Origin of the sequence: Streptomyces sp. NPDC059695 (assembly GCF_042733785.1) — a bacterium.
Classification (GTDB): domain Bacteria; phylum Actinomycetota; class Actinomycetes; order Streptomycetales; family Streptomycetaceae; genus Streptomyces.
Map to the genome: position 1 here is coordinate 196,893 of NZ_JBHWFF010000010.1, position 44,756 is coordinate 241,648.

Annotated in this window: 48 protein-coding genes and 1 riboswitch; of the genes, 28 read left to right on the top strand and 20 right to left on the bottom strand. The window is 73.2% G+C overall.

The window, feature by feature from the left end; genetic code table 11:
• Positions 1 to 121 precede the first annotated feature (121 nt).
• On the bottom strand, positions 122 to 829 hold the full coding sequence (locus ACFV2S_RS15310) for an NAD(P)-dependent oxidoreductase (RefSeq protein WP_385558215.1): 708 nt from the start codon (positions 827 to 829) through the stop codon (positions 122 to 124).
• Positions 830 to 939: 110 nt separating this feature from the next.
• Here ACFV2S_RS15310 and ACFV2S_RS15315 point away from each other — a divergent pair, with 110 nt between their 5' ends.
• Positions 940 to 1,677, top strand: a complete 738-nt coding sequence (locus ACFV2S_RS15315) for a TetR/AcrR family transcriptional regulator (protein WP_385558218.1) — start codon at positions 940 to 942, stop codon at positions 1,675 to 1,677.
• Here the strand turns inward: ACFV2S_RS15315 and ACFV2S_RS15320 are convergent.
• Positions 1,674 to 2,465, bottom strand: coding sequence for a metal-dependent hydrolase (locus tag ACFV2S_RS15320; RefSeq protein ID WP_385558221.1), 792 nt, complete (start codon positions 2,463 to 2,465; stop codon positions 1,674 to 1,676). The two genes, ACFV2S_RS15315 and ACFV2S_RS15320, sit on opposite strands and share 4 nt — an antisense overlap.
• An 86-nt stretch (positions 2,466 to 2,551) precedes the next feature.
• On the opposite strand from ACFV2S_RS15320, the gene ACFV2S_RS15325 reads away from it, so the two are divergent.
• On the top strand, positions 2,552 to 5,110 hold the full coding sequence (locus tag ACFV2S_RS15325; protein WP_385558224.1) for a DEAD/DEAH box helicase: 2,559 nt from the start codon (positions 2,552 to 2,554) through the stop codon (positions 5,108 to 5,110).
• A 12-nt stretch (positions 5,111 to 5,122) separates the two neighbouring features.
• A complete protein-coding gene (locus tag ACFV2S_RS15330) occupies positions 5,123 to 5,986 on the top strand; it encodes an acyl-CoA thioesterase (RefSeq protein ID WP_383789481.1) in 864 nt (287 codons plus the stop codon).
• Positions 5,987 to 6,006: 20 nt separating this feature from the next.
• Here ACFV2S_RS15330 and ACFV2S_RS15335 read toward each other — a convergent pair whose 3' ends face one another.
• Both ACFV2S_RS15335 and ACFV2S_RS15340 read right to left on the bottom strand, forming a co-directional pair.
• Positions 6,007 to 7,077, bottom strand: a complete 1,071-nt coding sequence (locus ACFV2S_RS15335; RefSeq protein WP_385558227.1) for an RNA ligase (ATP) — start codon at positions 7,075 to 7,077, stop codon at positions 6,007 to 6,009.
• A gap of 150 nt (positions 7,078 to 7,227) precedes the next feature.
• Positions 7,228 to 7,455, bottom strand: a complete 228-nt coding sequence (locus ACFV2S_RS15340; RefSeq protein WP_385558230.1) for a DUF6011 domain-containing protein — start codon at positions 7,453 to 7,455, stop codon at positions 7,228 to 7,230.
• Positions 7,456 to 7,491: 36 nt separating this feature from the next.
• Between ACFV2S_RS15340 and ACFV2S_RS15345 the strand changes: the two genes are divergently transcribed.
• Complete coding sequence (locus ACFV2S_RS15345; protein WP_383789472.1) at positions 7,492 to 7,974, top strand: glutathione peroxidase; 483 nt, start codon at positions 7,492 to 7,494, stop codon at positions 7,972 to 7,974.
• On the top strand, positions 7,967 to 8,734 hold the full coding sequence (locus tag ACFV2S_RS15350) for a putative protein N(5)-glutamine methyltransferase (RefSeq protein ID WP_385558233.1): 768 nt from the start codon (positions 7,967 to 7,969) through the stop codon (positions 8,732 to 8,734). The genes ACFV2S_RS15345 and ACFV2S_RS15350 overlap by 8 nt, the downstream gene beginning before the upstream one ends.
• Positions 8,735 to 8,767: 33 nt before the next feature.
• Here the strand turns inward: ACFV2S_RS15350 and ACFV2S_RS15355 are convergent, their stop codons facing one another.
• Entirely contained in the window at positions 8,768 to 10,135 is a 1,368-nt protein-coding gene (locus ACFV2S_RS15355; protein ID WP_385558236.1) for a cytochrome P450, read from the bottom strand.
• A 143-nt stretch (positions 10,136 to 10,278) separates the two neighbouring features.
• Between ACFV2S_RS15355 and ACFV2S_RS15360 the strand changes: the two genes are divergently transcribed.
• Complete coding sequence (locus ACFV2S_RS15360) at positions 10,279 to 10,746, top strand: VOC family protein (protein ID WP_385558238.1); 468 nt, start codon at positions 10,279 to 10,281, stop codon at positions 10,744 to 10,746.
• Positions 10,747 to 10,772: 26 nt separating this feature from the next.
• On the opposite strand, the gene ACFV2S_RS15365 is transcribed toward ACFV2S_RS15360, so the two are convergent.
• Positions 10,773 to 11,987, bottom strand: coding sequence for an acyl-CoA dehydrogenase family protein (locus ACFV2S_RS15365; RefSeq protein ID WP_385558241.1), 1,215 nt, complete (start codon positions 11,985 to 11,987; stop codon positions 10,773 to 10,775).
• A gap of 162 nt (positions 11,988 to 12,149) precedes the next feature.
• On the opposite strand from ACFV2S_RS15365, the gene ACFV2S_RS15370 reads away from it, so the two are divergent.
• Positions 12,150 to 12,797, top strand: a complete 648-nt coding sequence (locus ACFV2S_RS15370) for a TetR family transcriptional regulator (protein WP_385558244.1) — start codon at positions 12,150 to 12,152, stop codon at positions 12,795 to 12,797.
• A gap of 31 nt (positions 12,798 to 12,828) precedes the next feature.
• Here the strand turns inward: ACFV2S_RS15370 and def are convergent, their stop codons facing one another.
• Positions 12,829 to 13,386 carry a peptide deformylase gene (gene def / locus ACFV2S_RS15375; RefSeq protein ID WP_385558247.1) on the bottom strand — a complete coding sequence of 186 codons (558 nt, stop codon included), beginning with the start codon at positions 13,384 to 13,386 and terminating at the stop codon, positions 12,829 to 12,831.
• Between the two features lie 126 nt (positions 13,387 to 13,512).
• Here def and ACFV2S_RS15380 point away from each other — a divergent pair, with 126 nt between their 5' ends.
• The 5 genes from ACFV2S_RS15380 (at position 13,513) to ACFV2S_RS15400 (ending at position 18,214) form a co-directional block, all read left to right on the top strand.
• Entirely contained in the window at positions 13,513 to 14,760 is a 1,248-nt protein-coding gene (locus ACFV2S_RS15380; protein WP_383789455.1) for a MurT ligase domain-containing protein, read from the top strand.
• 19 nt (positions 14,761 to 14,779) lie between these two features.
• Positions 14,780 to 15,508 carry a glutamine amidotransferase gene (locus ACFV2S_RS15385; protein WP_365229757.1) on the top strand — a complete coding sequence of 243 codons (729 nt, stop codon included), beginning with the start codon at positions 14,780 to 14,782 and terminating at the stop codon, positions 15,506 to 15,508.
• A gap of 182 nt (positions 15,509 to 15,690) precedes the next feature.
• Positions 15,691 to 16,716 carry a 6-phosphofructokinase gene (locus ACFV2S_RS15390; protein ID WP_385558251.1) on the top strand — a complete coding sequence of 342 codons (1,026 nt, stop codon included), beginning with the start codon at positions 15,691 to 15,693 and terminating at the stop codon, positions 16,714 to 16,716.
• 102 nt (positions 16,717 to 16,818) lie between these two features.
• The gene (locus tag ACFV2S_RS15395) at positions 16,819 to 17,769 is read left to right on the top strand and encodes a cytochrome c oxidase assembly protein (protein ID WP_383789449.1); all 951 of its coding nucleotides are present in this window, start codon (positions 16,819 to 16,821) and stop codon (positions 17,767 to 17,769) included.
• Between the two features lie 238 nt (positions 17,770 to 18,007).
• The gene (locus ACFV2S_RS15400) at positions 18,008 to 18,214 is read left to right on the top strand and encodes a hypothetical protein (protein ID WP_383789498.1); all 207 of its coding nucleotides are present in this window, start codon (positions 18,008 to 18,010) and stop codon (positions 18,212 to 18,214) included.
• A gap of 51 nt (positions 18,215 to 18,265) precedes the next feature.
• Here ACFV2S_RS15400 and ACFV2S_RS15405 read toward each other — a convergent pair whose 3' ends face one another.
• Entirely contained in the window at positions 18,266 to 19,300 is a 1,035-nt protein-coding gene (locus ACFV2S_RS15405; RefSeq protein ID WP_385558254.1) for a DUF3048 domain-containing protein, read from the bottom strand.
• Between the two features lie 93 nt (positions 19,301 to 19,393).
• Here ACFV2S_RS15405 and ACFV2S_RS15410 point away from each other — a divergent pair, with 93 nt between their 5' ends.
• Positions 19,394 to 20,077 carry a lysophospholipid acyltransferase family protein gene (locus ACFV2S_RS15410; RefSeq protein WP_385558351.1) on the top strand — a complete coding sequence of 228 codons (684 nt, stop codon included), beginning with the start codon at positions 19,394 to 19,396 and terminating at the stop codon, positions 20,075 to 20,077.
• Between the two features lie 85 nt (positions 20,078 to 20,162).
• Positions 20,163 to 21,197 (top strand): NAD-dependent epimerase/dehydratase family protein, encoded by a 1,035-nt coding sequence (locus ACFV2S_RS15415; protein ID WP_385558257.1) that lies wholly within the window; start codon positions 20,163 to 20,165, stop codon positions 21,195 to 21,197.
• Positions 21,198 to 21,256: 59 nt separating this feature from the next.
• On the opposite strand, the gene ACFV2S_RS15420 is transcribed toward ACFV2S_RS15415, so the two are convergent.
• The 8 genes from ACFV2S_RS15420 to ACFV2S_RS15455 form a co-directional block, all read right to left on the bottom strand.
• A complete protein-coding gene (locus tag ACFV2S_RS15420; RefSeq protein ID WP_385558260.1) occupies positions 21,257 to 22,834 on the bottom strand; it encodes an alpha/beta hydrolase in 1,578 nt (525 codons plus the stop codon).
• A gap of 142 nt (positions 22,835 to 22,976) precedes the next feature.
• Positions 22,977 to 23,720, bottom strand: coding sequence for an urease accessory protein UreD (locus tag ACFV2S_RS15425; protein ID WP_385558354.1), 744 nt, complete (start codon positions 23,718 to 23,720; stop codon positions 22,977 to 22,979).
• Positions 23,717 to 24,394 (bottom strand): urease accessory protein UreG, encoded by a 678-nt coding sequence (gene ureG / locus ACFV2S_RS15430; RefSeq protein WP_383789437.1) that lies wholly within the window; start codon positions 24,392 to 24,394, stop codon positions 23,717 to 23,719. The genes ACFV2S_RS15425 and ureG overlap by 4 nt, the downstream gene beginning before the upstream one ends.
• Before the next feature lie 58 nt (positions 24,395 to 24,452).
• Entirely contained in the window at positions 24,453 to 25,115 is a 663-nt protein-coding gene (locus ACFV2S_RS15435) for an urease accessory protein UreF (RefSeq protein WP_383789434.1), read from the bottom strand.
• Entirely contained in the window at positions 25,115 to 26,836 is a 1,722-nt protein-coding gene (locus ACFV2S_RS15440) for an urease subunit alpha (protein ID WP_383789431.1), read from the bottom strand. Before ACFV2S_RS15440 ends, ACFV2S_RS15435 begins: the two co-directional genes overlap by 1 nt.
• On the bottom strand, positions 26,829 to 27,188 hold the full coding sequence (locus ACFV2S_RS15445) for an urease subunit beta (protein ID WP_383789429.1): 360 nt from the start codon (positions 27,186 to 27,188) through the stop codon (positions 26,829 to 26,831). Before ACFV2S_RS15445 ends, ACFV2S_RS15440 begins: the two co-directional genes overlap by 8 nt.
• Before the next feature lie 13 nt (positions 27,189 to 27,201).
• Positions 27,202 to 27,504 (bottom strand): urease subunit gamma, encoded by a 303-nt coding sequence (locus ACFV2S_RS15450; RefSeq protein WP_385558265.1) that lies wholly within the window; start codon positions 27,502 to 27,504, stop codon positions 27,202 to 27,204.
• A gap of 166 nt (positions 27,505 to 27,670) precedes the next feature.
• On the bottom strand, positions 27,671 to 28,300 hold the full coding sequence (locus tag ACFV2S_RS15455; RefSeq protein ID WP_385558268.1) for a TetR/AcrR family transcriptional regulator: 630 nt from the start codon (positions 28,298 to 28,300) through the stop codon (positions 27,671 to 27,673).
• Between the two features lie 104 nt (positions 28,301 to 28,404).
• On the opposite strand from ACFV2S_RS15455, the gene ACFV2S_RS15460 reads away from it, so the two are divergent.
• Positions 28,405 to 29,409, top strand: a complete 1,005-nt coding sequence (locus tag ACFV2S_RS15460; protein ID WP_385558271.1) for an ABC transporter permease — start codon at positions 28,405 to 28,407, stop codon at positions 29,407 to 29,409.
• 84 nt (positions 29,410 to 29,493) lie between these two features.
• Here the strand turns inward: ACFV2S_RS15460 and ACFV2S_RS15465 are convergent, their stop codons facing one another.
• Positions 29,494 to 29,772 carry a type II toxin-antitoxin system Phd/YefM family antitoxin gene (locus ACFV2S_RS15465; protein ID WP_383789418.1) on the bottom strand — a complete coding sequence of 93 codons (279 nt, stop codon included), beginning with the start codon at positions 29,770 to 29,772 and terminating at the stop codon, positions 29,494 to 29,496.
• 63 nt (positions 29,773 to 29,835) lie between these two features.
• Between ACFV2S_RS15465 and ACFV2S_RS15470 the strand changes: the two genes are divergently transcribed.
• The 3 genes from ACFV2S_RS15470 to ACFV2S_RS15480 all read left to right on the top strand — a co-directional run bounded on the left by ACFV2S_RS15470 (position 29,836) and on the right by ACFV2S_RS15480 (position 31,768).
• On the top strand, positions 29,836 to 30,453 hold the full coding sequence (locus tag ACFV2S_RS15470; protein WP_385558275.1) for an ATP-dependent Clp protease proteolytic subunit: 618 nt from the start codon (positions 29,836 to 29,838) through the stop codon (positions 30,451 to 30,453).
• Between the two features lie 7 nt (positions 30,454 to 30,460).
• A complete protein-coding gene (locus ACFV2S_RS15475; RefSeq protein WP_383789413.1) occupies positions 30,461 to 30,766 on the top strand; it encodes a hypothetical protein in 306 nt (101 codons plus the stop codon).
• A 400-nt stretch (positions 30,767 to 31,166) separates the two neighbouring features.
• Positions 31,167 to 31,288: riboswitch (cyclic di-AMP (ydaO/yuaA leader) on the top strand.
• 3 nt (positions 31,289 to 31,291) lie between these two features.
• Positions 31,292 to 31,768, top strand: a complete 477-nt coding sequence (locus ACFV2S_RS15480; protein WP_385558278.1) for a C40 family peptidase — start codon at positions 31,292 to 31,294, stop codon at positions 31,766 to 31,768.
• A gap of 63 nt (positions 31,769 to 31,831) precedes the next feature.
• On the opposite strand, the gene ACFV2S_RS15485 is transcribed toward ACFV2S_RS15480, so the two are convergent.
• Complete coding sequence (locus tag ACFV2S_RS15485) at positions 31,832 to 32,269, bottom strand: ATP-binding protein (RefSeq protein WP_385558281.1); 438 nt, start codon at positions 32,267 to 32,269, stop codon at positions 31,832 to 31,834.
• A gap of 170 nt (positions 32,270 to 32,439) precedes the next feature.
• Positions 32,440 to 33,618: an 8-amino-7-oxononanoate synthase gene (locus tag ACFV2S_RS15490; RefSeq protein WP_385558284.1), complete on the bottom strand. Its 1,179-nt coding sequence runs from the start codon at positions 33,616 to 33,618 to the stop codon at positions 32,440 to 32,442.
• A 143-nt stretch (positions 33,619 to 33,761) separates the two neighbouring features.
• Between ACFV2S_RS15490 and bioB the strand changes: the two genes are divergently transcribed.
• The 8 genes from bioB to ACFV2S_RS15530 all read left to right on the top strand — a co-directional run bounded on the left by bioB (position 33,762) and on the right by ACFV2S_RS15530 (position 41,110).
• Positions 33,762 to 34,994 (top strand): biotin synthase BioB, encoded by a 1,233-nt coding sequence (bioB, locus tag ACFV2S_RS15495; protein ID WP_383789402.1) that lies wholly within the window; start codon positions 33,762 to 33,764, stop codon positions 34,992 to 34,994.
• Positions 34,987 to 36,285 (top strand): adenosylmethionine--8-amino-7-oxononanoate transaminase, encoded by a 1,299-nt coding sequence (locus ACFV2S_RS15500; RefSeq protein ID WP_385558288.1) that lies wholly within the window; start codon positions 34,987 to 34,989, stop codon positions 36,283 to 36,285. Before bioB ends, ACFV2S_RS15500 begins: the two co-directional genes overlap by 8 nt.
• 80 nt (positions 36,286 to 36,365) lie before the next feature.
• Complete coding sequence (gene bioD / locus ACFV2S_RS15505; RefSeq protein ID WP_385558291.1) at positions 36,366 to 37,097, top strand: dethiobiotin synthase; 732 nt, start codon at positions 36,366 to 36,368, stop codon at positions 37,095 to 37,097.
• A gap of 4 nt (positions 37,098 to 37,101) precedes the next feature.
• Positions 37,102 to 37,446, top strand: coding sequence for a VOC family protein (locus ACFV2S_RS15510; protein WP_385558294.1), 345 nt, complete (start codon positions 37,102 to 37,104; stop codon positions 37,444 to 37,446).
• Between the two features lie 11 nt (positions 37,447 to 37,457).
• Positions 37,458 to 38,111 (top strand): class I SAM-dependent methyltransferase, encoded by a 654-nt coding sequence (locus ACFV2S_RS15515; protein ID WP_385558297.1) that lies wholly within the window; start codon positions 37,458 to 37,460, stop codon positions 38,109 to 38,111.
• 40 nt (positions 38,112 to 38,151) lie between these two features.
• Positions 38,152 to 38,580 carry a GNAT family N-acetyltransferase gene (locus ACFV2S_RS15520; protein WP_385558300.1) on the top strand — a complete coding sequence of 143 codons (429 nt, stop codon included), beginning with the start codon at positions 38,152 to 38,154 and terminating at the stop codon, positions 38,578 to 38,580.
• 173 nt (positions 38,581 to 38,753) lie between these two features.
• Positions 38,754 to 40,094 (top strand): hemolysin family protein, encoded by a 1,341-nt coding sequence (locus ACFV2S_RS15525; RefSeq protein WP_385558303.1) that lies wholly within the window; start codon positions 38,754 to 38,756, stop codon positions 40,092 to 40,094.
• On the top strand, positions 40,091 to 41,110 hold the full coding sequence (locus ACFV2S_RS15530; RefSeq protein WP_383799304.1) for a hemolysin family protein: 1,020 nt from the start codon (positions 40,091 to 40,093) through the stop codon (positions 41,108 to 41,110). Before ACFV2S_RS15525 ends, ACFV2S_RS15530 begins: the two co-directional genes overlap by 4 nt.
• Positions 41,111 to 41,177: 67 nt before the next feature.
• Here ACFV2S_RS15530 and ACFV2S_RS15535 read toward each other — a convergent pair whose 3' ends face one another.
• Positions 41,178 to 42,284 (bottom strand): maleylpyruvate isomerase N-terminal domain-containing protein, encoded by a 1,107-nt coding sequence (locus ACFV2S_RS15535; RefSeq protein WP_385558306.1) that lies wholly within the window; start codon positions 42,282 to 42,284, stop codon positions 41,178 to 41,180.
• Between the two features lie 63 nt (positions 42,285 to 42,347).
• On the opposite strand from ACFV2S_RS15535, the gene ACFV2S_RS15540 reads away from it, so the two are divergent.
• Both ACFV2S_RS15540 and purB read left to right on the top strand, forming a co-directional pair.
• Positions 42,348 to 43,130, top strand: a complete 783-nt coding sequence (locus tag ACFV2S_RS15540) for an SGNH/GDSL hydrolase family protein (RefSeq protein WP_385558309.1) — start codon at positions 42,348 to 42,350, stop codon at positions 43,128 to 43,130.
• A gap of 96 nt (positions 43,131 to 43,226) precedes the next feature.
• Positions 43,227 to 44,669 carry an adenylosuccinate lyase gene (gene purB, locus ACFV2S_RS15545; protein WP_385558312.1) on the top strand — a complete coding sequence of 481 codons (1,443 nt, stop codon included), beginning with the start codon at positions 43,227 to 43,229 and terminating at the stop codon, positions 44,667 to 44,669.
• Positions 44,670 to 44,756 lie beyond the last annotated feature (87 nt).

Below are 44,756 nucleotides of genomic sequence, written 5' to 3' on the forward strand. Positions count from 1 at the left end.
GGGGGGGGGGGGGGGGGGGGGGCGCGGGGGGGGCGGGGTGGGGGTCCGGGCGGGGGGGCGGGGGGGGGGGGGGGGGGGGGGCGGGGGGGGGCGGCGGTCCGCCGGCCCGGCCCGGCGGTGTTCAGTAGCCGATCGTGAAGCGGCGCTGGACGAAACGGGGCAGTTCCGCCTCGTCGACGAGGGCCACGGCCGCGTCCTCCGCCGAGACGCGGCTGCGCCCCTCGGCGTCCCGGACCGGCTGGTCGTCGCCGATGCGGAAGCGGCCGGTGCGTGTGCCGGGGGCGATGTCCTCGGCGGGGCTGAAGTAGGTCCACCGGCGGTTCGAGAGGCGCAGCACGTTCAGGGCGTCCCGGTGGCCCCGAACGGCTGCCGCGTACGCGCGGGGCAGACCCACCTCGTCGAGGGTCGCGTGGAGCCGGTCCTCCGCGTCGGCGAGGACCACTCCGGGTTCGACCTCCAGGCTGCCCGCCCCGCCGATCACGATCAGCCGGGTCCTGGGGTGGCTCTCCAGTGCCTTGAGCAGGGAGCGTGCCGCGGCGGCGTAGACGCCGGCGTCGGCGATGGAGCGCCGCACGGTGTCCGCGAGGTCGCGGGACGCGTTCCCGGGCTGGAAGGCGCTGACGAGGACGTCGAGTCCGGGTAGGACCGCGGCGACGGCTTCGGGGGCGAGCACGTCGAGGCTCGCCCAGGTGATGTTCGCGCGGGTCTCGCCGGCCGCCGTTTCCGTGGCGTCGCGGCTGAAGGCCCTGATGTGGTGCCCTCGTTCCAGTGCCTCCGCGACGACGCGGCTGCCGAGGGTGCCGGTGGCTCCGATGACTCCGATGTGCATGTCTCTCCCCTGTGATCACATCTGACGTGACGGCGTGCGAAAACTATACGCCGTGAAGTTCACGGCGTGCAGTTTCCATACGGGCACCAAGGGAGCGGTAGGGTGGCCGGATGAGCGGGACTTCGGAGACAAGGACGGGGGCGGCTCCGGCCACCCGGGGACGCCGTGAGCGGCTACGGGCCGAGACGACGGCCGAGATCAGGGGCACGGCCCTGCGCCTGATGGCCTCGGGCGGCCCCGACGCGATCACCCTGCGGGCCATCGCCCGCGAGATGGGCATGACGGCCAACGCGATCTACGGCTACTTCGCCACCCGCGACGACCTGGTCACCGCGCTCATCGACGACGTGTACTCGGCGCTCGCCGACGCCGTCGAGTCGGCCTGGAGCGCCGCCGACGCCCAGGAGCCCGCCGCCCGGATCCTGGCCTGGGCCCGCGCCTTCCGCACCTGGGCCCTGACGAACCCGGAGGGGTTCCGCCTCGTCTACGGCGACCCCGTGCCGGGATACCGGGCCCCCGAGGCGGGTCCCGCCCCGGACGCGGCCCGCCGCGTGTGCACCGGACTCGCCGGGCTCGCGGCGGCGGCCTGGCCCCACGCCGAACCCCTCTACCGGGACAGCGCGTTCACCTGGTCCGACTTCGACACCGGACTCCTCGACAAGGTGCGGCCGGCCTTCCCCGGGCTGCCGCCCGCCGGCGTCGCGCTCGCCCTGCGCCTCTGGGGGCACCTGCACGGGCTCGTGTCCCTGGAGGTGTACGGGCACCTGGGCCGCCAGACGGCGAGCCCGGACAAGCTCTTCGAGGAGGAGCTGATGCGGCTGGTGACCGCCCTCGGGGTCCCGCGCTAGAAGAAGCCGAGTGCCGAGGCGCCGCCGACTCCGCCCAGGAGCATGAAGGCGGGCATCAGGACCTTGAGCTCGATCCAGCTGCCGGCCCGGAAGCGCATGCCCTTGGGCGGGCCTATGGGGTACCAGCGCTTGCGGCCGACGGGGATGGGCCACAGGATCGGGCAGCCGGAGACGGTCAGGGCGTCGCCGATGTCGTGCACGAGGGCGCCGAGGACGATCGGCAGGCCCAGCCACAGGTACTCCTGGCCGGGGCCGGTGAAGAACCAGTCGGCGCCGTTGCCCGGCTGGTCGAGGACGCCCGCGAGGATCCACGCGCTGGTGGCGCCGAGCAGCCACACCAGGACGTCGCTGGACATCCGGGCGGCCCGCCAGAGCAGGCCCTCCACGGCCAGGACCAGGTGCACGAAGAGGATCGCGAGGACCGCCCAGCGGCCGCCGGTGACCGCCGCGACGGAGGCCCCGGCACCGATCAGGACCGCCCAGAGCCAGGTGTGGGTGAGGGTCCGGTGGCCGCCGGACCTGCGGGGGTCGGCGGTGGAGCGGGTGGCCTTGTAGACGGCGTACGACAGCTTGTCGACGATCTCGCAGAGCCCCTTGGAGACGGGGCCGAAGGCGCGGGAGATGGTCGCCGACTTGTGGTCGAGGTCGGGCGCGAGGGCGGCGCCCGCGCAGATGAGCGCGCCGACCACGAGAACCGGCCAGGGCATCGGGCGGTCGAAGGCGGCGGCCGCCGCTCCGACGCCCAGCCAGGCCGCCGCTCCGGACAGCGAGTGCGCCGGTCCCATCATGGTTGGCCCGCCCCGTTTCTCCCCTGCCGGTGCCCAGTTGACGACCGGTCGACGGACGAGCCTACCGTCCGTGATCATGACTGCTGATGGCCGGTTCCCTCATCAGAGCGGAATGCGGGCAAGATGGGGGCGTGACCCTTATCGATCAGCTGCCGCCGACCGCCGACCCCGACGCCCTCTTCGAGGCCTTCTCCTCCTGGGCCGAGGACCGGGGCATCACGCTCTACCCGGCCCAGGAAGAGGCGCTGATCGAGGTCGTCTCCGGGGCGAACGTGATCTTGTCCACGCCCACCGGATCGGGGAAGTCGCTGGTCGCGGCGGGTGCGCACTTCACGGCCCTCGCCAACGACCAGGTGACCTTCTACACCGCGCCGATCAAGGCGCTGGTGTCGGAGAAGTTCTTCGACCTGTGCAAGCTCTTCGGCACCGAGAACGTCGGCATGCTGACCGGCGACGCCTCCGTGAACGCGGACGCCCCGGTGATCTGCTGCACGGCGGAGGTGCTCGCCTCGATCGCCCTGCGGGACGGCAGGTACGCCGACATCGGCCAGGTCGTCATGGACGAGTTCCACTTCTACGCCGAGCAGGACCGCGGCTGGGCGTGGCAGATCCCGCTGCTCGAACTCCCCCAGGCGCAGTTCGTCCTCATGTCGGCGACGCTCGGCGACGTGTCGATGTTCGAGAAGGACCTGACCCGGCGCACGGGCAAGCCCACCTCGGTGGTCCGCTCGGCGACCCGGCCGGTGCCGCTGTCGTACGAGTACCGGCTCACGCCCATCACGGACACCCTGACCGAGCTCCTGGAGACCAAGCAGGCGCCCGTCTACATCGTGCACTTCACGCAGGCGCAGGCCGTCGAGCGCGCGCAGTCGCTGATGAGCATCAACATGTGCACGCGCGAGGAGAAGGACCAGATCGCCGAGCTCATCGGCAACTTCCGCTTCACCACCAAGTTCGGCCAGAACCTCTCGCGGTACGTCCGGCACGGCATCGGCGTGCACCACGCGGGCATGCTGCCGAAGTACCGGCGCCTCGTGGAGAAGCTCGCGCAGGCGGGTCTCCTGAAGGTGATCTGCGGGACGGACACCCTCGGCGTCGGCGTGAACGTGCCGATCCGCACGGTGCTCTTCACGGCCCTCACCAAGTACGACGGCAACCGGGTGCGCACGCTGCGCGCCCGTGAGTTCCACCAGATCGCGGGCCGGGCCGGCCGGGCCGGCTTCGACACCGCCGGTTTCGTCGTGGCGCAGGCCCCCGAGCACGTCATCGAGAACGAGAAGGCGCTCGCGAAGGCCGGCGACGACCCGAAGAAGCGCCGCAAGGTGGTCCGCAAGAAGGCCCCCGAGGGCTTCGTCGCCTGGAGCGACACCACGTTCGAGAAGCTGATCGACGCCGAGCCGGAGCCGCTGACCTCCCGCTTCAAGGTCACGAACATCATGCTGCTCTCGGTGATCGCCCGCCCGGGCAACGCCTTCGAGGCGATGCGCAAGCTCCTGGAGGACAACCACGAGCCGCGCAAGGCGCAGCTGCGGCACATCCGCCGGGCCATCGCGATCTACCGCTCGCTGCTCGACGGCGGTGTGGTGGAGCAGCTCGACGAGCCCGACGCCGAGGGCCGCACGATCCGGCTGACGGTCGACCTCCAGCAGGACTTCGCGCTCAACCAGCCGCTGTCGACGTTCGCGCTCGCCGCCTTCGACCTGCTGGACCCGGAGTCCCCCTCGTACGCCCTGGACATGGTCTCCGTGGTCGAGTCGACGCTCGACGACCCGCGCCAGATCCTCGCCGCCATGCAGAACAAGGCGCGCGGGGAGGCCGTCGGGCAGATGAAGCGCGACGGCGTCGAGTACGAGGAGCGGATGGAGCGGCTCCAGGAGATCTCGTACCCGAAGCCGCTGGAGGAGCTGCTCTGGCACGCGTACAACGTCTACCGGAAGTCGCACCCGTGGGTCGGCGACCACCCGGTCTCGCCGAAGTCGGTCATCCGTGACATGTACGAACGCGCCATGACGTTCACGGAGTTCACCTCCTGGTACGAGCTGGCCCGGACCGAGGGCATCGTCCTGCGCTACCTCGCGAGCGCGTACAAGGCGCTCGACCACACGATCCCGGACGACCTGAAGACGGAGGACCTGGAGGACCTGATCGCCTGGCTGGGCGAGATGGTGCGGCAGGTGGACTCCTCGCTGCTCGACGAGTGGGAGCAGCTGGCGAACCCGGAGGTCCAGACGGCCGAGGAGGCCCAGGAGAAGGCCGACCAGGTCAAGCCGGTCACGGCGAACGCCCGCGCCTTCCGGGTCCTGGTGCGCAACGCGATGTTCCGCCGGGTGGAGCTGGCCGCCCTCGACAACGTCGACGCGCTCGGCGAGCTGGACGCCGAGTCCGGCTGGGACGCGGACGCGTGGGGCGAGGCGATGGACGCGTACTGGGACGAGTACGACGACCTGGGTACGGGTCCGGACGCGCGCGGCCCGAAGCTGCTCTCGATCGAGGAGGACGCGGCGCACGGACTGTGGCGCGTCCGGCAGACCTTCGCCGACCCGAACGGCGACCATGGCTGGGGCATCAGCGCGGAGGTGGACCTGGCGGCCTCCGACGAGGAGGGCCGGGCGGTGGTCCGTGTGACGTCCGTCGGAGAGCTGTAGAGGAGTGCTGTGGTGACAAATCCCGCCGAGAGGCTCGTGGATCTCCTCGACCTGGAGCGGATCGAGGTGGACATCTTCCGCGGGCGCAGCCCGCAGGAGTCGCTGCAACGGGTCTTCGGCGGGCAGGTCGCCGGGCAGGCCCTGGTGGCGGCCGGCCGCACCACGGAGGGCGACCGGCCGGTGCACTCGCTGCACGCGTACTTCCTGCGGCCGGGCCGGCCGGGGGTGCCGATCGTCTACCAGGTGGAGCGGGTGCGCGACGGTCGGTCGTTCACGACCCGCCGGGTCACGGCGATCCAGGAGGGGCGGACGATCTTCAATCTGACGGCCTCCTTCCACCGGCCGGAGGAGGGCGCGTTCGAGCACCAGCTGCCGCCGCGGCACCTGACCGACCCGGAGACCCTGCCGAACCTCGCCGACGAGGTCCGCGAGCACCTGGGCGGGCTGCCGGAGGCCCTGGACCGGATGGCCCGCCGCATGCCCTTCGACATCCGGTACGTGGACCGGCTGCGGTGGACCGCGGACGAGGTCAGGGGCGCGGACCCGCGGAGCGCGGTGTGGATGCGAGCGGTGGGTCCCCTGGGCGACGACCCGCTCGTCCACACCTGCGCCCTGACGTACGCCTCGGACATGACGCTCCTGGACGCGGTGCGGATCCCCGTCGAACCGCTCTGGGGTCCGCGGGGCTTCGACATGGCCTCGCTGGACCACGCGATGTGGTTCCACCGGCCGTTCCGGGCGGACGAGTGGTTTCTGTACGACCAGGAGTCCCCGATCGCCACGGGCGGCCGGGGACTCGCGCGGGGCCGGATCTACGACCGCGAGGGCAGGATGCTGGTGTCGGTGGTCCAGGAGGGCCTGTTCCGGAAGCTGTGACCGGCCGCGGCCCTCCCGGGTCACTCGTACTCGGTGCCGCCCTTGCGGGTCAGGTAGGCCGGGCTGACCGCCTTGGCGACGGCCCGGCCGCCGGTGACCGGGCTGTACCGCTCGGTCGCGGACCGGACGACGACGCCCTCCCGCAGGTGCGCCCCGCGGCCGGAGACGGTCTCCCGGCCGCTCGCGTGCGCGAGGACGGTGTCCAGGTCGTACGGCCCGGAGTGCAGCCGCGGGACGAACGGGACCTCGCCGGCGTCGAGCACGGTCTCCGGGTCGAACCAGCGGACCTGCCCGTCGATCTCGGCCGACACGTCGAAGAGGGCGTACCCGACGGTCTCGGAGCGGGCGTCGGCGCCGTAGGCGAGGTCCTGCACCCCGGAGCCGTACACCTCGCCGAAGAGGCCCACCCGGCGCGCGCCGAGGCGCCCGGCGAGCCGCTCGGCGACGGCGGCCAGGCCGTGGCCGTGGACGGCCCGCCAGTACAGGTTGCGCGGGTCCTCCCGGAGGGCGAGGCCCTTCGCCCCGAACCCCTTCGAGGAGACCTGCACGCGCCCCTCCCCGGCGTGGAAGGTCAGCAGGCACGCGGTCCCGTGGAGCTTCTCCGTCAGGACGACGGGCTCGCCGGGCTCGAACACGTCGGGATACCGCTGGAGGTTCTCGATGTCGACCCACGGCAGCAGGTCGGGCGCGGGTTCCACGTCCCCGCTCATGGTCGGCGGTATCGGCGGCACCCACTTGGTGATCCCGAGCGCCTCCGCGAAGTCGGTCCCCTCGGCCGCCGCGCGCGCCAGGTCGGCGCCGGCGAGCGCGCCGGGCCGGCACACGATCCCCTGCGACAGCTCGCCGCGCAGCCGTACCGCCTTCACGCGGTCCGCGTTCCCTCCGGCGAGCCGCCCGGTGAGCCCCAGCTCCTCGACGAGCGCGAGGGGCAGCACGGCCTGCTCGGGGATGTAGACGGCGGCGTCGCCCGTCCGGTAGGCCCCCTTGGGGACGACGGCGCGGTAGAGCCCGACCTGGGCGAGCTCCAGGGCGTCGGCGTTCGGGTGCGGATGGACGGTGAGGACTTCGGCGGTGACGCGCAGGGTGGACATGGGTCAGGACTCCGGTTGCTCGGGTTTCGGTCTCATCGGGGCCCACCCTGACCCTCCGGGAAACCGCTGGTCCAACGGTTTCGGCCGCTGGTAGCGTCGCGCTCTCCGTCCCCCGCGGGCCGGCGGACCGACGGGGAGGAACCGGCGCGCTCAGCCGGAGGGCTCGTCCAGGCCCGGCAGCGTGTCCTGGGACACCTCGTGGCGGCGGGTGCGGATGTCCGGGGCCGGAGGGTGGAGCTTGGCGTCGAAGGTGGGGCCCAGGCCCGTGCGGCGGGAGTCCGCGCCCGTGAGGGGGCGGCCGCAGAGTCGGCAGCGCACCCGGCGCGGTCCCCGCTCCGGCGTGGAATCGATCGCGATTGCCAGTGGTTCGTCTCCCATGCTGAGATCAAACCCTATTCCGACGAGGAGCAGTCCATGAGCCTGTACGACATCCCCCTGAAGACCCTGACCGGCGAGCCGGTCTCCCTGGCCGACTACCGCGACCGGGCCGTGCTCGTGGTGAACGTGGCCTCGAAGTGCGGCCTCACCCCCCAGTACGCGGGTCTGGAGCGGCTGCAGAAGGCGTACGGGGAGCGCGGCTTCACCGTGCTCGGCGTGCCCTGCAACCAGTTCGCCGGGCAGGAGCCGGGGAGCGCGGACGAGATCGCGACCTTCTGTTCGGCCACGTACGGCGTGTCCTTCCCGCTCCTGGAGAAGACGGACGTCAACGGGGACGGCCGCCACCCGCTCTACTCGGAGCTGGTGAAGGTCGCCGACGCCGAGGGCGAGGCCGGTGACGTGCAGTGGAACTTCGAGAAGTTCCTCGTCGGACGGGACGGCGCGGTCACCCGCTTCCGTCCCCGCACCGAGCCCGAGGCCCCCGAGGTCGTCGCCGCGATCGAGGCCCAGCTTGTCTGACCCCGGGGTCGTCGAACGGCTGCGGGCCGCCGGGTGCGTCTTCGCCGAGGAAGAGGCGGAGATGCTCCTCGCGACCGCGGCCGGGCCCGCCGAGCTCGACCTGATGGTCGAGCGGCGGGCCTCGGGCCTTCCCCTGGAGCACGTCGTGGGCTGGGCCGGGTTCGCCGGGCTGCGCGTCGAGGTCGACGGCGGGGTCTTCGTGCCCCGGCGGCGTACGGAGTTCCTGGTCCGTCACGCGGTCGGGCTGGCCCGGCCGGGCACCGTCTGCGTCGACCTGTGCTGCGGCTCCGGCGCGGCGGGCGCCGTGCTGCTCGCCGAGGTCGAGGGCGTGGAGGTGCACGCCTCGGACATCGAGCCGGCGGCGGTGCGCTGCGCCCGGCGGAACGTGGAGCCGCGGGGCGGCCGGGTGTACGAAGGGGACCTCTTCGCACCGCTGCCGCGGGAGCTGCGGGGCCGGGTCGGGGTCCTGGTCGCGAACGTGCCGTACGTGCCGACCGGGGAGATCGGGCTGCTGCCGCCCGAGGCCCGCGACCACGAACCGCACGTCACGCTCGACGGCGGGACGGACGGGCTCGACGTCATGCGGCGGGTCGCCGCCGAGGCGCCGCAGTGGCTGGCGCCGGGCGGACACCTGCTGGTGGAGACGAGCGAGCGGCAGGCGCGGACGGCCCTCTCGGTGATGTCCGCGGCCGGTCTGACGCCGCGGGTCGTCACCTCCGAGGAGTGGTGGGCGACGATCGTGGTCGCGACCCGGCCGTGAGGCGGGGGCGGCCCGGGGCCGCTCCCCCGCCGCTCAGCGCGGCAGCAGACGGCAGCGGGCCGGGCCCGTCGCGTAGAGGGTGATCGCGGAGCCGACGGGCACTTCGGTGTCGACGGCTTCGAGGCCGTACTTCTGGAGGATCATCGCCAGGGCGATCACCGACTCCAGCATCGAGAAGTGCTGCCCGATGCAGGCGCGCGGGCCGCCTCCGAAGGGGAACCAGGCGTACCGGGGGCGCGCCGCCTCCGCCTCGGGCGTGAAGCGGTCCGGGTCGAAGCGCTCCGGGTCCTCCCAGTAGTCGGGGTGCCGGTGGGTGACCCAGGAGGCGACGACGACGTCCGCGCCGGCCGGGATGGCGACGCCGTCGACGACGGTGGCGGCGACGGCGCGGCGCCCGATGGCCGGGGCGGCCGGGAAGAGCCGCATGGTCTCCTTGAGGACCCGGGTCACGTAGGGCAGCGCGTCGAGGTCGGCCGCGCCGGGGGTGCGGCCGCCGAGGACCCGGTCGACCTCCTCGTGGGCCCGCTTCAGCGCCTCCGGGTGCTTGGCGAGCAGGTGGAGGGCGAAGCCGAGGGACGTGGCGGTGGTCTCGTGCCCGGCCAGGAGGAAGACGAGGACCTGCTCGCGCAGCTCGGTGGCGTCGAAGCTGCCGTCCTCGGCGCTCTCGGCCTCGACGAGCAGCGTGAGCAGGTCGTCGCCCTCGGTGGAGGCGCGGCCGGAGGCGCTCCGCTCGGCGATGATGCGGTCGCAGACCTCGTACAGCGCCCGGTGGACGGCGGCGGCCCTGCGGTTGCCGGGGGTGGGCCAGTCGCGCGGGAACTTGAGCGGGGCGTAGCCGCGGCTCAGCACATAGGCGTTGAGCTCGGGGAAGCTGCGCTCGACGATCTCGACGGCCGTGTCGACGTCGGTGCCGAAGAGGATGCGGGCGACCGCGCGCAGGGCGAAGCGGGTCATCTCGTGGAGGACGTCGACGGTCTCGGCGCCGCCGTCGCGCCACTCGCCGACGAGGGTGGTGATCTCGGTGGCGACGGCCGCCGCGTAGCCGTCGACGCGGCGCTTGGTGAAGAGGGGCTGGACGAGCCGGCGCTGGCGGAGGTAGTCCTCGTCCTGGCTGGTCAGCAGGCCGTTGCCGAAGGACTCGCGGATCTCCTGGTAGAAGGCGTTGTCCTTGCGGAAGTTGGCCGACTCGCCGGCGAGGACCTGCTGGGCGCCCTCGGCGGAGAAGACGCCGTAGAGCGTGGCGCGGATCCCGGGCGGGCCCGCGGTGATCCTCACGACGTCGCCGTGCTCGCGGCGGGCGCGCAGGAAGGTGCCCAGCGAGTCGCTCTTGAGGTCGAGCATGGAGCCGAGGAGCGGGCTTCCCGCGAGCTGGGGCGCTGTGGTTCCGGTGGTGGTGGCCATGATCGGTTCCCCCTTGATCGTCGCTGGCCCGGTGATTGTGCCTCAGGCGCGCCGTGGGCGAACACCCGCTTGGATCCGGCCGGTTGACTTGAATCGTTCGCGGGTCCACGGCGTTGTCAGTGGCGTCTGGGAGGCTCGTCGTCATGGAGCGACCCGAGCTGACCCTGCAGCTGACCATCGACTGTGCCGACCCCCAGCGTCTGGTGCCCTTCTGGCTGGACGCCCTGCGCTACGTCCCCGACCCGCCGCCCGCCGGCCACGCGACCTGGCGGGCGTACTGGGAGGCGATCGGCGTGCCGGAGGACGAGCTCGGCGAGGACGCCGGGGAGCTTCCGGAGTCGATCGTCGACCCGAGGGGCGTGGGCCCCCGGGTCTGGTTCCAGCGGGTCCCGGAGCCCAAGACCGCCAAGAACCGCGTCCACCTGGACCTGAAGGTCGGGGGCGGCCGCGAGGTTCCCCTCGCCGTCCGGCGCGAGCGCGTGGACGGCGAGGTGGCCCGGCTGACGGCGCTCGGCGCGACCGTGCTGTACACGATGGACGAGCCGAACGGCATGGACTACTACGCGGTGGTCCTCCAGGACCCCGAGGGCAACGAGTTCTGCGTCGTGTGAGCGGGAGGCGGCGGAGGCCGAAGGTGCTACTTCGCGAGGGCGCGGCTGATGACCATGCGCTGGATCTCGCTCGTGCCCTCGAAGATCGTGTAGATCGCGGCGTCGCGGTGCATGCGCTCCACGGGGTACTCGCGGGTGTAGCCGTTGCCGCCGAGGATCTGGATGGCCTGCGCGGTGACCTTCTTGGCGACCTCGCTCGCGTACAGCTTGGACATGGAGCCCTCGGCCGCCGTGAACGGCTTGCCGGCGGTGGCCATCCAGGAGGCGCGCCAGACGAGCAGCCGGGCGGCGTCGATCTGGGTCGCCATGTCGGCGAGCTGGAAGGCGACGCCCTGGTTCTCGATGATCGGGCGGCCGAACTGGACGCGGGTCTTCGCGTAGTCGAGGGCGACCTCGTACGCGGCGCGGGCGGTGCCGACGGCCATGGCGCCGACGGCCGGGCGGGAGGCCTCGAAGGTGGCCATGGCGGCGTTCTTCACGCGCTCGCCGCCCGACCGGGCCTTCTCCCGGGCGCGGGCGAGCCGCTCGTCCAGCTTGTCCTTGCCGCCGAGCAGGCAGGAGCCGGGGACGCGGACGTCCTCCAGGACGACCTCGGCGGTGTGGGAGGCGCGGATGCCGTGCTTCTGGAACTTCTGCCCCTGGGACAGGCCCGGGGTGTTCGGCGGCACGATGAAGGAGGCGTGGCCCTTGGAGCCGAGCTCGGCGTCGACGACGGCGACGACCACGTGGACGTTGGCTATGCCGCCGTTGGTCGCCCAGGTCTTGGTGCCGTTGAGGACCCACTCGTCCGTGGCCTCGTCGTAGACGGCGCGGGTCCGCATGGAGGCGACGTCCGAGCCGGCGTCGGGCTCGGAGGAGCAGAAGGCGGCCACCTTGACGTCGTTCGCGTCGCCGTACATCTGCGGGACCCAGGTGCCGATCTGCTCCTCGGTTCCGTTGGCGAGGACGCCGACGGCGGCGAGGCCGGTGCCGACGATGGAGAGGGCGATGCCGGCGTCGCCCCAGAAGAGCTCCTCCATCGCCATCGGGATGCCGAGGCCGGTCGGGTCGAAGAACTGCTGGGCGTAGAAATCGAGGGAGTAGATGCCGAGCTTGGCCGCTTCCTGGATGATCGGCCAGGGAGTCTCCTCACGCTCGTCCCATTCGGCGGCCGCGGGGCGCATCACATCGGCGGCGAAGCCGTGGAGCCAGTCGCGCACCTGCTTCTGGTCCTCGTTGAGTTCGAGCGTGAACTCGCCCATGTTCCCTCCCAGCATGACGTTACTTGCGGTAACAGCAGTGTGTTACCGGTGGGTAGAGGCTGTCAACCTGCGGTGGAGCGGTTCGGGCCGACCGGCACCGGATCCCGGCCGGGTGTTACGTTGCGACAGCCTCACGAATCGCACGGGCGGGGAGACACGCACATGGACATCGCACACCGGGCCACCGACCAGCAGACGCCCGCCGAGCAGCGGCGCCGCGAGCTGCTGGAGGCGGCGGACCGGGTGGTGCTCCGGGACGGCCCCAAGGCCTCCATGAACGCGATCGCCGCCGAGGCCGGCATCACCAAGCCCATCCTCTACCGCCACTTCGGCGACAAGGGCGGGCTCTACCGCGCCCTGGCCACCCGGCACACGGACGCGCTCCTCGCCTCGCTCCGGGCCTCCCTCGACGCGCCCGCCGACCGGCGCCGCCGCGTCGAGGCCACCCTCGACACGTACCTGGCCTCCATCGAGGCCATGCCCCAGGTCTACCGCTTCCTCATGCACCCCGCGGAGGAGTCGCACCAGACCGAGCAGGGCTTCGACGTCGGCCGCCACTCCGCCCCGCTGCTGCGCCGCATGGGCGAGGAGCTCGGCCAGGTCATCGCCGAGCGCGTCGACCTGGGCCCGGCCGCCGAGGTCCAGGCGCGGATCTGGGGGCACGGCATCGTCGGCATGATGCACGCGGCCGGCGACTGGTGGCTCGGCGAGCGCCCCTGCTCCCGCGCCGACCTCGTCAAGAGCCTCGCCGACCTCCTGTGGGGCCGCCTCGCCGGGGCCGCCGACCTCCCGGGCGGCCCGGGGTTCTAGCCGACCTGACGGACCCGGCCCGCGCGGCGCGTCAGACGATCCGGTCCGCTCCGCTCCCCCACGGCTCCTTGCGGATCGCGCGCACCAGACGTGACTTGCGCCACCCCGTGACGTGGTCCGCGTAGACCCCGCCCTCCAGGTGGTCCGTCTCGTGCTGCAGGCAGCGGGCGAAGAAACCCGTGCCCTCGATCCGTATCGGAGTGCCGTCCAGGCGGACGCCCTCGACCACCGCGCGGTCGAAGCGGGGCGTCGGCGCCTCCAGGCCCGGCAGCGAGAGGCAGCCCTCGGGGCCCCGGATCTCATCGCCGTCCGCCTCCACCAGACGCGGGTTCACCACGTGCCCCAGATGGCGGTTCTCCTCGTCGTCGGGGCAGTCGTACACGAAGACCCGCAGGCCCACGCCGACCTGGTTCGCCGCCAGGCCCACGCCGTGCGCCGCGTACATCGTGGCGAACATGTCCTCGACGAGCCGGGCGAGTTGGGGCCCGAAGTCGGTGACGGGCGCACAGGGGGTGTGCAGCACGGGGTCGCCGAGGAGCGTCATCGCTCGGACGAGGCCGGAACTGCCGGGGATGGGGCGGTTTCGCATGGCGGTAAGGGTACGGTCCACCGTGACCTCCCTGTTTCGTGCGGCCGCTCCACGGTGCCGCTGTTCGGGCTGCTGGCCGGATCTCGATAGGCTGAGCCCGGACCGACGCAAGGAGGAACAAGAACGATGTCAGGACACCCCGGTAATCCAGAGCCGCTGTCGCCGCGCGCCAAGCTGGCCGTGACGGCGGGCAAGGCCGCGGCCGCGGTGTCGCGTGCGGCGGGGCGCGGCAGCGGATCGGTGATCGGCGGCCGGGTGGCGCTGAAGCTCGACCCCGACCTGCTCGGACGGCTCGCGCAGCATCTGGACGTCGTCCTGGTGTCGGCGACGAACGGCAAGACGACGACGACCCGGCTGATCGCGGAGGCCCTGCGCGCCGCGGGCCCCGTCGTCTCGAACGCCCTGGGCGCGAACATGCCCGCCGGCATCACCTCGGCGCTGGCCGGCGGCTCGGACTCCAAGTTCGGCGTGATCGAGGTCGACGAGAAGTACCTCGCCGGCGTCGCGCGGGACACCACGCCCAAGGCGATCGCGCTGCTCAACCTCTCCCGCGACCAGCTCGACCGCGCGGCCGAGACCCGGATGCTCGCCGAGAAGTGGCGCGAGGGCCTCAACGGCACCAAGGCCGTGGTCATCGCCAACGCCGACGACCCGCTCATCGTCTGGGCCGCCTCCTCCTCCCCGAACGTGGTGTGGGTCGCCGCCGGGCAGGAGTGGAAGGACGACGCCTGGTCGTGCCCCGCCTGCGGCGGTGTGATGCAGCGTCCGGGCGACGACTGGTTCTGCGGCGAGTGCGGCTTCCGCCGTCCCGCGCCGAGCTGGGCGCTCAGCGGCGACCACGTGCTCGACCCGCACGGTTCGGCCTGGCCGATCCGGCTCCAGCTGCCGGGCCGCGCCAACAAGGCGAACGCGACGACCTCGGCCGCCGTGGCCGCGGTCTTCGGGGTGCCGCCGCAGGTGGCCCTGGAGCGCATGTACCAGGTGCAGGCCGTCGCCGGGCGCTACGACGTGGTCTCCTTCCAGAACCGCGACCTGCGTCTGCTGCTCGCGAAGAACCCGGCCGGCTGGCTCGAAACGTTTTCCCTCATCGACGGGCCGCCCGCCCCGGTGATCCTCTCCGTCAACGCGCGCGGCGCCGACGGCACGGACACCTCCTGGCTGTGGGACGTGGACTACGGCCGGCTCGCCGGCCACCCGATCATGGTGATCGGCGACCGGAAGCTGGACCTCGCGGTCCGCCTGGAGGTCGCGGGCGTGGACTTCCGCGTCTGCGAGACGCTGGACGAGGCCGTCACGATGTCCCCGCCCGGGCAGATCGAGCTGATCGCCAACTACACCGCCTTCCAGGACGTCCGCCGCCGCGTCGGCAACTGACCCGTAGAGGACATGCAGCATGAGTGACAGCAGCCTGCGCCTGGTCTGGGTCTACCCGGACCTGCTCAGCACCTACGGCGACCAGGGCAACGTCCTCGTCGTCCAGCGCCGTGCCGAACAGCGCGGTCTCCACGTCGAGCGCGTCGACGTCCGCAGCGACCAGCCGGTGCCGACCTCGGGCGACATCTACCTGATCGGCGGCGGCGAGGACCGTCCGCAGCGGCTCGCGGCCGAGCGGCTCCTGCGCGACGGCGGCCTGTCCCGGGCCGCCTCCAACGGCGCGATCATCTTCTCGGTCTGCGCCGGCTACCAGATCCTGGGCCACGAGTTCATCAACGACGTCGGCGAGCGGCAGCCCGGTCTCGGTCTGCTCGACGTGACCACGACCCGCGGCGAGGGTGCCCGCTGCGTCGGCGACGTCCTCGGGGACATCGACCCGCGCCTGGGCCTGCCCCAGCTGACGGGTTTCGAGAACCACCAGGGCATCACCCACCTCGGCCCGACGGCCCGGCCGTTCGCCCGGACCGTCTTCGGCAACGGCAACGGGACCGGCGACGGCACCGAGGGCGCGTACAACGACACCGTCTTCGGCACGTACATGCACGGCCCCGTCATGGCGCGGAACCCGCAGATCGCGGACCTGCTCCTGAAGCTGGCCCTCGACGTGAACGCGCTGCCGCCGACCGACGACCGGTGGTACGAGGCGCTGCGCGCCGAGCGCATCGCGGCGGCGACGCAGCCCGCCTGAGCGGCGGCGGCGCGGCCCGTCCGAGTCAATCCGCGTGCCGCCGGCGGTCCCTCGTACGAACGTACGTTGTCCACTGTGCGGACATCCGGTTCGGCCCCGCCACCCTGCGGCGATAGGGTGGCGGGGATCCAGCCGGACGACGTGGTCCGGGAGTCGGCCCACGTTGCAAAGGTTTTTGGGCTATGCGCATTGGCGTGCTCACCTCCGGCGGAGACTGCCCCGGTCTGAACGCTGTCATCCGTTCCGTCGTGCACCGCGCCGTGGTCGACCACGGCGACGAGGTCATCGGCTTCCACGACGGGTGGAAGGGCCTCCTGGAGTGCGACTACCGCAAGCTCGACCTCGACGCGGTGGGCGGCATCCTGGCCCGGGGCGGCACCATCCTCGGCTCCTCGCGGGTGCAGCCCGCGCACCTCGTCGGCGGCGTCGAGCGGGCCAAGGGCCATGTCGCCGACCTGGGCCTCGACGCCATCATCCCGATCGGCGGCGAGGGCACCCTCAAGGCGGCGAACCTGCTCTCCGAGGCGGGGCTCCCGATCGTCGGCGTGCCGAAGACGATCGACAACGACATCGCCTCCACCGACGTCACCTTCGGCTTCGACACGGCCGTGACCGTCGCCACCGAGGCCCTCGACCGGCTGAAGACCACCGCCGAGTCCCACCAGCGCGTCCTCGTCGTCGAGGTCATGGGCCGCCACACCGGTTGGATAGCGCTGCACTCCGGCATGGCGGCCGGCGCCCACGCCGTGGTCGTCCCGGAGCGCCCCTTCGACATCGACGAGCTGACCTCCCGGGTCGGCGAGCGCTTCGAGGCCGGCAAGCGGTTCGCGATCGTGGTCGTCGCCGAGGGCGCGAAGCCGCGCGAGGGCTCGATGGACTTCAAGACCGCGGGCACGGACATCTACGGCCACGAGCGGTTCACCGGCATCGCCAACCAGCTCTCCGCCGAGCTGGAGCGGCGCCTCGGCAAGGAGGCCCGCCCCGTCATCCTGGGTCACGTCCAGCGCGGCGGCACGCCGACCGCGTACGACCGCGTCCTCGCGACCCGCTTCGGCTGGCACGCGGTCGAGGCGGCGCACCGGGGCGAGTTCGGCATGCTGACCGCGCTGCGCGGCACCGAGATCACGATGGTCCCGCTGGCCCAGGCCGTGGAGACCCTCAAGACGGTCCCGTCCGACCGGTACGCCGAGGCGGAGTGCGTGCTCTGACGACCCGCGGACGCCACAACCGCCCCCGGTCGCAGTCGCCGCCGGGGGCGGTTCTAGTCTGGTGCGGACAACAAGCGCGAATCGGGCTCCAGGAGTGTACGGATGGATCACAGCGGGCACGGCATGACCACGGATCTGCCGCCGTTCACGCTGGGGCGGGGCCTGGAGTTCTCTCCCGACCTCTTCTTCCTGATCGGATGCCTGGCGGCGCTCGGTCTGTACGGGTGGGGCGTGGCGCGCCTGCGGCGCCGCGGTGACGCGTGGCCGGTGAGCCGGACGGTGTTCTTCGCCGTCGGCGTGCTGTCGGTCGCGCTCATGATGTGCACCAAGCTCAACGACTACGGCATGGTCATGTTCAGCGTGCACATGGTGCAGCACATGGTGATCTCCATGCTGTCGCCGATCCTGCTGCTGCTCGGCGCGCCGGTGACCCTCGCGCTGCGGGCGCTGCCGGTGGCGGGCCGGGGTTCGACGGGGCCGCGCGAGCTGCTCCTGAAGCTGCTGCACAGCCGCTACATGCGGGTGATCACGCACCCGGCGTTCACGATCTCCATGTTCATCGCGAGCCTCTACGGGCTGTACTTCTCGCCGCTCTTCGACTTCCTGATGGGCTCGAAGGCCGGGCACATCGGCATGATGGTGCACTTCCTGATGGTGGGCCTGATCTTCTTCTGGCCGATCATGGGCGTGGACCCGGGACCGCACCGGCCGGGGTACGTGATGCGGATGCTGGAGCTGTTCGCGGGCATGCCGTTCCACGCGTTCTTCGGCATCGCGATGATGATGGCGACGCAGCCGATGGTGGACGCGTACAGGAACCCGCCGGCCTCGCTCGGCATCGACGCCCTCGCCGACCAGAACGCGGCGGGCGGCATCGCCTGGGCGTTCAGCGAGATCCCGTCCGTCCTCGTCCTGATCGCCCTGGTCTACCAGTGGTACCACTCCGAGCAGCGGCAGGCGGTCCGCAAGGACCGGGCCGCGGACCGGGACGGCGACAAGGAGCTGGAGGCGTACAACGCGTATCTGGCCTCGCTCCAGGCGAAGAGCCGCTGACTCTTCCCTCATGGACCGCCCCCGGGTCCGGTGCCGCTCGCGGCGCCGGACCCGGTCCGCGTCTCCGGGCCGGCGTCGCGGCCTCCGGTCCGTGTCCGGGACCGGCCTCCCGGCACCCGGTGCGCGCTCCGGCGCACGCCGGAGCGTCCGGGGAGTAGCGCGCGCCCCTCTCGCGGGGTCACGATGGGCGGGACGGCTTCCGCGGCCCCGGTCGCCCCGGTCGGGAGGAGGCGGACCGATGTCCGGTCCCACGAAGACGATGACGGTGCTCACCTGCGTCGCGCTGGTGCTGACGACGGCCTACACGGTGGCGCTCGGCAGCAGCGGCTGGCTCTGGTTCGGGCTGGTGGTGCTGGTCGTGGCGACGATCGGGATGGCGGCGGCGGACAGCGCCGCACCGCCGCCCCCTCCACGCCCTCGGCCCCAGGGGCCCGCCCGCCCGTGAGCGGCCCGCCGGTCCGGCGCGCCCCGCCGTGTCCCTGCCCCGTCGCGGCCCTTACCCCTTCGGGGCCAGGACGATCCAGACCTGGCCGGTGGCGAAGGGCAGGGGCGCGCCGTCCGGGGTCGTGAACGTCGTACCGGACGCGGCCGACGGGCGGGACCAGCGGGCCTCGTAGGAGCGGCCGTCGCGCAGGACGAGCGCGGTTCCGCTGCCGACGGTCTCGCTGTACGGGGAGACCGAGCCCAGCCGGTCGTGGAAGCGGGAGGGGCGGATCGTGACGCGCTGGACGACGACCGTCTCGGGGGTGAGCGGGCCCGTGTCGGTGGCGCGGGCCTCGCGGCCGTCCATGGCCACCCGCCAGGCGCGGTCGGCGGCGGACCAGGTGAAGGTGTAGCGGGCCGCGGGGTAGCGGACGGTCGAGCTCGTGACGGGGGTGCCGCCGGGCGGGGCGGGCCCGAAGCGGAAGCCGATGTCACGGGCGTCGCCGGCCCCGGGGGCCGCGGCGAGGGCCCGGCCGGGGCGGACGTAGAGGTTGTGCGGGACGGGACGGACGGAGGAGCGCCGGAAGGCCCCCGGGGCGGTGCCCTCGGAGACCAGGTGCAGGGGCGCGGCCCGGAGCAGCGGGTTCAGGGCGGACTGGGCTCCGGAGTAGGCGAGGACCGGGCGGCCGAAGTCGCCGAGTAGCGCGATGTCGGACTCGCGGGCGCTGCGGACGGGTCCGGTGAGGTCGGGGAGGTGCGAGGAGTAGACGGCCAGGAGCCGGGTCACACCGCCCTCGACCTGCTCGACGTAGACGAGGTCGGCCGCGCCGAGGCCGGTCTGCGGGCGGGCCGCAGGCACGTTGTCGATCTTGACGGCCAGGACGGGGGCCGGCCGCGCGGGGAGACCCGTGAAGGGCGAGAGGCCCGCGGGCGTGGTGGGTGCCGTGGGGCTCGCGGGGGTGGTCGGGGTGGCGGGCGCGGTCGTCGGCGTGGGGCTCGGCTCCGGCGGGCCCGTGCCGGAGCAGCCGTACAGCCCGGCCGCCGTCAGCGCGCACAGCAGCGCGGTGAGGACGCGGCCGGGGCACCTGGCCCCGCGCTCGCCTGTCATGTGACGCTCCTCCACCAGTGGACCACGGGCCCGCGGGGGGATACAACGGGCGTGACGGACGTCGAACGGGGGTCGCGCGTGTTCTACCAGCTGATGAAGCACGTCCTGCTCGGACCGCTCCTCAGGCTGCTGTTCCGGCCGCGGATCGAGGGGCTGGAGCACATACCGGAGGACGGGGCCGCGATCGTGGCGGGCAATCACCTCTCCTTCTCCGATCACTTCCTGATGCCGGTCGTCCTGGACCGGCGGATCACCTTCCTCGCGAAGCAGGAGTACTTCACGGGGCCGGGCCTCAAGGGCCGGCTGACGGCCGCCTTCTTCCGCGCCGCCGGGCAGATCCCGGTCGACCGGTCCGGGAAGGAGGCCGGCAGGGCGGCGATCCGGGAGGGGCTCGGCGTCCTCGGCCGCGGTGAACTCCTGGGGATCTACCCCGAGGGGACGCGCTCGCACGACGGACGGCTGTACAAGGGCAAGGTGGGCGTGGCGGTGATGGCGCTGACCGCCGGGGTCCCGGTGGTGCCCTGCGCGATGGTGGGGACCTTCGAGATCCAGCCGCCGGGGAAGGTCGTGCCGAGGATCCGCAGGGTGACCATCCGGTTCGGGGAGCCGCTGGACTTCTCGCGCTTCGCCGGGCTGGGCGGGGAGAAGGCCGTGGTCCGCGCCGTGACGGACGAGATCATGTACGAGATCCTCCGTCTGTCGGGCCAGGAGTACGTGGACGAGTACGCGGCGGTGGTGAAGGCCGCGGAGTCCGGCGGATCCACCTCGGCGGAATAGTTCCCGCGGGGGTCACGCCGAGGGCGGATCCGCGCACGGCGCAATGCCCTGGGCCGGGGCCCGGCGCACCTCTAGCGTCGCCTTCATGACCAAGGGAAACGCGTTCGTGCTGGGTGCGACGGGACAGGTGGGGCGGGCGGCCGTGCGGGCGCTCGTCGCGGACGGCTGGGAGGTGACGGCCGCCTCGCGGGGCGGCGCCGGGGACGACGGATGGCCGGGGGAGGTCCGCCCGGTCCGGCTCGACCGGAACGAGGAGGGCGCGCTGGCGGAGGCGCTCGGCGGGGGCACCGACGTCCTGGTGGACGTGGTGGCGTACGACGCGCGGCACGCCGCCCAGTTGACCGGGCTCGCGGGCCGCATCGGCTCCGCGGTGGTGATCTCCAGCGGGGCGGTGTACGAGGACGCGCAGGGACGCAGTTTCGACACCCAGGACCGGCCGGACGGCTTTCCGCGCTACCCGGTGCCGATCCCCGAGTCCCTGGCGACGGTGGCCCCGGGCGAGGGCACGTACGGCACCCGGAAGATCGCCCTGGAGCGGGCGCTGACGGACGCCGCCGAGCTGCTGCCGACGACGCTGCTCCGGGCGGGCGCGATCCACGGACCGCACTGCCGGTCGCCGCGCGAGCTGTTCTTCGTGAAGAGGTCCCTCGACCGGCGCCCGGTGCGGGTGCTCGCGTACGGCGGGGCGTCCCGGTTCCATCCGGCGCACGTGGACAACCTGGCCGAGCTGATCCGGCTCGCCGCGGCGAAGCCGGGCACGCGGGTGCTGAACGCGGCCGACGGGGAGGCGCCGACGGTCGCCGAGATCGCCACCGCCGTCGACGCGGTCGTGGGCGTGGAGAGCGAGCTGGTGCTCGTGGACGGGCCGCCGCCGGTGGGCGTCGTGGGCGAGACGCCCTGGGGCCTGGACGCGCCGATCGTGTACGACATGACGGCGGCGGAGCGCGCGCTGGGCTACCGGCCGGTGGTGGGGTACGCGGAGTCGCTGCCGGCGACGGTGGAGTGGCTGGCGGAGCGGCTCGCGGGACGGGAGTGGCTGGAGGCGTTCCCGAACCTCGCCAAGTACGGGCAGGACTGGTTCGACTACGCGGCCGAGGACGCCTGGCTGGCCTCGCGCTGACGGCGGAAGGGGCGGGCCGTCCGACGGCCCGCCCCTCCCTCACCCGGTTCCGGGAGGTGTTACGGCTTCGGAGTGGCGTGCGGGGCGCACACCTGGTCCGTCGCGTCGACCTTGCCGGTCAGCAGGTACGTCTCGACCTTCGGGTTGATGCAGGGGTTCACCAGACCGGTGACGCCGTGCGAACCCGCGCCCTTCTCGGTGATGAGGCGCGAACCCTTGAAGCGCTTGTGCAGCTCGACCGCGCCGACGTACGGCGTGGCCGCGTCACGCTCGGACTGGACGATGAGCACCGGCGGAAGGCCCTTGCCGGTCTTGACCTGGGTCGGCTTCTGCGAAGGCCCGGACCAGGTGGCGCACGGCAGGTTCATCCAGGCGTTCGCCCAGGTCATGAACGGGTACTGCTCGTGGAGGCGGGAGTTGTCGCGGTCCCACTTCCGCCAGCTCGTCGGCCAGGGCGCGTCCGCGCACTCGACGGCGGTGTAGACGGCGTTGCCGTTCTCCGACGCGGCGTTGCCCGCGGTGTCGGTGAGGTCCGCGGCGGCCCCGTCGATGAGCGGCTGCGGGTCACCGGCGGCGTAGGCGCTCCAGGCCTGGGCGACCGGGGCCCACGAGGAGTCGTAGTACGGGGCGCTCTGGAAGAAGCCGATGAGCTCGGCCGGTCCGACCTTGCCGCCCAGGGGCGCCTTCTTGGCGGCGGCGCGCAGGGTCACCCACTGCTGCTGGACCTTCGCCAGGGTGTCGCCGAGGTGGTAGGTGGCGTCGTTCTGGGCGACCCAGTTCATCCAGTCCTTGAGGCGACCCTCGAAGGCGATGTCCTGCTCCAGGTTGGCCTGGTACCAGATGTTGCTCTTCGCCGGGTTGACCACGCTGTCGACGATCATGCGGCGCACGTGGTCCGGGTACAGCGTGCCGTAGACGGCGCCCAGGTAGGTGCCGTAGGAGACGCCGATGAAGTTGAGCTTCTTCTCGCCGAGCGCGGCCCGGATGACGTCGAGGTCACGGGCGGTGTTGCGCGTCGTCATGTGCGGCAGCATGGCGCCGCTCTTCTCGGCGCAGCCCTTGGCGTACTCGGCGGCCAGCTTGCGCTGGGCGAGCTTGTCCGCCTCGCTGTCCGGGACCGGGTCCGCCTTGGGGCCCTTGACGAACTCGGTCGGGTCGACGCAGGAGATGGGCGCCGAGTGGCCGACACCGCGCGGGTCGAAGCCCACGAAGTCGTACGCCTTCGCCGTGTTCACCCAGAGCGCGCTCTTGGTGGTGACCCGGCGCGGGAAGCGCAGGCCGGAGCCGCCGGGGCCGCCCGGGTTGTAGAGCAGCGCGCCCTGGCGCTCGCCCGCGGTGCCGGTGGACTTGGCGCGGTCCACCGCGATCTTGATGGTCTTGCCGTTGGGCTTGGCGTAGTCGACCGGGACCGTGACCCAGCCGCACTGGATCGGCTTCTCCAGGCCCCAGTCGGCCGGACAGTCCTGCCAGTCGATGCCGGCCTGGGCGGCCCGGGCGGCGGCCACGGCCGCGCCGCGCGCCTCGTCGTCACGGTCGTGGCCGGTGGCGGCGCCGGCGGTGGGCGCCGCCAGCGCGGTCGCCATGAGCGTGCCCGCTATCAGAGTGCCGGCCGAGCCGAGCACTGCTGTGCGTCTCAATGGTCCTCCCCCAGAAGGAGTCTGTGTGTCCGGGGGATCCTTTCGCTCTTGGGGCTCGCGATGAAAGAGCGAACACCTGTTTCTTTGCCGAACCAATAACCGGTGAGCGGTGTACCGCTGAGCGGTGAACGTGCGGAGACGGTCAGAACGGGGCGAGTCCGGCAAGTGCTTCGTCGAGGACGCGGCGCAGCGTGAGCGCGTCCGGTGCGACGGCGGTGACGAGGGCGGCGGGCCCGGCGAGCGGGCCGGCCACGGCGTTCTCCCCGTACAGCCGCGTCTCCACCGGCTTCTCGGCGAACGCCGGGTCGACGACGAGAAGTTGCCCGGTGGCCCGGTGGCCGCCGAGGACCGCTCCGCCGTCCCAGCCGCCGGGCGCGCCCGGCCCGAAGGCGAGCTCCTGGTCGAGCAGGGGCCGGCCGGCGCGGCGGACGGTGAGGCGGGTGGCGAGGGTGCCGGGCGGCTCACCGTGCCGGCCGAGTACCTGCTCCTCGCGGAGGACGAGCCGTGCCGTGGGGGCGAGGTCGACGGTGGTGCGCATCCGCAGGTGCGAGCCGGCGGCGGACACGAGCTGTTCCGGCAGCCAGCGCAGCACCGCCCCGTCGCCGACGGAGATCCGGACGTCGTACGCGGCGGGGTCGTTGCTCCGCCCCGGCAGGGCCAGGGTGGCGGCGGCCGAGTCGACCTGGAGCCGGGCCCCGTCCCGTACCTCGGTCTCGATCGCGAGCCGGTCGCCGCCGAGCGGGGCGCTCATCGCCCCGACGACGGTGACCCGGGTGTACGGTCCGGCGGCCCGGGTGCGGCGCAGGGCGAGGGGGCCGTCGCTCACCAGGAGCGGCAGTCCGCCGTCGGCGTCGGCGGCGATCCGGGCGGTGGCGCGCAGGCTCACGCGGTCCACGCCGCGAGCTGTGCGCGGACCCAGTCGGCGACGGGCGCGACGCCGTTCTCGCCGCGCAGCGAGGTGAAGGCGACGGGCAGTTCGCCGCGCTGCGCCTTGGCGTCGTGGGCCATCCGCTCCAGGTCGGAGCCGACGTGCGGGGCGAGGTCGGTCTTGTTGATCACGAGGAGGTCGGCGGTGGTGACGCCGGGGCCGCCCTTGCGCGGGATGTCGTCGCCGCCCGCCACGTCGATGACGAAGATCTGGGCGTCGACGAGTCCCTTGGAGAAGGTGGCGGTGAGGTTGTCGCCGCCGGACTCGACGAGGATGAGGTCGAGCGGCCCGACGGTGTCCTCCAGGTCCTCCACGGCCTCCAGGTTGGCGGAGATGTCGTCGCGGATGGCGGTGTGCGGGCAGGCCCCGGTCTCCACGGCCTGGATCCGCTCGGGCGGCAGGACGGCGTTGCGGAGCAGGAACTCGGCGTCCTCGCGGGTGTAGATGTCGTTGGTGACGACGGCGAGGGAGAGGGTGTCGCGCAGGTCCCGGCAGAGGGCGGCGACCGTGGCGGTCTTGCCGGAGCCGACCGGTCCCCCGAGGCCGATGCGCAGCGCGCGGCGGGTGCCGTCGGGGCGGTGGGCGTCGGCGGAGACGGCGCCGTGGTGGGTGTGGGCGTGGTCGAGGTGCATGGGGGGCTCCAGGATTCTCAGGAGGCGGTGCTCAGGAGGCGGTGCGCGGGCGCGGCGCTCACGACGCGAAGAGGCGGACGGGCCAGGCCGCGTGCTGTTCGGCCATGAGGTCGAGCAGCGGTGCGGAGGCGGCGGGCAGGGCGTCGATCCCCTCCCGGGCGGCCGCGGCGGCGCGCTCGGCCACCTGGTCCATCTCGGGTGCGAGGCGGGCCAGGACGGCGGTGGCCTGGTAGGGGTCGAGGCTCAGGAGGCGGACGACGGCGGTCGCCGGTCCGCCGACCGTCTCGTACGCGACGCAGTGCGCCGCGTCCTCGGGGGCGAGCCCTGCGGCACGGGCGGCGGTGCCCAGGACGACGGGCTGGTGCGCGCCGCGCGGGAACGCGGCGGCGAGCGCGTCGAGTTCGGGGCTCGGCCAGGTGGCGCGGGCGGCCCGCATCAGCTGCCGGCCGAGTCTGCGGGCGGCGGCGCGCAGGGCCGGAGAGGGGGTACGGGCGTCGGCCGCCGCGTCGAGCTCGTACGGGTCGAGTCCGTGCGCGGCTCCCGCGGCGAGCGCGGCGGAGGTGAGGCCCGTGGTGTGCAGGCGGCCTCGGCAGAAGGTCTCCAGGCCGGCGGCGTCCTCGATGCGGCCGGCCCGGACGGCGGCCTCGGCGCCGCCGGAGTGGGCGTGCCCGCCGGCGGGGAATCGCCCGTCGGCGAGCACGAGGAGGGTCGCGCGCGACATCAGAAGAGGAAGTAACGCTGGGCCATGGGCAGTTCGGCGGCGGGGGCCGGTTCGACCGTCTCGCCGTCGATGCTGACCGAGAACGTGTCGGCGTCGACCTCGACCCGGGGCAGTGCGTCGTTCTCGCGCATGTCGGCCTTGGTGACCCGCCGGGTGGAGCCGATGGGGGCGAACTCCTTGTGGACGCCGAGCTTCTGGGGCAGGTCGTCCTCGATCGCCGCCTGCGCCACGAAGTTGATCGAACCGGCGGCCGCGGCGCGGCCGAGGGAGCCGAACATCGGGCGGGGCAGGATCGGCTGCGGCGTGGGGATGGAGGCGTTGGCGTCGCCCATCTGCGCGTAGGCGATCTGGCCGCCCTTCACGACGACGAGGGGCTTCACGCCGAAGAAGGCGGGCTCCCAGAGGACCAGGTCGGCGAGCTTGCCGGGCTCGACCGAGCCGACGAGGTGGCCCATGCCCTGGGCGACGGCCGGGTTGATCGTGTACTTGGCGACGTAGCGGCGGGCCCGGTGGTTGTCGGCGGCGCCGTCGCCGGGCAGGGCGCCGCGGCGCTTCTTCATGACGTGGGCGGTCTGCCAGGTCCGCATGATCACCTCGCCGATCCGGCCCATGGCCTGGGAGTCGGAGGAGATGATCGAGATGGCCCCCAGGTCGTGGAGGACGTCCTCGGCGGCGATGGTGGAGGGCCGGATGCGGGACTCGGCGAAGGCGAGGTCCTCGGGGACGGCCGGGTTGAGGTGGTGGCAGACCATCAGCATGTCGAGGTGTTCCTCGATGGTGTTGACGGTGTGCGGCCGGGTCGGGTTGGTCGAGCTGGGCAGCACGTACGGCTCGGAGACGACCGTGATGATGTCGGGGGCGTGCCCGCCGCCGGCGCCCTCGGTGTGGTACGCGTGGATGGTGCGTCCGGCGATGGCGGCGAGGGTGTCGCCGACGAAGCCCGCCTCGTTCAGGGTGTCGGTGTGGATGGCGAGCTGGGCGCCCGTCTCCTCGCAGACGCCCAGGCAGGCGTCGATGACGGCGGGGGTGGCCCCCCAGTCCTCGTGGATCTTGAAGCCGAGGGCGCCGCCGCGCAGCTGGGAGTGCATCGCCTCCCGGGACATCGTGTTGCCCTTGCCGAGCAGGCCGATGTTGACGGGGAAGGTGTCCAGGGCCTCGAACATCCGGGCCATGTGCCAGGGGCCGGGCGTGATCGTGGTGGCCTTGGTGCCCTCGGCCGGTCCGGTGCCGCCTCCGACGAGGGTGGTCACTCCGGTGGCGAGGGCCTGCTCGACGACGGTCGGCGAGATGAAGTGGACGTGGGTGTCGACGGCGCCGGCGGTGACGATGCGGCCGTTGCCGACGATGATCTCGGTCTCGGGGCCGATGACGAGGTCGGGGTGGACCCCGTCCATCGTGTCGGGGTTGCCGGCCTTGCCGAGGGCGGTGATGCGGCCGTCCCGGATGCCGATGTCCGCCTTGACGACGCCCCAGTGGTCGATGACCACGGCGCCGGTGATGACGGTGTCGGGAGCGCCCTCGGCGCGGGTGGTGCGGGCCTGGCCCATGGACTCGCGGATGACCTTGCCGCCGCCGAAGACGGCTTCCTCACCCGCGCGGCCGGGGCCGCCGCAGCGGTCCTCCTCGATCTCGACGAGGAGGTCGGTGTCGGCGAGCCGGATGCGGTCGCCGGCGGTGGGGCCGAACAGGTCGGCGTAGACGGCGCGGTGGAGGTCAGGCACGGTCGCCGTCCTTGTCCTGTCGGGTGGTCTCGGAGGAGCCGGGGGCGTCGAGGGGGCCGGCGGTCTCGCCGCGCAGGCCGGGGACGATCCGGCGGCCGGCGATCGGCACGAGCTCGACCTCGACGGGGATGCCGGGCTCGAAGCGGACGGCGGTGCCCGCGGCGATGTGCAGCCGCCGCCCGCGGGCGGCGGCGCGGTCGAACTCCAGGCCGGGGTTGACCTCGGCGAAGTGGTAGTGGGAGCCGACCTGGACGGGCCGGTCGGCGGCGTTGAGCACGGTCAGGCGGGTGACGGGGCGCCCCTCGTTGAGGGCGACGGGACCGTCCGCGTACAGGATCTCTCCGGGGATCATCTGCGGCCGCCCCTCAGATGATCGGGTCGTGGACGGTGACGAGCTTGGTGCCGTCCGGGAAGGTGGCCTCGACCTGGACGTCGTGGATCATCTCGGGGATGCCTTCCATGACCTCGTCGCGGGTGAGCACCTTGCGCCCGGAGGCCATCAGCTCCGCGACGGTGCGGCCGTCGCGGGCGCCTTCCAGGATGTGGGACGTGAGGAGTGCGACGGCCTCGGGGTGGTTGAGCCGCACACCGCGGGCCCGGCGCTTCTCGGCCACGTCGGCCGCCACATGGATGAGCAGGCGCTCCTGCTCGTGCGGGCTCAGTTGCACTCTTCCACCTCACAGTCGTCGACCGGGACGGGACCCGGACAGCTGCGGACCCTACCGACCGTCAACACTTTGTTGAACTGCGGAGATGCGGTGCGCGGCAAGACATTGCACGTTAGGGCGGAAGTTTTTCCGGCTGGTTAACTCGGACTTTGCGATCTCATGATCATCAAGCCGGAGTGGTCCCCTTCGGTACGGACATCGACATCAGGCCACGCAGTCCGTCCTCCAGGACCTCGACCGCCACGTCGCCGAAGAGCGCCTGCTGGGCGATGAAACCCTGGGCGGTGGCGATGAGGGTGCGTGCCACATGGTCGGAAGGGACGTCGGCGCGCAGCAGACCGCTCTCCCGGTACGCGGTCACGAGCCCGGTCCAGGCGACCCGCATGCCGTCGTAGCCCTCGACGAGGGTCCGGGCCAGCTCCTCGTTGCGCAGGGTCTCGGTCCACACCTGGATGATCAGGCGCGCGAAGGCCTGCCGGTCGGCGCCCTCGACCCGCTCCTCCAGGAAGAGCCGGAGGACCGCGCCGAGCAGGACGTCCGGGGTGGGCGGCGGCGTGGCGCGGGAGGCCTCCTCGAAGGCGGCCCGGATCGAGGTGAAGGCCTCGGTGGCGATGGCCCCGATCAGCTCCTCCTTGCCGCGGAAGTAGCGGTAGACCGCCCCTGCGGACAGCCCCACCTCCGCGAGCACGTCCTGCATGGACGTCGCGTGGAAGCCGTTGCGGGCGAAGCAGCGCGCGGCGCCGTCGAGGATCTGGCGCCGGCGGGCGTCGAGGTGTTCCTGGGAGACACGTGCCATGGCCCGAACCTAAAACGAATGTTCATTCTTGACAACTTCCAAGGGGCGGCGCACGCTGGGCCCGCAGTAAAACGAACGATCCTTCTCTTTGAATCGAGGCCGTCATGTCCGCCGCCACCGCCCCCTCGGCCGCCGTCGGGCGCAGAACCCTCGCGGTCCTCCTGCTGATACCCGTCGTCGCCGCCCTGGTCCTCGCGGTCTTCGCCTGGCCCGCCGCGCGCATCGCCCCCCGCGACCTGCCGATCGGCGTGGCCGGGCCCGCCGCCGCGGCCGAGGCGGTCGAGCGGGGGCTCGGGCGGCACGCCGGGGCCTTCGAGATCCACCGGTACGCGGACGCCGGCGCCGCCCGGGCCGCGATCGAGGACCGCGACGTGTACGGAGCCGTCGTCGTCACCCCGGGCGGTACGGAGCTCCTGACGGCCTCGGCGGGCAGCCCCGTCGTGGCCGGACTGCTGCGCGAAGCCGTGACCGCGCAGGCCCCGGCGGGTGCACCGGTCGCGGTGACGGACGTGGTCGCGGCACCTGCGGGCGACCCGCGCGGCGCCGTGCTCGGCGCGAGCCTGCTGCCCCTGGCCCTCGCCGGGGCGGCCACGGGCGTCGTCACGGTCCTGCTGGGTCTGCGCGGCGCACGTGCCGCGGCGGTCCTGGCGGGCGCGTCGGCGCTCGCGGGGCTCGTGGGCGCGGCGCTCGCCGACAGCTGGCTCGGCGCGCTGACCGGTGACTGGTGGGCCGAGGCCGGGATCCTCGGCCTGACCGTGCTGGCGATCGGCTCGGCCTTCGCGGGGCTCGCGACGCTGCTGGGGAAGCCCGGCTTCGGGCTCGGGGCCGCCCTGACGATCCTGCTCGGCAACGCGTTCTCGGGGATGTCGAGCGCGCCGGAGCTGCTGCCCACCGGCGTGGGTGCGCTCGGCCAGTGGCTGCCCCCGGGCGCCGCGGGCTCGGCCCTCCGGTCGGTCTCCGCCTTCGACGGCGCGGCGGCGGGCCGCCCCGTCCTGGTCCTCGCCCTCTGGGCGGCGGCGGGCCTGGCCGCGACCGCGCTGGGCGCCCGGCGCCGGACGGAGGCGGCTCCCGCGCCGGAGCGGGTCCCCGCGCCGGTGCCGGTGAACTGAGACCGCACCCCCCGACGGCCGCGTACCCCCGCTGTAGCGGACGGGGGTGCGCGGCTTCTTCGTGCCCCGCGCCGGGAGAGCCCGTCAGGAGGCGCCGGGATCGCGGTGGTGGGCGGCGATGCCGAAGCGGCGCTGTTCGCCGGGAGCGGAGTCGACCGGGCGCAGGGAGGAGAGCGAACTGACCACCTGCTCGTCGGCGGGCTTCTCGGCAGCCTCGAGTTCCTCCAGGTCAGCGGCGGAGACCAGGGCGACGAGCGGCTTCCCGTGGCGGGTGACGACGACGCGTTCGCCGCCGTAGACGACGCGGTTGATGAGGTCGGCGAGCTCTGCCCGCGCTTGCGTCACCGGGATCTCGTAGGTCATGCTCCTCATCTTACGGCCTGTACGTCCTGTACATTTTTTACAGACAGCTGGAGGTGCTCAGCCATGGACGCCCGCTACGTCCTGCCCGAGTTCACGGAGCGGACCGGTTTCGGTGCACGGACCCTCGACCCGTACTCGAAGCTCCTGGAAGGCCGGATCGTCTTCCTCGGCACGCCGATCGACGAGATCTCGGCCAACGACGTCATCGCACAGTTCCTGCACCTCGATCACGCGGCCCCCGGCCAGGACATCTCGCTCTACATCAACTCCCCCGGCGGCTCGATCACCGCCATGACCGCGATCCACGACACGATGCGGACGCTCCACTGCGACGTGGCGACCACCTGCCTGGGCCAGGCCTCCTCCACCGCCGCCGTCCTGCTCGCCGCCGGCACCCCGGGCAAGCGGCTCGCCCTCCCCGGCGCCCGCGTGACCCTGCGTCAGCCGGCCATGGACGAACCCCTCCAGGGGCAGCCGAGCGACCTCGACATCCACGCGCGCGAGCTGCTGCGGCTGCGCGCCCTGGTGGCCGGGATGCTCACCGAGTACACCGGGCGGAGCCGGGAGCGGATCGACGCCGACATCGACCGCCTCACCGTCCTGGACGCGCCGGCGGCCGTCGCGTACGGCCTGGTGGACCACGTGATCACGAGCCGGCGCGACGCCGGCGCGGCGCGGTGAGCCGGCCGTGGTGCCCGAGCTGCCGCCGCTGCCCGCGCTGACGCGGGCCGAGGGCGAGTTGGTCGACGCCTACCTCGAAGTCGTCGACCTCCTGGGGAGGATCAACCCGTCCAGGGGCACGCACACCTACGGGGCGCTGCGGGCGGCGCAGGCCCTGGTGGGGCGCGCGGAGGCGCTGCTCGGGGCCCTGACGCTCATGCACGTGCGGGGCGAGAGCGAGGTGCACGCGGACACCCTGGCGCGCGCGCTGAGGGTGCTGGACGGAGAGCGCCGCACCGGCCGCGTCACGGTCCCCCGCACACCCGAGAGTTGACATTCCGGCATGTCGTGTCGAGGTCCGGACGGCCGACGCGGATCGCAGGATCGCTCCCCCGTTCGGCGTAGTCGACGAGTCGACAATGGTGTGGGGTGAGTTGCGCAACAGGTGTACACATCTGGCGGAATAGGGCATTCCGTTGCTGGTGCGGGGCTCGTGGGCCAAACCTCCGACGATCACGAAAGCAGCCTGTCCACCCGAATGGATCAGTCGTGAGGAGCCTCACATATCGCCGTTTCAGCTCGGATTTCGCCCTCGTTGTGGGTCAAGATCCCTGTCGACGACAAGCCCCCGCCATCCGAGGCGGGGCGGTCCGGGCGGACGCCGAGTCCTGCCGCTGTCCCGGATGTCTGGTCGACAGGAGTGGATCGGCAGGAGTGGAGGACCCGAGCAGTACGGGACGTACGCGCTGTTTCCGCAGCGGGGCCGTCCCTTGGGGTGAAGCCGCAGCCGCGGCCGGGCATCTTCGCCAGCCCGAACCCGACAGGTCATCCTTCGCAGGCGGCTGACGAAGGGTTGCGCATGACTGCGCAGATGCACGTCCCGTCCCTGCTGTCCCGGGCCGGAGCCGTCTCGGCTCTCACCCTCGCCGCCGTCGGCGGCACGATGCTCGCACCCGGTGCGGCGTCGCAGGCCCAGGCGGCAACCACCTACGCGAACAAGGCACTGAGCGTCGCCGCGTCCAAGAAGGGAGCCCCGTACCGGTACGGGAGCGCCGGACCCTCCAGGTTCGACTGCTCCGGTCTGACGCTCTACGCGTACAAGAAGGCGGGCAAGTCGCTGCCCCGCACCGCGCAGCAGCAGTACAACAAGACCCGGCACATCTCCGCGTCCAGCAGACAGAAGGGGGACCTGGTCTTCTTCCACTCCGGCGGGAGCGTCTACCACGTGGGCATCTACGCCGGAAGCGGCAGGATCTGGCACTCGCCCAAGACGGGGTCCTGGGTGAAGCTCGACAAGATCTGGACGTCGAAGGTCTCCTACGGCCGCGTCCGATGACGCCCGCCGGGCACTGACCGGCCCGGGGGCGCGGTGGCGCCGCCGCACCCCCGGGCCGGGGCGTCAGGCGTACGAGGCGGCCGTCCGGGTCCACGGCAGGGTGATCCAGACCGTCTTGCCGCCCTCCTCGGTCGGAGTGACCGAGAGCCGGCCGCCCGCCTCGGCGGCCAGGGACCGGATGATGACCATGCCCCGGCCGTTGTCCTGCTGGACCGCCGCCGGGAGCCGGCGGGGCCACCGCGGATGGCTGTCGGTGACCCCGATGTGCAGGCGCTCCTCGCGCTCCAGGCGGACGTCGACCGTGAAGGTCGGCGACTGGCCGAAGGTGTGCACGACCGCGTTGGTGGCCAGTTCCGAGACCATCAGGCGGATCGCGTCCGCCAGGTCGTCGGCACCGTCCAGGCCCCACCCGTCGAGGACCTCCGCGACGTACCGCCGGGCCGTGGGGACCGACGCGGGGTCGCTCGGCAGCGTGACGGATGCTTCCTGGTGGTCTGCCATGGCGACGCTGTCCCTTTCCCGCCGGGGCTTCGGCCCCGGATCGCGCTTCGCGTCAGAGTCCCACCGATCCTGCCGCTCCGCCGGGCGTTCCACCAAGATATGTCCCCATCTGTCGCCCGAAGCGGTGAACTCTGCCGCCCGTGAACGACCTTGAGGCTCCCGACGGGATGTCAGACGGCCGGTGCGGTCCGCAGGATCGTCTCCACCGCGCGCCCGATCTCCGCGTCCGACAGGTCGGCCCGGGCCGTGAGCCGCAGCCGCGAGATGCCGTCCGGGACGGACGGGGGCCGGAAGCAGCCCACCGCGAGCCCCGCGTCGCGGCAGTCCGCCGCCCAGCGCAGCGCCGCCTCCGGGGAGGGCGCGTGGACCGAGACGACGGCCGCGTCGGGACGCGCCGCGGTGAGGCCGGCCTCCGTGAGAAGCCGGTGGAGGGTGGTGGCGACCGTACGCGCCCGCCCGGCCAGGCCCGGTTCGGCCGCGATCAGACGCAGGCTCGCCAGCGCGCCGCCCGCGGCGGCCGGGGCGAGCCCGGTGTCGAAGATGAAGGTGCGGGCCGCGTTCACCAGGTGCTCGATCACCCGGGCCGGGCCGAGGACGGCCCCGCCCTGGCTGCCGAGGGACTTGGAGAGGGTCAGGGTGGCGACGACGTCCTCGTCGCCCGCGAGCCCGGCCTCGTGCGGGGCGCCGCGCCCGCCGTCGCCCAGGACGCCGAAGCCGTGGGCGTCGTCGACGACGAGTCCGGCGCCGTGCGCGCGGCAGGCGTCGGCGAGCTCGCGGAGCGGGGCCTTGTCACCGTCGACGGAGAAGACCGAGTCGCTGACGACCAGCGCCCGGCGCCCCGGGTGCGCGTCCAGGGTCTTGGCCACGGCCTCGGGGTCGGTGTGCGGGACGACGGCGGTCTCGGCACGCGCGAGGCGGCAGCCGTCGACGATCGAGGCGTGGTTGGAGGCGTCGGAGACGATCAGGGCGTCCCGGCCGCCGAGCGCGGTGAGCGCGGCGAGGTTGGCGGTGTAGCCGGACGAGAAGACCAGGGCCGCCTCGAAACCGCAGAACTCCGCCAGTTCGCGCTCCAGGCGGGTGTGCAGCCGGGTGGTGCCGGTGACGAGCCGCGAGCCGGTGGCACCGGCGCCCCAGCGCCTGGCCGCCTCGGCCGCCGCCTCGGTGACCTCGGGGCGGCGGGTGAGGCCGAGGTAGTCGTTGCCCGCCAGGTCCAGGAGGTCCGACTCGGCCGCGCGGGGCCGCAGCGTCCGCACGAGACCGGCCTCGGCCCGGCGGCGCGCCTCGGCGTCGGTCCAGTCGAAGGCGGTGCGGTGCGGGCCCGCGGCCGGCGCGTCGTCGTCCCGTGGCATGCGGCGATCCTTTTGTAGGCAGCGCACAGACCCTAACCGGAGGATGCCGAGGTCGGGATGTGGTCATCCACACACCTCGATCGGAGGCGTTTGTTCGGATCCTCCTTGGCCCGGGGGCGGGCGGTAGGCAAGGATCTCGGGTTATGGACCTCCTGAACACACTGGTGGAGAAGGGGCTGCGGCGCGAGCTGCCGACCCGTGAAGAAGCGCTCGCCGTCCTGGCGACCTCCGACGACGAACTGCTCGATGTGGTGGCGGCGGCCGGGAAGGTGCGCCGTCAGTGGTTCGGGCGCCGGGTCAAGCTCAACTACCTGGTCAACCTGAAGTCCGGTCTCTGTCCCGAGGACTGCTCGTACTGCTCGCAGCGGCTCGGCTCGAAGGCCGAGATCCTCAAGTACACGTGGCTGAAGCCGGACGAGGCCTCGCAGGCCGCGGCGGCGGGCGTCGCGGGCGGCGCGAAGCGGGTCTGCCTGGTGGCCAGCGGCCGCGGTCCGACGGACCGGGACGTGGAGCGCGTCGGGAAGACCATCGAGGCGATCAAGGAGCAGAACGAGGGCGTCGAGGTGTGCGCCTGCCTCGGTCTGCTCTCGGACGGCCAGGCGGAGCGGCTGCGGGAGGCCGGCGCCGACGCGTACAACCACAACCTGAACACCTCCGAGGCGACGTACGAGGGCATCACCAAGACCCACACGTACGCCGACCGGGTGGACACCGTGCAGAAGGCGCACGCCGCCGGTCTGTCGGCCTGCTCGGGCCTGATCGCGGGCATGGGCGAGACCGACGAGGACCTCGTCGACGTCGTCTACGCGCTGCGCGAGCTCGACTCCGACTCGGTGCCGGTCAACTTCCTCATCCCCTTCGAGGGCACCCCGCTCGCCAAGGAGTGGAACCTCACCCCGCAGCGCTGCCTGCGGATCCTCGCGATGGTCCGGTTCGTCTGCCCCGACGTCGAGGTGCGGATCGCGGGCGGCCGTGAGGTGCACCTGCGCTCGATGCAGCCGCTGGCGCTGAACATCGCGAACTCGATCTTCCTCGGCGACTACCTGACCAGCGAGGGCCAGGCCGGCCAGGCCGACCTGGACATGATCGCGGACGCGGGCTTCGAGGTGGAGGGCGCGGGGACGACCACGCTGCCGAAGCACCGCGCGGACGCCCTCGCGGCGGCCGGCGCGACGGGCGGCTGCGGTACGGCGTCCTCGGCGGGCTGCGGCTCGGAGGCCGCGTCCGGCTGCGGCTCGCACGGCGAGGAGGGCGGCGGCTGCGGTCCCTGCGGCGGTCACGCGGCTCCGGCGGCGCCCGCCGCGAACGAGGCCCGCACCGACCTGGTGGCCGTGCGCCGCCGGGGCGCCGGGACGGACCTCGCGCCGAATGCGTGACGGCGACCCCCTCGGCAACGGCGAACTCCTCGCCCTGGACCGGGCGCACGTCTGGCATCCGTACGGCCCCATGCCGGGCCGTGCGGAGCCGCTGGTCGTCGCGTCCGCGTCCGGTGTGCGGCTCCGGCTCGCCGAACCCGCCGAGGGCCGGGACGAGTTGATCGACGGCATGTCCTCGTGGTGGTCGGCGGTCCACGGCTACAACCACCCCGTGCTCAACGAGGCGGTGAGCGGTCAGCTGGAGAAGATGAGCCACGTCATGTTCGGCGGGCTCACCCACGAGCCGGCCGTCCGGCTCGCCGCCCGGCTCGTGGAGATCACCCCGGAGCCGCTGCGGCACGTCTTCCTCAGCGACTCGGGCTCGGTCTCCGTCGAGGTCGCGGCCAAGATGTGCCTGCAGTACTGGCGTTCCCTGGGCCGTCCCGGGAAGCAGCGGCTCCTCACCTGGCGCGGCGGCTACCACGGCGACACCTGGCAGCCGATGTCGGTGTGCGACCCGGAGGGCGGGATGCACGAGCTGTGGACGGGGGTGCTCCAGCCGCAGGTCTTCGTGGACGCGCCGCCGGCCGCGTACGAGGAGTCGTACGCGGAGCTGCTGCGGAGCCGGATCGCCGAGCACGCGCACGAGCTGGCCGCGGTCATCGTGGAGCCGGTCGTGCAGGGCGCGGGCGGGATGCGCTTCCACGACCCGGCGTACCTCCGGGTGCTGCGGGAGGCCTGCGACGCGCATGACGTCCTGCTGGTCCTCGACGAGATCGCGACCGGTTTCGGCCGGACGGGCACGCTGTTCGCCGCCGACCAGGCCGGGATCTCCCCCGACGTGATGTGCGTGGGCAAGGCGCTGACCGGCGGCTATCTGTCGATGGCGGCCACCCTCTGCACCAGCCGGGTGGCCGACGGGATCTCGCGCGGCGAGGTCCCGGTCCTGGCGCACGGGCCGACGTTCATGGGGAACCCGCTGGCGTCGGCGGTCGCCCTGGCCTCGATCGACCTGCTCCTCTCGCAGGACTGGCAGGTCGAGGTCAAGCGGATCGAGACGGGGCTGCGGGACGGGCTCGCCCCGGCGGCCGGTCTCCCGGGCGTCCGCGAGGTGCGGGTGCTCGGCGCGATCGGCGTGGTCCAGCTCGACCACGAGGTCGACATGGCGGCGGCGACGCGCGCGGCGGTCCGGGAGGGCGTGTGGCTGCGCCCGTTCCGCGACCTGATCTACACGATGCCGCCGTACGTGACGGGCGACGAGGACCTGGCCCGGATCTGCGCGGCGGTGCGGGCGGCCGCGGCCGCGGGCTGACCACGGGCGGGACCGCGCCCGCGTGGGCGCGGTCCCGCCCGGCCGCCCCCCCCTGTACAGCAGTGAGAGAGGACATCTTCATGACCGTCATCGTCGTCAGCGGCACCGGCACCGAGATCGGCAAGACCGTCGTCACCGCGGCCGTCGCCGCCGTCGCCACGGCCGCCGGGCGGTCCGTCGCCGTCCTGAAGCCCGCGCAGACGGGCGTCGGGCCGGACGACCGGGGCGACGCGGACGAGGTCGTACGGCTCTCGGGCGCCGCGGCCTCCGCCGAGCTGGGCCGCTTCCCCGAGCCGCTGGCCCCCGGGACCGCGGCCCGCCGGGCGGGGCTCGCCCCGGTCGGCCCCCGGGAGGTCGCCGAGGCCGCCCGGAAGCTGGCGGACGCGCACGACCTGGTCCTCGTGGAGGGGGCGGGCGGGCTGCTCGTCCGCTTCGACGAGGAGGGCGGCACGCTCGCCGACGCCGCCGCGCTGCTCGGGGCTCCGGTCCTCGTGGTGGCCCCGGCCGGCCTGGGGACGCTCAACTCGGTGGCCCTGACGGCCGAGGCGCTGCGGGCCCGCGGGATCGAGCAGCTGGGCGTGGTCGTCGGCAGCTGGCCGGACGCACCGGACCTCGCGGCGCGCTGCAACCTCGTGGACCTGCCGCAGGCGGCGGGCGCTCCGCTGCTCGGGGCCGTACCGGAGGGGTCGGGGGCGCTGGACCCGGCGGAGTTCCGGGCGGCGGCGGGCGGCTGGCTGACGGCGGAGCTCGGCGGCGCCTGGGACGCGGAGGCGTTCGCGGAGGCGCAGGCGGCTCCGGTCTCCGTAGGCTGACGTCATGCGCGCACACGTTCAGGAGATCGTCTTCGACTGCGCGGCCCCGGCGGCGCTCGTCCGCTTCTGGGCCGGGCTCCTGGGCGGTGAGCCCGTCGACCGGAGCGAGGACTGGTCGTACGTGGATCCGCCGGAGTTCGTACGGATCGCCTTCCAGCGGGTGCCGGAGGGCAAGGCCGCGAAGAACCGGCTCCATCTCGACCTGGAGGTGCCGGACCCGGCACGGGCCGCCGAGGAGGCGCTGCCGCTCGGGGCGGTCACGGTCGGCGGGCTCGTCACCGACGAGCAGGGCTCCTTCCAGGTCATGCGGGACCCGGAGGGCAACGAGTTCTGCTTCGTGACGGGCTGAGGAGACCGACGATGACGCGCCACGGCTCGCCTCCACGGGTCCACCACCCGTGGTTCGCCCGCTTCTACGCCCGGTTCAGCGCCTCGGCCGACGCGCGGGGCGGGCTCGCCGCCCTGCGGACCGAGCTGCTCGCCGGGCTCTCCGGCCGGGTCGTGGAGATCGGCGCGGGGAACGGCCTGAACTTCGCGCACTACCCGGCCGGCGTCACCGGGGTCCTCGCCGTCGAACCGGAGGCACATCTGCGTGCTCTCGCCGAGGAGGCCGCGCGCCGGGCCCCGGTACCGGTCACCGTGGTGCCGGGCACCGCCGAGGCGCTGCCGGAGCCCGACGGGTCCTTCGACGCGGCGGTGGCCTCGCTGGTGCTGTGCACCGTACGGGACGTGCCGGCGGCCCTCGCCGAGCTGCGGCGGGTCCTGCGTCCCGGCGGCGAGCTGCGGTTCTTCGAGCACGGCGCGGCGGACACGCCCGGCCTCGCGCGGGTGCAGCGCGGCCTGGACCGCACGGTCTGGCCCCTGCTCTTCGGCGGCTGCCACACCTCCCGGGCGCCGCTCGCGGCGATCGGGACGGCCGGCTTCGACCTCGTCGCGCACCGCTCCTTCGACGTACCGGAGCAGGGCCCCCGGCTGCCGTCCTCTCCCTGTGTCCTGGGCACGGCCCGGCGGTGAACCCTGGCAGCGGGGGCGCCCGGCGTGATGGGATCGGGCCATGATCGATGTGAAGATTCGCGCCGCCCTGACCGACGAGGCGGAGGCCGTCCTGGAGTTCTGGCGGGAGTCCGCCGAGGGGACGTCCATCTCGGACGACGTGCGCGGGGTGACCCGGCTCCTGGAGCGCGATCCCGAGGCGCTGATCCTGGCCACGCTGCCCGACGGCCGGATCGTGGGGTCCGTGATCGCCGGCTGGGACGGCTGGCGGGCCTCGCTCTACCGGCTGGCCGTGCTGCCCTCGCACCGCCGGCAGGGCATCTCGACGGCGCTGCTGCGCGCGGCGGAGGACCGTTTCGCCGCACTCGGCGGGCGGCGCGCGGACGCGATGGTCCTGGTGGCGAACGAGACGGCGCACGCCGCGTGGGGGGCCGCGGGGTACGAGCGCCAGGAGCAGTGGCGCCGGTGGGTGAAGCCGTTCACCGCGTGAGCGGGCCCGGCCATCACCCCGCTTTGCCGATCCTTTACCATGGTCTCTCATCCCCCGACGACCGAAAGGTGTGAGCGTCCGCCCATGGGCGAGCCTCCCAGTAGCACTGGTTCCGACCATCGACATCGAGCGATCCCCCTCCCGCTGACTGATCATGGGACGGAGGTGAACCGATGACCGAAGTGCTTCTGCTCGTGGTGGCGCTCCTGCTCGCTCTCGCGTGCGGTGCGTTCGTCGCGGCCGAGTTCTCGCTGACCACGGTCGAGCGCGGCGAGCTCGAGGACGCCGTCGAGCGCGGCGAGCGGGGGGCCGCGAGCGCCCTCAAGGCCGTCCGCTCCCTCACCTTCCAGCTCTCCGGCGCGCAGCTCGGCATCACCGTGACCAACCTGGTCGTCGGCATGCTCTCCGAACCCTCGATCGCCGCACTGCTCCGCGGCCCCGTGGAGGCGCTCGGCCTCTCGGCCTCGGTGGCCTCCTCGGTCGCCCTCGTCCTGGGCACCGCCCTGTCGACCGTCGTCCTGATGGTCGTCGGCGAGCTGGTCCCCAAGAACTGGGCGATCTCCTCGCCGCTCGCCGTGGCGAAGGTGGTGGCCACCCCGCAACGGGTGTTCACGGCCGCCTTCAAGCCGCTGATCAGCCACCTCAACAACACCGCGAACCGGATCCTGCGCCGCCTCGGCATGGAGCCGACAGAGGAGCTCGCCTCCGCGCGCTCCCCGCAGGAGCTCGTGGCGCTCGCCCGGCACTCCGCGAAGGAGGGCGCCCTGGAGGCCGACACGGCCGAGCTGTTCGTCCGTACCCTCAACCTCGCCGAGCTGACCGCGGAGAACGTGATGACGCCGCGCGTGCAGGTGACCGCCCTGGAGGTGCAGGCCACCGCCGAGGACGTCGCCAACGCGACCCGCGCGACCGGCCTGTCCCGCTTCCCCGTCTACCGGGGCAGCCTCGACGCGGTCGTCGGCATCGCCCACATCAAGGACGTGCTCGCGATACCCGCCGAGGAGCGGCCCCGCCGCCGGATCGGCGAGATGCTGCGCGAGCCGCTGCTCGTCCCCGAGTCGCTGACCGTGGACCGGCTGCTCGACCGGCTCTCGGGCCGGCAGACCATGGCCGTCGTCATCGACGAGTACGGCGGCACCGCCGGGGTCGTCACCCTGGAGGACATCGTCGAGGAGGTCGTCGGCGAGGTCCGCGACGAGCACGACCCGCACGAGACGCCGGACCTGGCACGGGCGGGCGAGGACGAGGACGGGCGCGAGCTGTGGTCCGCCGACGGCGCCGCCCGCACGGACCAGCTGGCCGCGATCGGCCTGCGCGCGCCGGACGGCCCGTACGAGACGCTCGCGGGCTTCGTCGCCCACGAGCTGGGCCGGATCCCCGCCGCAGGGGACAGCGTGGAGCTCGCCGGGTGGCGGCTCGACGTCGTCGACGCCCAGGGCCGCCGCGCCGCGCGCGTGCTGCTGCACGCCCCCGCGCAGGACGCCGGGGACGAGTCCGGGGAGGCCGGCCGATGATCGCGATCCAGTTGTTGATCGGTCTGCTCACGCTGGTCGTCAACGCCTTCTTCGTCGGTGCCGAGTTCGCCCTGATCTCGGTCCGCCGCAGCCAGATCGAACCCCTGGCCGAGTCCGGGAACCGGCGGGCGCGCAGCGTCATCTGGGGCCTGGAGCACGTCTCCGCGATGCTCGCGGCGGCGCAGCTCGGCATCACGCTCTGCACCCTGGTCCTCGGCATCGTCGCCGAACCGGCCATCGCGCACCTGCTCGAACCGGTCTTCGACGCCGTCGGCGTCCCGCACGGCCTGGTGCACCCGATCTCGTTCGTGATCGCGCTGTCGGTCGCGACCTACCTGCACATGCTGCTCGGCGAGATGGTCCCGAAGAACATCGCGCTCGCCGAGCCGACGCGCTCCGCCCTGCTCCTCGGGCCGCCGCTGGTGACGCTGGCGCGGGCGCTGCGGCCGGTGATCTTCGCGATCAACGCCTTCGCCAACGCCCTGCTCAGGCTCCTGCGGGTGGACGTCAAGGACGAGGTCTCGGCGACCTTCTCGGACGACGAGCTGGCCCGGATGGTCACCGACGCGGGCGACGCGGGTCTCCTGGACGACCGGGCCGCCGAGCGGCTGCACGACGCCCTGGAGCTGGGCCGGCGTCCCGTGCGGGACGTCGTGATGCCGGCCGAGAAGGTGGTGTACGCACAGGTCGGCACCACCCCGGAGGAGCTGGAGGCGCTGTCGTCGCGGACCGGCTTCTCCCGCTTCCCGATGGTCGACGCCGAGCGGCGCATCCTGGGCTACCTGCACGTCAAGGACGCCCTGGACATCACCCCGCGCGACCTGCCGTTCCCCGTGTCGGCGCTGCGGCCGATCGCCCGGGTGCGGGCGGCGACGCCGCTGGACGACGTCCTCACCGCGATGCGCCGCAGCCGGACCCACCTGGCCGCCGTGCTCGACGAGGACGGCAAGCCGGCGGGCCTGGTGACGATGGAGGACGTGCTGCGGGAGCTGGTGGGGCGCCCGGCGGCGCCGTGACGCCGTGACGCCGTGACGCACTGAAAGGAAGGGCCCCGGGAGTGGATCCCGGGGCCCTTCCGGCGTGTCAGAGCGCGGTGGCCGCGAGCCAGTCGTCGAGCAGGTCCCGGTCGCCGGTGTGCGCGAAGCGCGGGTCGCCGGCCGCGTACCGGCGGTGCAGCAGGAGCAGCAGCTCCCCGGTGTCCGCCGCGACGACACCGGCGGTCGGTTCGGGGCCCCCGCTCCCCCGGGTCCACCTGAAGCCCCCGTCGCCGAGGGCGAGGGTCCGGACGAAGCCGGTGTCCCGGGCGGCGAGGCGCAGGACGGCGCCGTCGCGGTCGAGGTGGGCGAGCGGCTCGGCGATCCAGGGGATGTACGGGGCGTCGGTGAGGAAGTGGTCGATCGCGTCGGCGGCGGTGCGGGGGTCGGTCGACGGAGCGTCCTCCCCGAGGGCGAGTGCGGCGTCGGCGAGGTGGACGACCGCCTCGGCGAGCAGCCGCCGGGGGTGGTAGCGGACGTGCGGGTCCGCCCCCGGGGACCAGACCGGAGCGTCCGGGTCGGCGGTGCTCAGGGCCGTGAGCACGCTCTCGGCACCGGCGGTCAGCCAGTCGGCGTGCGCGGCGGGATCCGCCGGCGGATCGAGCGGGACGTCCTCCACCGGGACCCGGACGGTGGCCCGGGCCCGCACCAGGTGCTCGGTCCAGCGGTGGACCGCGCCGAGGTGGCGGGTCAGGTCCGCGAGCGTCCAGCCGGGACAGGTGGGCACCGGTGTCGCCGGATCGGCGTCCCGCACGAGGGCGGCGAAGTTCCGTACGTGCTCGGCGACGGCCGCGCAGGTGGCCGCGTGGGCGTCGGCGGCAGAACCGGAGCCGGGCGCGGACGCCCCGCCTCCGCCCGGCAGGGCGGTGAGAGCGGCCGGGACAACTCCTCCGGGGCCTCCGGGGCCGCAGAGGTGCTCGGCGACCCGGGTCAGGTCGGCCCGCCGGGGCCCCGGCGGGTGCCGCAGCGCGGCCTCGCGGAAGAGGCCGTCGAGGGCGCGGCGGTCGGCCGCCGCGAGTCTGGACAGGGTGTGCCCGGTGTTCTCCAGCCACTTCACGGCCGTGTCCGGATCGAGGTCCTCGTCGTCGGAGGTCTCGACCGCCGTCACCAGCTCCGCCAGCGCCTCGGCCAGCGTGCTCAGGAGCGCGTCGCTCATCGGATCTCCCCTCCCGGGTTCTCCACGGCACCCGCGCATACCGCGCGGTATGATCGCTCCGCCATGGAGATCAATGCCACGTACAACAGTCTCGTCGCCGTCGGGGACAGCTTCACCGAGGGTATGTCGGACCTGAAGCCCGACGGTTCCTACCGGGGCTGGGCCGACGTCCTCGCGGGCCGGCTCGCCGCCCGCTCGCCCGGCTTCCGCTACGCCAACCTCGCCGTGCGCGGCAAGCTCATCGGCCAGATCGTCGACGAGCAAGTCGGCCTGGCCGCAGGCATGAAGGCCGATGTGGTGACCCTGGTCGGCGGGCTCAACGACACCCTGCGCCCCAAGGTCGACATGGTCCGCGTCCGGGACCTGCTCACCGAGGCAGTGGAACGCCTCACACCCTCCTGCGGGCAGCTGGTGCTCATGCGCAGCCCCGGCCGCGAAGGGCCGGTCATGGAGCGCTTCCGGCCCCGCATGGAGCAGCTCTTCGCCCACATCGACGGGCTCGCCGCCGAGCACGGCGCCCTGGTCGTCGACCTGTACGGGGCTCCGTCGCTCGGCGACCCCCGGCTGTGGGACGTGGACCGGCTCCATCTGACGGCCGACGGGCACCGGCGGGTCGCCGAGGCCGTCTGGCAGGCGCTGGGCCTCGCACCCGAGGAGGACTGGCGCACGCCGCTGCCCCCGGCCGTACAGCCCGGCTGGGCGAGCCGCCGGATCGCGGACGCCCGCTTCGCGAAGGAGCATCTGGGACCCTGGATCGGACGGCGCCTGACCGGCCGCTCCTCGGGGGACGGTCGCGCGCCCAAGCGCCCCGAGCTGCTGCCGTACGAGTCGCCGGCCGGTCCGTAGGCGGGGGACACCCGCGCGCGTGACCTGCGTCTCGTAGCAAGCTCCACACGGGACCGTGGCGCTGGCCTGCAGAAACCACCAGTAAACTCTGTCCACGTGACTGCTGTGACTGCGAAGCCCCGCATCCCCAACGTTCTGGCCGGCCGCTACGCCTCCGCGGAGCTCGCCGTCCTCTGGTCCCCCGAGCAGAAGGTGAAGCTGGAGCGTCAGCTGTGGCTCGCCGTGCTCCGTGCGCAGAAGGACCTCGGGATCGAGGTTCCGGACGCCGCCCTCGCCGACTACGAGCGCGCGCTCGACCAGGTCGACCTCGGCTCCATCGCCGAGCGCGAGAAGGTCACCCGGCACGACGTGAAGGCCCGCATCGAGGAGTTCAACGCCCTCGCCGGCCACGAGCACGTCCACAAGGGCATGACCTCGCGCGACCTCACCGAGAACGTCGAGCAGCTCCAGATCCGGCTCTCCCTGGAGCTGATGCGGGACCGCACGGTCGCCGTCCTCGCCCGCCTCGGCAAGCTCTCCGGCGAGTACGCGGAGCTGGTCATGGCCGGCCGCTCGCACAACGTGGCCGCCCAGGCGACCACCCTCGGCAAGCGCTTCGCGACCGCCGCGGACGAGCTGCTCGTCGCGTACGCCCGCCTGGAGGAGCTGCTCGGCCGCTACCCGCTGCGCGGCATCAAGGGCCCGGTCGGCACCGCCCAGGACATGCTGGACCTGCTCGGCGGCGACGCGGGCAAGCTCGCCGACCTGGAGCAGCGGATCGCCGGCCACCTCGGCTTCGCGCACGCCTTCACCTCGGTCGGCCAGGTCTACCCGCGCTCGCTCGACTACGACGTGGTCACCTCGCTGGTGCAGCTGGCCGCCGCGCCGTCCTCGATCGCCAAGACGATCCGTCTGATGGCGGGCCACGAGCTGGTCACCGAGGGCTTCAAGCCCGGCCAGGTCGGCTCCTCGGCGATGCCGCACAAGATGAACACCCGCTCCTGCGAGCGCGTCAACGGCCTCATGGTCATCCTGCGCGGCTACGCCTCGATGACCGGCGAGCTGGCGGGCGACCAGTGGAACGAGGGCGACGTGTCCTGCTCCGTGGTCCGCCGCGTCGCCCTGCCGGACGCCTTCTTCGCGCTGGACGGCCTCCTGGAGACCTTCCTCACCGTGCTCGACGAGTTCGGCGCGTTCCCGGCCGTCGTCGCGCGCGAACTCGACCGCTACCTGCCGTTCCTGGCGACCACCAAGGTCCTCATGGGCGCCGTGCGCGCCGGGGTCGGCCGCGAGGTCGCCCACGAGGCGATCAAGGAGAACGCCGTCGCCTCCGCCCTCGCCATGCGCGAGCAGGGCACCGTGCAGAACGAGCTGCTCGACAAGCTGGCCGCCGACGAGCGGATCCCGCTGGACCGGGCGCAGCTCGACGAGCTGATGGCCGACAAGCTGTCCTTCACGGGCGCCGCCGCCGATCAGGTCGCGTCCGTGGTCTCCCGCGTCGAGGAGATCCTGAAGCAGCACCCGGAGGCCGCCGCCTACACCCCCGGGGCGATCCTCTGACCCGGACTCCCCGGTTCACCCAGGAGGAGCTGGAGGGGGGGGGGGGGGCGGCCGCCGCGGGGCGGCCAGACAGAGGGGGGCGCGCGC

Coding starts and splice junctions, on each gene's coding strand:
- ACFV2S_RS15490 (WP_385558284.1), bottom strand. CDS start 33,618: ATGCCACGGGACGACGACGCGCCGGCCGCGGGCCCGCACCGCACCGCC.
- ACFV2S_RS15540 (WP_385558309.1), top strand. CDS start 42,348: ATGGAGATCAATGCCACGTACAACAGTCTCGTCGCCGTCGGGGACAGC.
- ACFV2S_RS15320 (WP_385558221.1), bottom strand. CDS start 2,465: ATGATGGGACCGGCGCACTCGCTGTCCGGAGCGGCGGCCTGGCTGGGC.
- def (WP_385558247.1), bottom strand. CDS start 13,386: ATGCGAAACCGCCCCATCCCCGGCAGTTCCGGCCTCGTCCGAGCGATG.
- ACFV2S_RS15485 (WP_385558281.1), bottom strand. CDS start 32,269: ATGGCAGACCACCAGGAAGCATCCGTCACGCTGCCGAGCGACCCCGCG.
- ACFV2S_RS15400 (WP_383789498.1), top strand. CDS start 18,008: ATGTCCGGTCCCACGAAGACGATGACGGTGCTCACCTGCGTCGCGCTG.
- ACFV2S_RS15520 (WP_385558300.1), top strand. CDS start 38,152: ATGATCGATGTGAAGATTCGCGCCGCCCTGACCGACGAGGCGGAGGCC.
- ACFV2S_RS15470 (WP_385558275.1), top strand. CDS start 29,836: ATGGACGCCCGCTACGTCCTGCCCGAGTTCACGGAGCGGACCGGTTTC.
- ACFV2S_RS15500 (WP_385558288.1), top strand. CDS start 34,987: ATGCGTGACGGCGACCCCCTCGGCAACGGCGAACTCCTCGCCCTGGAC.
- ACFV2S_RS15370 (WP_385558244.1), top strand. CDS start 12,150: ATGGACATCGCACACCGGGCCACCGACCAGCAGACGCCCGCCGAGCAG.
- ACFV2S_RS15535 (WP_385558306.1), bottom strand. CDS start 42,284: ATGAGCGACGCGCTCCTGAGCACGCTGGCCGAGGCGCTGGCGGAGCTG.
- ACFV2S_RS15335 (WP_385558227.1), bottom strand. CDS start 7,077: ATGTCCACCCTGCGCGTCACCGCCGAAGTCCTCACCGTCCATCCGCAC.
- ACFV2S_RS15480 (WP_385558278.1), top strand. CDS start 31,292: ATGACTGCGCAGATGCACGTCCCGTCCCTGCTGTCCCGGGCCGGAGCC.
- ACFV2S_RS15385 (WP_365229757.1), top strand. CDS start 14,780: ATGAGTGACAGCAGCCTGCGCCTGGTCTGGGTCTACCCGGACCTGCTC.
- ACFV2S_RS15365 (WP_385558241.1), bottom strand. CDS start 11,987: ATGGGCGAGTTCACGCTCGAACTCAACGAGGACCAGAAGCAGGTGCGC.
- ACFV2S_RS15380 (WP_383789455.1), top strand. CDS start 13,513: ATGTCAGGACACCCCGGTAATCCAGAGCCGCTGTCGCCGCGCGCCAAG.
- ACFV2S_RS15435 (WP_383789434.1), bottom strand. CDS start 25,115: ATGTCGCGCGCGACCCTCCTCGTGCTCGCCGACGGGCGATTCCCCGCC.
- ACFV2S_RS15510 (WP_385558294.1), top strand. CDS start 37,102: ATGCGCGCACACGTTCAGGAGATCGTCTTCGACTGCGCGGCCCCGGCG.
- ACFV2S_RS15525 (WP_385558303.1), top strand. CDS start 38,754: ATGACCGAAGTGCTTCTGCTCGTGGTGGCGCTCCTGCTCGCTCTCGCG.
- ACFV2S_RS15405 (WP_385558254.1), bottom strand. CDS start 19,300: ATGACAGGCGAGCGCGGGGCCAGGTGCCCCGGCCGCGTCCTCACCGCG.
- ACFV2S_RS15310 (WP_385558215.1), bottom strand. CDS start 829: ATGCACATCGGAGTCATCGGAGCCACCGGCACCCTCGGCAGCCGCGTC.
- ACFV2S_RS15455 (WP_385558268.1), bottom strand. CDS start 28,300: ATGGCACGTGTCTCCCAGGAACACCTCGACGCCCGCCGGCGCCAGATC.
- ACFV2S_RS15315 (WP_385558218.1), top strand. CDS start 940: ATGAGCGGGACTTCGGAGACAAGGACGGGGGCGGCTCCGGCCACCCGG.
- ACFV2S_RS15325 (WP_385558224.1), top strand. CDS start 2,552: ATGGCCGGTTCCCTCATCAGAGCGGAATGCGGGCAAGATGGGGGCGTG.
- ACFV2S_RS15340 (WP_385558230.1), bottom strand. CDS start 7,455: ATGGGAGACGAACCACTGGCAATCGCGATCGATTCCACGCCGGAGCGG.
- ACFV2S_RS15355 (WP_385558236.1), bottom strand. CDS start 10,135: ATGGCCACCACCACCGGAACCACAGCGCCCCAGCTCGCGGGAAGCCCG.
- ACFV2S_RS15460 (WP_385558271.1), top strand. CDS start 28,405: ATGTCCGCCGCCACCGCCCCCTCGGCCGCCGTCGGGCGCAGAACCCTC.
- ACFV2S_RS15445 (WP_383789429.1), bottom strand. CDS start 27,188: ATGATCCCCGGAGAGATCCTGTACGCGGACGGTCCCGTCGCCCTCAAC.
- ACFV2S_RS15390 (WP_385558251.1), top strand. CDS start 15,691: ATGCGCATTGGCGTGCTCACCTCCGGCGGAGACTGCCCCGGTCTGAAC.
- ACFV2S_RS15360 (WP_385558238.1), top strand. CDS start 10,279: ATGGAGCGACCCGAGCTGACCCTGCAGCTGACCATCGACTGTGCCGAC.
- ACFV2S_RS15345 (WP_383789472.1), top strand. CDS start 7,492: ATGAGCCTGTACGACATCCCCCTGAAGACCCTGACCGGCGAGCCGGTC.
- ACFV2S_RS15515 (WP_385558297.1), top strand. CDS start 37,458: ATGACGCGCCACGGCTCGCCTCCACGGGTCCACCACCCGTGGTTCGCC.
- ACFV2S_RS15415 (WP_385558257.1), top strand. CDS start 20,163: ATGACCAAGGGAAACGCGTTCGTGCTGGGTGCGACGGGACAGGTGGGG.
- ACFV2S_RS15395 (WP_383789449.1), top strand. CDS start 16,819: ATGGATCACAGCGGGCACGGCATGACCACGGATCTGCCGCCGTTCACG.
- ACFV2S_RS15410 (WP_385558351.1), top strand. CDS start 19,394: ATGAAGCACGTCCTGCTCGGACCGCTCCTCAGGCTGCTGTTCCGGCCG.
- ureG (WP_383789437.1), bottom strand. CDS start 24,394: ATGCACCTCGACCACGCCCACACCCACCACGGCGCCGTCTCCGCCGAC.
- ACFV2S_RS15465 (WP_383789418.1), bottom strand. CDS start 29,772: ATGACCTACGAGATCCCGGTGACGCAAGCGCGGGCAGAGCTCGCCGAC.
- bioD (WP_385558291.1), top strand. CDS start 36,366: ATGACCGTCATCGTCGTCAGCGGCACCGGCACCGAGATCGGCAAGACC.
- bioB (WP_383789402.1), top strand. CDS start 33,762: ATGGACCTCCTGAACACACTGGTGGAGAAGGGGCTGCGGCGCGAGCTG.
- ACFV2S_RS15530 (WP_383799304.1), top strand. CDS start 40,091: ATGATCGCGATCCAGTTGTTGATCGGTCTGCTCACGCTGGTCGTCAAC.